We start from the raw sequence: 56,477 nt of genomic DNA on the forward strand, positions 1-56,477 counted from the left end.
GCGGGGGGTGTGTCGCCGCGGGCGGCGGTGCCGGTGAGGGTGGCGCCGCGGACGGAGAGGGCGGCGGCGACGGTGGGGAGGATGCCGTCGCGGCGGTGGTGGAGGACGGGGGTGGGGGCGGCTTCGGTGGTGCTCCAGCCGATGCGGGGGTCGCCGGCTCGGGGGTCGCCGGCTCGGGGGTCGGCGGTTCGTGGGCTGCCGGTTGGTTGGCTGCCGGTTCGGGGGTCGGCGGCTCGTGGGTCGCCGTTGCGGGGGTCGCCGTTTCGTGGGTCGGCGGACCTGCCGGTGTGTGGTCCCGTCTGTGTCGCGTTCATGATCGTCTTCCCCTCCGTGCATCCCCCGGGAGGTCACAGACTGCCAAATTCCGTGGCTGGTGCGGAAGCTGGGGCGGGGCGACACGCCCGTACCGGGGCGTGCCGTCACGGTGGGGTGACGGCTGGTCACGGAAGCGGAGGGGGCGGTTGCCGTGCCGGTGACCGGTGTCGTCGTACCGCATAGGCTGTCGGCACCGCGGGCGATGCGGTGATCCGTTCGGAGATCGATGCAGTGAACCGGAGGGTGATCCGCGGGGTCGGGGCGTGCAGTGAGGTGCAGTGATGTGCGCCGAGGTGCAGTGAAGTCGAGAAAGAAGACGTGACAGTCGATACGGGCCGTAGTGCGCCAAAGGTGGTGAATACGGGTCGTACAGAGTGCCGCAGGGGGCAACCGCCATGACGACAGGTCGGCTCGGGCAGCAAGCCGCGCCGCCGAACGCGGCCTACGCCGGGCAGGTCGTGCATTTCCCGGACCCGGTCCGGGCGGCCCGTCACCCGAGAGGGGTACGGGTCGACGAGCGTGGTTACCCCGATTTCTCGCCCTACGCGCGCGCGGCCGCGGAGATCGCGGAGCCCCCGGAGGGTTTCGGTGTCGACGAGTTGCGGCTGACGGACTACGTGTCGGCGAACACGGCGCTGTCGGCGTCCGGGCACGAGCTGTGGGACACGGTGCCGGCGGTGGCGACGCCGCACGGCTGGACGTGGCACCACGTGGTGGGCACGCGGCGGCTGGAGCTGGTCCCGGTCGAGGTGAAGGCGCTGCTGCGGCACCACGGGGGCGTGGCGACGTCCGGTGTCGACCAGACCAAGCGGGGCACGCGGCCGTTGCAGGAGACGCGTCCGGCGCACTTCGGGCTGCCGAAGTCGGGTGTGGCGGTGACCGAGTCGCAGGTGCAGGGCGTCGAGGAGGACCTCGGCTACCGGCTGCCGGGTGCGTACCGGTCGTTCCTGAAGGCGGCGGGCGGCTGCGCGCCGGTGGGTGCCGCGCTGGACGCGGAGCTGGGGCTGCTGGTGGACCAGCCGTTCTTCACGGTGCGCGACGAGGCCGCGGTCAATGACCTGGTGTACGTCAACAAGTGTCTGCGTGACCATCTGACCAAGGACTACCTGGGGATCTCCTTCGTGCAGGGCGGGTTGCTGGCCGTGAAGGTGAAGGGCGACCGGGTCGGTTCGGTGTGGTTCTGCTCGTACGACGACGCGCGGGACGTGGACCCGTCGTTGCCGCCGGCGGAGCGGGTGGAGCGGTTGCTGCTGCCGTGCGGGGACGACTTCGACGTCTTCCTGTCCCGTCTGGCCGGTGATCCGCCGGAGTTGGAGACAGTGGCGAACCTGATGGTGGACGGCGGGTTCGCGCGTGTGGTGCCGGTGGGTGCGGTGTCGTCCTCGGCCGTGGGGGAGTGACTTCAGCGATGGTGACCTTCGCGCAGGCGCAGGAGCGCGCCGAAGAGTGGATCAACGGGGACGTGCCGTCGTACCAGCATCGTGAGGTGCGGGTGCGGGAGTTCGACCTGGGGTTCGTGGTGTGGGCCGAGGACCGGGCGGACGGGCCGCGTTCGGACGGGGGCGCGCAGCGGCTGGTGATCGCGCGGGACAGCGGCGAGGCGACGCTGTGGCCCGGGCTGCCGGTGGGTGAGGTGATCCGCCGGTACGAGGAGCAGTACGGCCGTCCGGACGCGGTGGAGGAGCCGGCACCGGCGGCGCCTGCCGCGCGGGTGGATCTGAACCAGACGTCGTTCCTGCTGACTCCGCCGGAGTGGTTGCAGGACGCGGCCGACAAGCTGGGGATTCCGGATCGGCGGGGGGCCGGGGCGACCTCCGGTGGGGCTGGGGGCGTGGCTTCCGGTGGGACCGGGGGTGGGGCTTCGGGGGCTGCTGCGGGGGCGGTTTCGGATGCTGCTTCGGGGGCGGTGGCTGGTGATTCCGGTGCCGGTGCTGTCTCGACGGGGGCTGCGGGTGCTTCTTCCGGGGCTGGTTCCGCCTCGACGGGGGGTGCCGCTGTCTCGGCCGGTGATGCGGCTGCTTCCGCGCAGGGGGCGGCCGTCGCGCCGGGGAGTGGTGCGTCGTGGCCGGCTGCCGGGGGGAGCGACGAAGGGGCCGAGCCGGGGGCTTCCGACCGTGGGGCTTCGGGAGCGCCGGCCGCACCGGTCGTGCCTGCCGGGGCGACGCCCTGGGCCGGTACGGACACCAACGCCGATGGCGGGGACGACCGTTCCGTGCCGCTGCCCGCGACGGTCTTCGCGCCGCCGCTGAGCGAGGTCGGCGACGACGCGCCGCCGTCGGCGACGGCTGATGCCAAGACGGCCCTGATGTCGGGCGGCAGTCAGTTGCCGCCGACTGCGGTCACGCCGGCGGTGGACCAGCCGAGCGCGCCCGCTCCCGCTGCCGGGCCTGCCGGCCCGGGGTACGGCTATCCGCCGGGGGCGCCGCAGGGCAGCACGCTTCCGCCCGGGCCGGGTGGGCAGCCGTACGGGTATCCGCAGGGCCACCAGGGGAGTACGCCTCCCCCTGCTCCGGCTGCTCCGCCCGCTCCGGCGTCGTACGGGTATCCGCAGGGCGCCGGCGGGGCTGCTGGGGCTCCCGCGGGTCCCGCAGCCGGTTCTGCTGGTTCCGCCGGTGGGGCGCAGTCGCCGGGTGGGCCGGGTACGGCCGGGCGGCCGCTCGCTCCGAACGCCGGGGACATCGCCGACGCCGCGACCAGCAAGGCGACTCCGCCGCCGGGGCGTGGCCGGGGGGCGGGTGCGACCACGCCGCCTCCGCCGGGTGCACCGGGTGCCCCCGGTGCGTCGGGTGCGCCGGGTGCCGCTGGGGCGCCGGGTGCGCAGCCGGGGGCGACGCCTCCGCCGTCGGGGCCCGGGGCACCGGGTACTCCGGCGGGCGGTTACGTGCCTACGCAGCTCGTGTCGGCGCTTGGCCCCGAGGGGCCCGGCGGACCGGGCGGTCCGGGCGGTCCGGGCGTCGCTCCTGGTCACGAAGGTCCGGGCGGTCCGGGGAGCCATGGGGGTCCCTCGGGGGTCGGGGCCGCGCAGGGGCAGGGTGCGCCGCTGCCTCCGCAGCAGCCGCCGGGTTCGCAGGGTGCGCCGCAGCCTCCTGGCGCGCCTGGTGTGCCGCAGCCCCCGGGCCCTCCTGGTGCGCCGCAGTCGCCGGGCGCCCCGTATCCGCCTGGTGTCCCCGGTGGGACGCCTCCGGGCGGTGTTCACCATGCCGCCACGATGCTCGCCGACCCCGGTCGGATGGGCCCGGGAGCGCCCCAGCCTCCGCAGCCCCCGGGCCCTCCGGGTGCGCCGGGTGCGCCGAACCCGCCTGGCCCGCCTGGTCCTCCTGGTGCGCCGCAGCCTCCGGGTGCCCCGGGTGCGCCCGGTGGTCCGGGTCCCGTGCACCACGCGGAGACCATGTTGGCCGCGCCCCCGCCGGGCGGCCCCGGCGTACCTCCGCCGCCGCAGGCGCCGGGCGCACCGCCCGCCGCTCCGGGTGCTCCGGGCGCCCATGGCGCGCCCGGCGCACCGCCGATGCCTCCCGGTGCGATGCCGCCTGGCGCGGTGCCGGGTGGGATGCCTCCGGGCGCGGTGCCGCCCGGTGCGATGCCGCCCCCCGGTCAGCCCGGCCCCGGCCGGCCGCCGGCGTACGGCTATCCGCAGCAGCCCACCGGGCAGCCGACCGTCGGTCCCGGCTACCAGGCCGTGCTGCGCTACCGCGCGCAGGACGGTTCCGAGCAGCAGCTGATCCGGCGTTCGGCGCCGGGCACGCCGCACCCGGAGTGGCAGATCTTCCACGAGCTGCGCGCCATGAACGTGCCCCCGGACCAGGTGCTGGAGCTGCACACCGAGCTGGAGTCGTGCGAGCTGCCGGGCGCCTACTGCGCGCGGATGATCCGGGAGCAGTGGCCGCAGGCGCGCATCACGTCGATCGCGCCGTACGGCACGGACCACGCGAGCCGGCAGCAGGGCATGCAGCAACTGCTGGCCCACCAGGGCGAGTTGCACCAGGTAGCGGACGGCCCGGCGCGTCCGGCCCCGGTGCGTGCCCCGCTGCCGCCGGTGCAGGCGGCGCCGCCGATCCCGCCGGAGGGCATCGCGCAGGAGCTGGCGGCGGCGTTCGGGCCGGGGGTGTTCCGGTTCGAGCAGGCCGCCGTGTCCCGGCAGGGTGTGCCGCCGGTCGTGGCGCACACGCTGGTCGCGGCCGGCCTGCCGATGGACATGGGGCCGTTCTTCTGGGCGCAGGCGCAGCCGGGGCGGCCCGTGCCGACGCTGGCGGAGCTGGCGGCCGAGCGCGGTGTGCAGCCGGCTCCGGACGCGGGTTCCTACCTGGTGATGGGCAGCGACTTCGGCAAGGCGATCTGCGTGCAGTACGGCACGGCGAACATCGTCGCCGTGCCGGTGGAGGCGGGGCCGGGCGGGGCGCCCGTGCCGCCGCAGTTCGTGAACACCGGGCTGCCGGAGTTCGCGCGCTGCCTGGCGCTGCTCGGCCGGATGTGGCGGCTCAGGTTCGGGCTGAACCAGGAGCAGGCGGGCCGCTGGACCGTCGACTTCCAGGCCCAGTTGGCCGCGCTCGACCCGGCGGCGCTGGGATCGCCGGAGAGCTGGTGGTCGGTGCTGCTGGAGCAGATGTGGGACGGGTTGCTGTGAGGCTGTGACGCGTCGCCGCTGACGTGACGTGCTGTGAGAGCCGGTGCCCGGTCGTTCGTACGACCGGGCACCGGCTCTTTTCGCGCCCGTACGACTTCGTGCCGTACGACTTCATGCCGTACGAAGTCGTGCCCGTCGAAAAAACTTCGTGCCGGGCTGTCACACCTGCCGCCGCCGCTCCGTCAGTGCAGTGACAGCGACGCACCACCGACACAGGAGGCAGAGATCATGCAGGCACGGATGAAGAACCCGGCGTTCGTCCTTCCCGGCGCGATGAAGGGCATCGGCACCCTGTTCCAGGCGATCGGGGAGGGCGGCCTGGCGCAGGATGTGGCGGAGATCGTGGGGCTGCGCGCCAGCCAGATCAACGGCTGCGGCGCCTGTGTGCACGGGCACGTCGAGAACCTCCGCAAGGCCGGCGCGAGTGAGGAGCGCATCGCTGCCGTCGCCGCCTGGCGGCACGCCCCGTTCTTCTCGGACGCCGAGCGCGCCGCGCTGAAGCTGACGGAGGCGATGACGCGGCTCTCCGACCTCTCGGGGGAGTCGGTCCCGGACGCGCTGTGGGACGAGGTGGCCGACCACTTCGACGAGAAGGAACTCTCCGCGCTGATCCTCACCGTCGCGGTCACCAACCTGTTCAACCGCATCAACACCACCATCCAGGAGCCCGCCGGCACCACATGGGGCTGATGGCCGTACGGCCCGGTCGTGGGCCCCTGACCCCGGTGCGGAGTGTCGCGTTATGAACACTTCCGTCTGATCCACCAAGATGTGCGCGAAATCATCCCATTTCTTGCGCGGTGTCGCGTCGGTGTGGTGGAGAGGGGTCCAGGATGAGCAGCGCATCGGTGTCGCCGCACGGCTTCGTGGCCGTGCGGGGGCGCGGCTACCGTCCCGAGCAGGTCGACGGGTACGCCGAGGCCCTCTCCGCGGAACGCGACGCGGCCTGGGAGCGGGCCGCCCGGCTGACGGTTCTCGCCCGGCAGATGGGCGAGGAACTGGGGCGGCTGCGGGAGGCCGCGGCCCGACTGGCCCCGCAGACCTACGAGTCGCTCGGAGAACGGGCCCACAGGCTCTTCGAAATCGGTCGGGAGGAGGCCGCGGCCGTACGGGAGGGAGCGCGACGCGAAGCGCGGGAACTCGTCGATGGAGCGCGGGAGTCCGCGGCCGGCGTGCGTGAGTCCGCACAGGCGTACGCCGATGCCGTACGCGCCGACGCCGACGAACGCGCCCGGCAGCGGCTGCTCGCCGCGCGCGCCGAGGCCGACGAGATCCGGGGCTCGGCCCGGAGTGAGGCCGAGGAGCGGCGGGGTGAGGCGCTGGCCGCACTGCGGGAGGTGCGGCAGCGCACGTCCGGGATGCTGGCCGAGCAGGCCAAGGAACGCGACGAGCGGTGGGCCGAGGTGGAAAGGGAGGAGGCCGACCGCGCGGCGGCGATCGACGCGGACCGCGCGGAGGCCGTCGCGCTCGCCGAGGCCGCGCTGTCCGAGGCCGAGCAGGCCTTCGCCGACGCCGAGGAGTCCGCCCGGAGTTTGGAGGAGGAGGCTTCCGCACGGGCGGCGGAGTTGGCGGACCGGGCCCGGGGGCGGGTGGAGGCCGTCGAGAAGGAGACGGAACGGGTGCTCCGCGAGCACGCGGAACGCGCGGACGACGTACGGGACCACATCGACCGCGTCCACACCAGTCTGACGGCGTGGGCGGGGCAGACCACGGAGTGACGGGCCGGGCGTGGCTGTGGCCGCTTGCCCGGCCCCCGGGCAGGTGAGGGCATGCCCGACCTCGTGCGCCACCGGGGCGGTACGGCCGGCCGTACCGCCGCCGTACCGCCGCCGTACCGTCCGTGTCAGCGGTTCCTCCGTACCGCGCCCGCGAGGATCCAGCCCTCCACCGCCTCGTACTGGTGACGCTGTTCCTCCGACTTGCGGCGGCCGGAGGCCATCGTGCCGAGCCAGCCGCAGGCGAAGCCCAGGGGTATGGAGAGCAGGCCCGTGGTGGTGAACGGGAACCAGTTGAAGTCGGCCTCGGGGAAGGCGGAGACGGGCGAGCCGGAGACCAGGTTCGTGCCCGGCATCAGCAGCAGGACCGCCAGCGAACCGCCGATGAGCGTGCTGAGCATCCCGGTTCGGGTGTAGCGGCGCCAGAAGAGGCTGTAGACCAGCGCGGGCGCGATGGCCGAGGCACCCAGGCAGAAGGACAGCGTCACCAGGGGTTGCAGGCTGCGGTGCTGGACGAGCGTGGCCAGGAGGATCGCCGGGACGCCCACCGCCAGGGCCGAGACCCGGGCCAGTGCCATCTCGCGGCGCGGCGACATCTCCTGCACCCGGGCCGCGAACACGTCGTGCGCGAGGGAGTTGGCGCAGGCGAGGATCATCCCGGCGACGGAGGCGAGCAGCGTCAGGAAGACCGCGGTGGTGACGGTCGTGAACAGGAACGTCTCGGCCGTCGACACGTCCGCGCCGAACGCCGCCTGCGAACCCAGCAGATAGGCCGTGTTGCCCTGTGGGTCGACCTGGGCGATGACCTCCCGCCCGACCAGCGCGGTCGCGCCGAAGCCGACGACCGTGATGACGAGCACGAACAGGGCCACGCTCGACACGGCCCAGGACATGGAACGCCGTACCTGCGTGGCGCTGGACGCGGTGTACATGCGCATGGTGACGTGCGGCAGGCAGGCGCCGCCGAGGACGATCGTCAGATGCGCGGTGATCATGTCCAGGTCGGGGCTGGCGGCGCCCGCGAACTGCAGGCCCGACGAGAGGAACGCCGACCCCACACCGCTGTTCTCGGCGGCCGCGCCGAACAGCGCTCCCGGGTCCCAGTCGAAGCGGTTCAGGATCAGCGCCGCGACCACCAGGCCGGAGCCGAGCAGCATCACGATCTTCAGGATCTGGATGAGGGCGGTGCCCTTCATGCCGCCGATCGCCGCGTAACTGATCATCAGTGCGCCCACGCCGATGATGCAGCCCGTCTGCAACGACTCGCCGGAGAAGCCGAGGATGAACGCCATCAGCTGCCCGGTCCCCGCCAACTGCACCAGCATCAGCGGCAGCAGCGCCGCCAGGGTCACCGCACAGGCCGTGATCCGCACGGCGCGTCCGGGCATACGGCGGGTCAGTGCGTCGCCCATGGTGAACCGGCCCGCGTTGCGCAGCGGTTCGGCCAGCAGGAACATCAGCAGCATCAGCGACAGGGCCGTGCTCAACGCCAGGACGGTGCCGTCGTAGCCGAACAGGGCGATCACGCCGCCGGTGCCCAGGACGGTCGCGGCGGAGATGTAGTCGCCGGCGATCGCCAGTCCGTTGCGCATGGGGGACAGGGAGCTGTACCCGGTGTAGAACTCGTCGAGGTCGTCCCGGTCCGGGCCGGTCATCACGCACAGCAGCAGCGTGATCGTGGCGACCGTGGAGAAGCCGACCAGGGACATCGCCTGGGCGTTGCCGCTGAACTCGGTGGTCACCGCGCCCCCTCCCGCTTGGCGTCCAACTGGGCCTGCCTGCGTATCCGGTCCGCGATCGGGTCGACGTGACGGCGGGCCGTCGTCTCGTACAGGGCGATCGCGAGCCAGGTCACGGGGACCTGGATGAGCGCCAGGAGCAGGCCGGTGGGCAGGCCGTCGGTGACGGTGCTCGTCATGAACGACGGCGCGAACGCCGACAGGATCAGGAACAGGGTGAAGTACCCGAGCGCCGTGAGCGTGGCCACGCGCCGCTGCCAGCGGTATGCACTGCGCAGGATCCGCAGGTCGCTGTGGTGTCCGAGGGCGGCGTGGCGCTGGGGACGCCTTCCGGCCGCCGGCTCGGGCTCCTGCTGCGGCGCCCAGGGGTAGGTGTCATAGGAGGGCGACGCATCGGGTGGCGGTGGGTACGGGCGGTACGGGGGTGGGTCGTAGGACATCCCGGTGCTCCTTGCGAGGGTGTTCCGGTGCGGCGGACCGCAGGGAGGTGGGGGGTGGGCGGCCATGCACGTTACTTCGGAGTACCGGGGCTGCGCGAGGGTTTCGCCAAACTGATCGGTCGGTATGCGCTTACCTTTCCGACCTCGGGTGTTACCCGCGTTAACCGCGGCGTGTGCGCGTCCCCGGTGGGCTACTTGAGGTGGATCAGCGCCACGGACGCCGGCACGCCGCCGCCATCGTCGAGCGTCGCGGCGAACGCCAGGCGCCGGTCGGTCCGGGGCCGCACCGAGCTCCCGGCCCGGATCGTGAAGCCGACGCCGACCCGTCCTCCGCGGGAACGCGTATGTGTTCCTCCTGCCGCCCGTGCTCGGTCCGCACGGACCACCCGCCGCCCACCGGCCGCGCCGCGACCGTCACGTGGCACGCGGTGGCACCGAAGTTGTAGACGTCGACGACCATGCGCGTACGGCGGCCGAGACGGTAGCCGTACGGGGGTGGCGCGTCCCCGTCGTCCTAGCCGGGGGCGGCGTTGCGGGCGGGGAAGCGCTGGGCGAGGACGATGTGCTCGGCGCGGGAGAGGCGGGCCCGGGGGCCAGCGGTCGCTCGGAGGGAGGAGGCGGTGACCCCGGCGACCGCGGGGGAGACGACGTACAGAGGGTCGCCTGAGGCGGTCACCGGCCCCGTCGACAGGCGGCGGCCCATCAGGTCGTACGCGACCCCTGCCACGTCCACGCGCACCGGTCGCTCCGCCCACAGCACCATGACCCGCTCACCACGACTTTGCGGACACCCCCTAGGGAGCGCCGAGGGCGGTGGCGAGGTGTCGGCGGACGTAGCGGATTCCGGGGCGGCTGTCGACGGTCGTGTTCTCCACCGGCGTGAAACCGCTGCGGGTCAGGACGGTCATCGACGCCGGGTTGTCCAGGGTCGTGACCGCCGTGAGGGTCGTCAGCCCGTACTCGGCGGCGGCCAGGCGGCTCACCTCCGCGACGGCCGCCGTCGCCACGCCCCGGCCGGCGGCGCGTTCGCCGACGCGGTAGCCGAGTTCGGCGCAGCCGTCCGCCACGTCGAGCAGGTTCACCCGGCCGATCAGCTTCCCCGCGTCGTCCAGGACGACGTGGAAGTGGCACACACCCGCCCGCTGCTCGGCCAGCAGGGCCCGATGGCGTGCGGCGAAGCCGGCCGGAGTGAAGTAGGCGTCCCCGCGGTCCGGCACGGTGCGGGCGAAGTACGCACGGTTCTCCCGCTCGAAGGCCAGCAGGGCTTCCGCGTGACCGGCCGTCAGCCGTTCCAAGCTCACCATGGGCCGGAGGGTACGCAGGGTCAGTCCTTCAGCACCGGGAATTTCCGGGGCGCGAGGAACAGCAGCACCAGGAACGCCAGCGCCGCCGCACCCGCCGCGCCCAGGTACACCGCGTGCACCGCGTGCGCGATCGCCCGCCGGGTCGCCTCCGGCGCGCTGCCCGAATCCAGCGCCCGGGTCACCGAGTCGAGATCGCCCGCACCGCCGAGCCGGGCGGCCAGTACCCCGTTGGCGACCGCGCCGAAGACCGCCGCGCCGATCGTCTGGCCGGTCTGACGGCAGAACAACACCGACGCGGTCGTCGTACCGCGCTCCGCCCAGCCCACCGTCGACTGCACCCCGACGATGAGCGGCAACTGGAACAGGCCCAGCGCGGCGCCGAGCAGCAGCATCAGCAGCGTCGGCTGCCACGCCTGCCCGGGGTACGGCAGGAAGGGGAACGCGAACAGGGTCAGCGAGGCCGCTCCGATGCCCAGCATCGCGGTGTTGCGGAAGCCGATCCTGCGGTACACGTGCTGGCTCAGCGCCGCCGACACCGGCCAGCTCAACGTCCACACGGAGAGCACGAATCCGGCGGCCACGGGCGCGAGGCCCAGCACCGACTGGGCGTAGGTGGGCAGGAACACCGTCGGTGCGACCATCAGCAGACCCAGCGCGCCCAGGGCCAGATTGACCGCGGCGATCGTGCGGCGCCGCCACACCCAGCCCGGGATGATCGGCTCCGCCGCCCGGCGCTCCACCAGCACCACCACCGCGACCAGGACGAGTCCCGCACCGAACAGGGCCAGGGAGGGCGCCGACAGCCACGGCCACGCCACTCCGCCCTGCACCAGGGCCGTGAGCAGGACGCCGCCGCAGGCGAACACCGCGAGCGCGCCCGCCCAGTCCACGCGCGCGTGGGTCGCCGTTTCCCGCTCCGGCTCGTGGAGGTGACGGACGATCAGCCACAGGGCGACCGCGCCGATCGGCAGGTTGACCAGGAAGATCCAGCGCCAGTCCGCGTACGCGGCGAGCACACCGCCGAGGCCCGGCCCGGCGACCGCGGACAGCGCCCACACCGTCGACAGTTTCGACTGGATCCTGGGCCGCTCCTCCAGCGGGTACAGGTCCGCGGCGAGTGTCTGCACGGTGCCCTGGAGGGCGCCGCCGCCCAGGCCCTGCACGATCCGGAAGGCGATGAGCGCCCCCATGTTCCAGGCCAGCGCGCACAGCAGGGAGCCGATGAGGAAGACGACCGAGCCCGCTATCAGGACCGGTTTGCGGCCGAAGGTGTCGGAGAGCTTGCCGTACACGGGCAGGGTGACGGTCACGGCCAGCAGGTAGCCGGAGAACAGCCAGGAGAAGACGGAGAAACCGCCGAGGTCCCCGACGATCTGCGGGACGGCCGTCGAGACGATGGTGGCGTCGAGCGCCGCCAGCGCCATCGAGAGCATCAGCGCGGCGACGACGGCTCCGCGCCGGTCGGTCGCGGCCGGACGCGCGGTCTCATGTGCCATGGAACTGGTGCCGCCCACCCCGGGTTCCTCCCCCTCGCCGTGGCCCCGCCGCAGTCCTGCGCCGTCGCCGCCATGCCTGCCCCTTGCACCTACCTTCCGCCCGACAGCTTCCCACTTGGCCCGCCCGTCGCCCGACCACCGCCCCTCAACGACGCGCTTCGCGCGGCCCTTGTCCGATGCAAGTCGCGGGAGGGTGGAGCCTGACTGCACCGACGGGGGGAGTCTCACTGGACCGGCGGGTGGAGCCGACCCTGAGACGGCCTCCACCCTTCGGTGGACTGCCCCTAGGGGTACCTCCGTACTAGGACCTGGGGAGGGTTCGTACCGGCGGAGGACGAGACGCCGAGGGGGCGTTCCTTAACCTGGCTTTACGCCGCCGGGGGGCGGTTTTGCACACCGGCGGGGGTGGGGTTTTCCACAGGAAAAGACTGCGCTGAACACCAGGGCGCGGGGCCCCTCCCCGCGGCGAGACTGAAACGCGTCGGACGGATCCATCCGGTCCGGCAACGCGTACCGCGGCTGTCGACCAGGCGACCGCCTTCACCATCTGCTGACCGATATAGGAGACATACCGTGACTTCGGCTGTGACCATTCCCAGGCACGGGGGTACTGGAGGGCGTACGGCCGTTGCCGCGCGGGCGCGGCAGGTCGTGAAGGCGTACGGGTCCGGAGAGACCCGGGTCGTCGCCCTCGATCACGTCGACGTGGACATCGCACGCGGCCAGTTCACCGCGATCATGGGGCCCTCCGGCTCCGGCAAGTCCACGCTCATGCACTGCCTCGCCGGGCTCGACACCGTCACCGGCGGGCAGATCTACCTCGACGAGACCGAGATCACCGGCCTGAAGGACAAGAAGCTCACGCAACTGCGCCGGGACCGCATCGGGTTCATCTTCCAGGCGTTCAACCTGCTGCCGACGCTGAACGCCATCGAGAACATCACGCTGCCCATGGACATCGCGGGCCGCAAGCCGGACAAGCAGTGGCTCGCGAGGGTCGTGGAGACCGTCGGGCTCGCCGACCGGCTCAAGCACCGGCCCACTCAACTCTCCGGCGGCCAGCAGCAGCGCGTCGCCGTGGCGCGGGCGCTGGCGGCCCGGCCCGAGATCATCTTCGGCGACGAGCCCACCGGAAACCTCGACTCCCGCGCGGGCGCCGAGGTCCTGGGCTTCCTGCGCCGCTCCGTGGACGAGCTGGGCCAGACCATCGTCATGGTCACGCACGACCCGGTGGCCGCCTCGTACGCGGACCGCGTGCTGTACCTCGCCGACGGCCGCATCGTCGACGAGATGTACAAGCCGACCGCGGAGGCCGTCCTGGACCGCATGAAGGACTTCGACGCCCGGGGGCGCACGTCATGACCGTCATGAAGACCTCGATGCGCAACTTCCTCGCGCACAAGGGCCGCATGGCGCTCTCCGCGATCGCCGTCCTGCTGTCGGTGGCCTTCGTCTGCGGGACGCTCGTCTTCACGGACACCATGTCGACCACGTTCGACAAGCTCTTCGCGGCCACCTCCTCGGACGTGACGGTGAGCGCCAAGGGCGCCTCCGACAGCGGCGAGACGACCGCCGACAACGGCAAGCCGCCGGTCATGCCGGCCTCCGTGCTCGGCGAAGTCCGCAAGACCCAGGGCGTGAAGTCCGCCGAGGGCACGGTGTTCTCCACGTCGGTCACCGTTGTCGACGCCGACAAGGACAACCTCTCGCCCTCCAGCGGCGCCCCGACCATCGTCGGCAGCTGGAACGCCACCGACGCCCGCACCATGAAGATCACCTCCGGTGCGGCACCCAAGGGCGGCGACCAGATCATGGTCGACGCCGACACCGCCGACAAGCATGGCCTGAAGCTCGGCGACGAGATCGGCGTGATCAGCGCGGTCGGCACCCACAACGCGAAGATCTCCGGCATCGCCGACTTCACCGTCACCAACCCCGGTGCCGCGATCTTCTACCTGGACACGAAGACCGCCCAGCAGACCCTGGTCGGCGAGACCGGCGTCTACACCAGCGTCAACGTCACGGCGGCCGCCGGTGTCAGCGACGCACAGCTGAAGAAGAACGTCACGGCCGAACTCGGCGGCGACTACCAGATCAAGACCGCCAAGGAGACCGCGGACGCCAACCAGAAGGACGTCGCGGGCTTCATGAACGTCATGAAGTACGCCATGCTCGGCTTCGCCGGGATCGCCTTCCTCGTCGGCATCTTCCTGATCATCAACACCTTCTCCATGCTGGTCGCCCAGCGCACCCGGGAGATCGGCCTGATGCGGGCGATCGGCTCCTCCCGCAAGCAGGTCAACCGCTCGGTGCTCGCCGAGGCCCTGCTGCTCGGCCTCGTCGGATCACTGCTCGGCGTGGGCGCCGGCGTCGGCCTCGCGGTCGGCCTGATGAAGCTCATGGGCCAGATGGGCATGGAGCTGTCCACCGACGACCTCACCGTGGCCTGGACGACCCCCGTGGTCGGCCTCGTCCTCGGCGTGATCGTCACCGTCCTGGCCGCCTACCTGCCCGCCCGCCGCGCCGGCAAGATCTCCCCGATGGCCGCCCTGCGCGACGCGGGAGCCCCGGCGGACGCCAAGGCCGGCTGGATCCGCGGCATCCTCGGCACCGTCCTCACTGCCGGCGGCGGCTTCGCCCTGTACCTGGCGGCGGCGGCCGACAAGGCCACGGACGGCTCGCTGTGGCTCGGCATCGGCGTGGTGCTGTCGCTGATCGGCTTCGTCGTCATCGGCCCCCTGCTCGCCGGTGCGGTGGTCCGCGTCCTCGGCGCGGTCCTGCTGCGGATGTTCGGCCCCGTCGGGCGCATGGCCGAGCGCAACGCCCTGCGCAACCCGCGCCGCACCGGCGCCACGGGCGCCGCCCTGATGATCGGCCTCGCCCTGGTGGCGTGCCTGTCCGTGGTCGGCTCCTCCATGGTGGCCTCCGCCACCGACCAGCTCGACAAGACCGTCGGCACGGACTTCATCGTCCAGTCCGACAGCGGCCAGCTGATCACCCCGCAGGCGGTCAAGGCCATGAAGTCGACGCCGGAACTGGAGCGGGTCACCGAGTACAAGTGGACCAAGGCCGACTTCACCACCCCCGACGGCGAGACCCTCAAGGACACGGCGATCACGGCGGCGGACCCGTCGTACGCCACCGACCTGCGCACCGAGACGGTCGCCGGCAAGCTGCCCGACGCCTACAAGCCCGACTCGATGTCCGTGCACGAGAAGTTCGCGGAGGACCACGGCATCACGCTCGGCTCGAAGATCAAGGTGGCCTTCAAGGACGGCTCCGCGGCCGACCTGACGGTCCGGGCGATCACCAGCAGTGACGTCGTGATCGACGCGGGCGCGATGTACACGTCCATCGCCACGATGGCCAAGTACGTCCCGGCCGACAAGATGCCGCTGGACTCGCTGGTCTTCGCCAGCGCCAAGGAGGGGCAGCAGGACGCCGCCTACAAGTCCCTGAAGTCGGCGCTGCACGACTACCCGCAGTACACCGTGCGCGACCAGACCGACTACAAGGAAGCCCTGAAGGACCAGATCGGCCAGCTGCTCAACATGATCTACGGCCTGCTGGCCCTGGCGATCATCGTCGCCATCCTGGGTGTGGTGAACACCCTGGCCCTGTCCGTGGTGGAGCGCACCAGGGAGATCGGCCTGATGCGGGCGATCGGCCTCTCCCGCCGCCAGCTGCGCCGCATGATCCGCATGGAGTCCGTCGTCATCGCCCTCTTCGGCGCCCTGTTGGGCCTCGGACTGGGCATGGGCTGGGGCGCCACCGCGCAGCAGCTGCTCGCGCTGGAGGGCCTGATGGTCCTGGAGATCCCCTGGCCGACGATCATCGGCGTCTTCATCGGCTCGGCGTTCGTGGGCCTGTTCGCGGCACTGATCCCGGCGTTCCGGGCGGGCCGGATGAACGTCCTGAACGCGATCGCGACCGAGTAGCCGCCCAAGGACCACCGCACACGGGGGTTGCGGGGGATGGGCCCGCCCCGGAGGTCTCCGCCTCCGGGGCGGGCCCGAGCGCTGTGCGCACGCACCCACGCGGCCGCTTCCGGCGCCATGCGGGCCTCGGGGTGGATTCAGCCCCCGGCCGTCCGCCGCTCGAGGACCACGTACCCGCCCGCCTCGCCCGCCACGGCGTACTCGGCGCCGGGGTGCAGCACCCGGGCGTAGCCCACCGGGTCGCGGTACCTGCCGCCGACGTTCTCCAGGGCGATGTACTCCGGGGTGACGCCCTGGGTGTTGCCGAGCCAGAAGACCCGGCAGCGCGAGGTGAGGCGGCTGATCGGGCCGATGTTGGCCTCGACGGTGGCGCCGTCGGGTATCCGCGCCAGCAGCCGTTCGACGCCGGACACCGCGGCCGGCTTGCGGTAGATCTCGGCCTCGGTCAGCTGCGCCAGCGGCAGGGAGGTGGTCAGCGCCAGCGCCGCGGCGGCGACGGCGGCCGGAAGGTGGACGGCGTACGAGCGCAGCCACGCGCGCGTGCTGAGGCGGGCGGTGGTGAGGGCGTCGGCGAGGGCGAGCACGACGACCGGCATCAGGACCGCGCTGTAGTGCCAGTCGGTGCCCCAGTAGTCCGGGTCCCCGGACAGGAAGCGCCAGCCGAGCGTCGGCAGGGCGACCACCAGCAGCGGGGAGCGCAGGGCGAGCAGCCCGGTGGTGGGGATCAGCAGCCAGGCGAGGGTGCGCAGCTTGGTGCCGAGGCCCTCGACGGGGCTGCCCGCGTCGCTGACCTTGTCCCAGTAGGCGTAACCGCCCGAGGGGCTGAACGACGGGATCGCCACGGTGAGGACGAGCACCGTCGCCGCCACGCCGAACACCGCGACACCCAGTGCGTACCGGACCGCCCGGGGCGACCGGCCGCGCGCCCGCCAGGCCACGAGCAGCGCGATCGCGGCCAGGGTCAGCCCCAGGTCCTCCTTGACCAGCACCAGCGGAAGCGCCCAGCACAGGGCCGCGCGCAGGCGCTGCGCGAGGAGGGCCTCCAGGGAGAAGGCGATCAGCGGGACGGCGAAGCAGACCTCGTGGAAGTCGAAGTCGACGGCGCGCTGGACGCCCCAGGACAGCCCGTGGGCGAGGCCGAGGGCCAGACCCCGGCGCCGGCCCAGGAGCCGGGCGGCGGCGCGGGTGACCGGCACGGCGGACAGCGCGAAGAGCGCCGCCTGCGCGACCAGCAGCGTGACCGGCGAGGGAAACAGCCGGTACAGCGGCGCGAGCACGGCGGTCACCGGGCTGAAGTGGTCTCCCAGGATGTCGAAGCCCGGCCCCTTGAGGTCGGCGACCGGCGCCCGCAGATGCGCGTAGGCACGCACGGCCTGCTCGAAGATGCCCAGGTCCCAGGAGAGCGTCGTCATGTGCCGGTAGCGGCCGACGGAGACGGCCGTGTAGGCGGCGAAGAGGGCGGCGGCGAGGATCCACGGGTCCCATCGCGCGCTGAGGCGGCGCCGGTCACCCGGGGTGCGGACGACCGGCGTCGGTATCCGGGGCGACGGGACCCGGAGGGTGGAGGCAGGCATGACGTGCCTTACGCAGGGGCGGGAATCGGACAGATCATGCCGTGGCGAAAACAACTGGTGGGGGTGAAGTTGTGAAGATTGGGCGGCTGATTCCCCCTTGACCGGCGTGATGGGGCACGGCCAGGGGAGAACGGGCGTTATCCACAGGCCCGCCGCGCGGGCGCGCATCGTCGTACGCTGGAGACCCCCGGCCCGCAGCGCGCGTCGGGCCCGTCGTGTTGCCCCTCCCCTGGACGGAAAAAGCCCCGAATGAGCCTGCACGGTCTGCTCGACGCCGTAGTCAAGGACGCCGCGCTCGCGGAAGCGATCAAGGCGGCCGCAGACGGCAACCGCATGCACGTCGACCTGGTCGGTCCCCCCGCGGCCCGCCCCTTCGCCGTCGCCGCCCTGGCCCGCGACACGGGCCGCCCGGTGCTGGCGGTGACGGCGACGGGCCGCGAGGCCGAGGACCTGGCCGCGGCCCTGCGCTCGCTCCTCCCGCCGGAGGGGGTCGTGGAGTACCCGTCGTGGGAGACACTCCCGCACGAGCGGCTCAGCCCCCGCAGCGACACCGTCGGCCGCCGCCTGGCCGTGCTGCGCCGCCTGGCCCACCCCCGGCCCGACGACCCCGAGACGGGCCCGGTCTCCGTCGTCGTGGCACCGGTGCGGTCCGTGCTCCAGCCGCAGGTCAAGGGCCTCGGCGACCTGGAGCCGGTCGCCCTGAGGACCGGCCAGAGCGCCGACCTGAACGAGGTGGTCGACGCCCTCGCGGCCGCCGCCTACGCGCGCGTGGAGCTCGTCGAGAAGCGCGGCGAGTTCGCCGTCCGCGGCGGCATCCTCGACGTGTTCCCGCCCACCGAGGAACACCCCCTGCGCATCGAGTTCTGGGGCGACGACGTCGAGGAGATCCGCTACTTCAAGGTCGCCGACCAGCGCTCCCTCGAAGTCGCCGAGCACGGCCTGTGGGCGCCGCCGTGCCGCGAGCTGCTGCTCACCGAGGACGTCCGCACGCGCGCGCGTGCCCTGGCGGAGCAGCACCCGGAGCTCGGCGAGCTGCTCGGCAAGATCGCCGAGGGGATCGCCGTCGAGGGCATGGAGTCCCTCGCCCCGGTCCTGGTCGACGACATGGAGCTGCTGCTCGACGTGCTGCCCAAGGGCGCCATGGCCGTCGTGTGCGACCCGGAGCGGGTGCGCACGCGCGCGTCGGACCTCGTCGCCACCTCGCAGGAGTTCCTCCAAGCCTCCTGGGCGGCCACCGCCGGCGGCGGCGAAGCGCCCATCGACGTCGGCGCGGCCTCCCTCTGGTCCATCGCGGACGTCCGGGACCGGGCCCGCGAGCTGGACATGATGTGGTGGTCCGTGTCGCCGTTCGCCGCCGACGAAGAGCTCGACGCGGACACCCTCAAGCTCGGCATGCACGCCCCGGAGACCTACCGCGGCGACACCGCCAAGGCCCTCGCCGACACCAAGGGCTGGCTCGCCGACGGCTGGCGCGCGGTGTTCGTCACCGAGGGACACGGCCCGGCGGCCCGTACGGTCGAGGTGCTCGGCGGCGAGGGCATCGCCGCCCGGCTCGACACGGACCTCGCGGAGATCTCCCCGTCGCTCGTGCACGTGGCGTGCGGCTCGATCGAGCACGGCTTCGTCGACCCGGCCCTCAGACTCGCCGTCCTGACCGAGACCGACCTGTCCGGCCAGAAGGCGTCCGGCCGCGAGGGCGCCCGGATGCCGGCCCGCCGCCGCAAGACCATCGACCCGCTCACCCTGGAGCCGGGCGACTACATCGTCCACGAGCAGCACGGCGTGGGCCGCTACATCGAGATGGTGCAGCGCACCGTGCAGGGCGCGACCCGCGAGTACCTGGTGGTCGAGTACGCGCCCGCCAAGCGCGGCCAGCCCGGCGACCGGCTGTACATCCCCACCGACCAGCTGGAGCAGATCACCAAGTACGTCGGCGGCGAGGCCCCCACCCTGCACCGCCTGGGCGGCGCCGACTGGACGAAGACGAAGGCCCGCGCGAAGAAGGCCGTCAAGGAGATCGCCGCCGACCTCATCAAGCTCTACAGCGCCCGCATGGCCGCCCCCGGGCACGCCTTCGGGCCGGACACGCCCTGGCAGCGCGAGCTGGAGGACGCCTTCCCCTACGCGGAGACGCCCGACCAGCTCACCACCATCGCCGAGGTCAAGGAGGACATGGAGAAGACGGTCCCCATGGACCGCCTGATCTGCGGCGACGTCGGCTACGGCAAGACCGAGATCGCGGTCCGGGCCGCCTTCAAGGCCGTCCAGGACGGCAAGCAGGTCGCCGTCCTGGTGCCCACGACCCTGCTGGTGCAGCAGCACTTCGGGACGTTCAGCGAGCGGTACGCGCAGTTCCCGGTGAGCGTGAAGGCGCTGTCCCGCTTCCAGACCGACACCGAGGCCAAGGCGGTCCTGGAGGGCCTGCGCGAGGGCTCCGTCGACATCGTCATCGGCACGCACCGGCTGTTCTCGTCCGAGACGAAGTTCAAGGACCTGGGCCTGGTCATCGTCGACGAGGAGCAGCGCTTCGGCGTCGAGCACAAGGAGCAGCTGAAGAAGCTCCGCGCCAACGTCGACGTGCTGACCATGTCCGCGACCCCGATCCCCCGGACGCTGGAGATGGCGGTCACCGGCATCCGCGAGATGTCGACCATCACCACCCCGCCGGAGGAGCGCCACCCGGTCCTGACCTTCGTCGGCCCCTACGAGGAGAAGCAGATCGGCGCCGCCATCCGCCGTGAGCTGCTGCGCGAGGGCCAGGTCTTCTACATCCACAACCGCGTCGAGTCGATCGACCGGGCCGCCGCCCGGCTGCGCGAGATCGTCCCCGAGGCGCGCATCGCCACCGCGCACGGCCAGATGTCCGAGTCGGCGCTGGAGCAGGTCGTCGTCGACTTCTGGGAGAAGAAGTTCGACGTGCTGGTGTCCACGACGATCGTGGAGTCCGGCATCGACATCTCCAACGCGAACACCCTGATCGTGGAGCGCGGCGACAACTTCGGCCTGTCCCAGCTGCACCAGCTGCGCGGCCGGGTCGGCCGGGGCCGCGAGCGCGGCTACGCGTACTTCCTCTACCCGCCGGAGAAGCCGCTGACGGAGACCGCGCACGAGCGGCTCGCGACGATCGCCCAGCACACGGAGATGGGCGCTGGCATGTACGTCGCCATGAAGGACCTGGAGATCCGCGGCGCGGGCAACCTCCTCGGCGGCGAGCAGTCCGGCCACATCGCGGGCGTCGGCTTCGACCTGTACGTGCGGATGGTCGGCGAGGCCGTGGCCGACTACCGGCGGCAGCTGGAGACCGGCGAGATCGAGGAGGAACCGCCGCTCGAGGTCAAGATCGAGCTGCCCGTCGACGCGCACGTCCCGCACGACTACGCGCCGGGCGAGCGCCTCCGCCTCCAGGCGTACCGCGCCATCGCCTCCGCCAACACGGAGGAGGACATCAAGGCCGTACGCGAGGAACTCGTCGACCGCTACGGCAAGCTGCCCGAGCCCGTGGAGAACCTGCTGCTCGTCGCGGGCCTGCGCATGCTCGCGCGCGCGTGCGGCGTCGGCGAGATCGTGCTGCAGGGCAACAACATCCGGTTCGCGCCGGTGGAGTTGCGCGAGTCGCAGGAGCTGCGGGTCAAGCGGCTGTACCCCGGGGTCGTCATCAAGCCGGCGGTGCACCAGGTGCTGGTGCCGCGCCCGAAGACGGCGAAGGTGGGCGGGAAGCCGCTGGTCGGGCGGGATCTGCTGGCGTGGGTCGGGGAGTTCCTGACGTCGGTGCTGGGGTCTTGATGCCGGGCCGTCCGACGCCGCTGGGGCCCTGACACTCCAGGGCCCTCGACGCCGACCCGCGCTGAGGTTCCGTCAGGCCACCGGTCGTACTCGTGCACCGGTGGCCCGGCGCAGTGCCGTCGCCAGCCGGTCGCGGACCGCGACCTGCGCCGCGATCCGCGCGTCCAGCACCGCGAGCCGGTCGGCCGCGACCCGCAGGGCCTGGTCCGAGGCGGGCCCGGCCGTGACGTCGCCGTCCAGGCACGGCAGGAACACCCGCACGTCGTCGAGGGTCAGACCGACCTCCAGCAGACCGCGGATGTTGCGGACGCGGACCGCCGCACCGGCGTCGTACAGGCGGTAGCCGTTCGCGGCCCGTTCGGACGTGATGAGCCCCGCCTGCTCGTAGTGGCGCAGGGCGCGCGCCGTGGTGCCGGTCGCTTCGGCGAGTTCGCCGATCCGCATACGAGGTGCTGCCATGGGCGCCAGTCTCATCCGACGACCGCGCCGCCGTCCACCGGAAGCACCACGCCGGTGATGAACGACGCCTGTGGCGAGGCCAGTTGCGTGATCGCCCACGCCACCTCCCCGGGGCGGCCGATCCGGCCGAGCGGCGTGTGGTCGAGCTGCCACGCGCGGATCGCGGCACGCTGCTCGGGTGTGAGGCCGGAGTGGTCGGCGATCGGGGTGTCGATCGCACCGGGGGCCACGGCGGCGACCCGGATCCCCAGGGGCGCGAGCTCCACCGCCCAACTGCGCGTGAGCACCTCCAGGGCCGCCTTGCCCGCCGCGTACAGGGAGTTGCCCGGCCAGGCCCGCTGCCCCACCGAGGTCGTCACGTTCACGATCACCCCGCGCCTCTCCTCCAGCGCCGGGAGCGCGGCCTGGACGAGCAGCACCGGAGCGAGGAGGTTCGTCGCGAGTTGGGGCTCGACGGCGGCACGCGTGTAGGTGCGCAAGGACTGGGTGGTGACGATCCCGGCGTTGTTCACCAGCACGTCGATGCCGCCGTGCCGGTCGAGCACCGTACGGACGATGGTCTCGGGGCCGTCGTCGGCCGTGACGTCGGCGACCAGCGGGCTGATACGGGACGGGTCATGGGCGGCCGTCTCGGCGAGGGGCGCCGCACGGCGGCCCACGGCCACGACGTGTGCGCCCTCGTCGGCGAAGGCGCGGGCGGTGGCGCGGCCTATGCCCGTACCGGCGCCGGTGACCAGGACGGTTCGCGGTGTCGTCGTCGACGAAGTCCCGTGCGGCTTCTTCTGGTTCGGAGAGTCCATGCGGGGATCGTCGGACCCTGACGCCAGTGTCAAGGTCAAGCGCGAGACGAGGGTCCTGCTGCCGTTGCCGCCGTTGCCGCCGTTGCCGCCGTTGCCGCCGTTGCCGCCGTTGCCGCCGTTGTCGTTGCCGTTCGCCTTTGTGGTGGCATCAGACCCGGACGCGCCGTCCGCCGCCCCTACTCCCCGCGCCGGAACAGCATCTCCGCCAGCACGCGGAACACCTCCTCGGGATCCCGGTCGCCCACCGGACCGTCCAGGTTGTGGCTGAGCAGCAGCGTGGCGAAGCCATGGGCCAGGGACCAGGCGGCGACTCCGGCCAGACGGGCGTCGGCGCCCCGGCCCTCCGGCGGCACGGCGGTGACGGCTTCGCGCAGGGCGTCCGAGGCGAGCGCCCGGGCCGTGGTCAGTTCCAGATCGTCGGCGCGCAGCAGCTCGGGCGCGAACATCACCTGGAAGTGCGCCGGATGCTCACGCGCGAAGCGTACGTAGCGCACGCCCGCCTCCTTCAGGTCCGCCGCCTCCCGCAGCGCGGTCGCGAGCAGCCCGAAACCCTCGGCGGCGATCGCGGTGAGCAGCCCGGCGCGGTCCTTGAAGTGGTGGGCCGGCGCCGCGTGCGAGACGCCCGCGCGGCGGGCCAGGTCACGCAGGCTCAGCCCGGACGGACCGTCCACCGCGATCGCGTCGAGGGCGGCCGTGAGGATGGCCCGGCGCAGGTCGCCGTGGTGGTACGGACGGCCCGTGGTGCTCTTGCCGTTCGCTGACGCCTTGTCGGCCCCTGACGCCCTGCCGATCCCTGATGCCTTGCTGGAGCTCATGGTCAGGAGCGTACGCCGAATCTAGCCATTGACAAGTTGAGGACCGGCGAGGCAATCTTGTCATTGTCAAGTTGCGCGGGGATCGGGTGCCGCCCGATCCCCGCGCCGAGGGGGTGGATGCGATGGAGGCAGCCATGCCGGAACATGTCGGCGAGATCAATGAGACGTCGCAGGTCAGCGAAGCGGTGCAGGTCCGAGAGAACGCCGAGCGCGCCGTGACGCGGGGCGGCAGCGTGGAGCCGGCCCGCGTGCGGCAGATGTGGCATCTGCTGGAGCCCTTGCACGCGGTGCTGTACTACGCGCCGGAAGCCTTCGAGGAGGCGGCCGCACTCGGGTTCGACACGCGGGAGCGCTGGCCGAGCTACTTCCCGTACCGCGCCGCCCCCTTGGGAGAGATCGGCCCGCGGCAGGTGGCGTCCGCCTTCTACAGCTTCAGCCCGCGCATGGTCGCGGAGCATGTCGAGCCGGCGTGGCGGATCGCGAGTCCGGGCGCCGTGCTGGAGGCCAGGACGCGGGCGGTCGACCGGGCCTACCGCGCCCTCTTCGGGGATCAGGTGGACAGCCCTGAGCTGGCGGAGGCGGCCGCGCTCGCCCGGCGTGCCGCCGAGGCGGCGGACACGGCCGCGCGCCCGCTCGCCGCCGCCAACGCCGCGTTGCCCTGGCCGCAGGCCCCGCACCTGCAGTTGTGGCGCGCCGCGACGATCCTGCGCGAGCACCGCGGCGACGGCCATCTCGCGGCCCTGCTCCTGGCGGGCCTGGATCCGGTGGAGTCGCTCGTCTCCTTCGCCGCGATAGGCGCCGCGTCCGTGGAACGCTTCGAAAGCCGAGGCTGGACCCCCGGCGAATGGGCGGCCGCCCGTGACCGCCTCACCGCCAGGGGCCTGGTCGACGAGGACGGTACGGCCACGGAGGAGGGCCGCGCCCTGCGCCACCGCGTGGAGCGCCACACCGACCAACTGGCCGCCGGCCCCTGGCAGTCCCTCGGACCGGACGGCGTCGACCGGCTCGCCGGACTGCTGGGCGACTACTGGGTCGCGGTCCTGGGGTCCGGCCTGCTGCCCTCGGAGACGACGTTGGGCATAGGCAAGGTCTGACCGGGAGGCCGGACGAGGGGTGCCGTGCGGTCCTGCCCGGACAGGGGGAGCCGCCCGCAGGACGGGCGTTGGAGCTGACACAGGAGCTGACGTCCAAGACGCGTCCCGCGGGCGGCACCCGCGCTGGTGGAGGCGTTACTGCTGGTCGGGCCGGTCGCGGTGGGGCTCGCGGTCCATGCCGAGCGTGCCCTCGACCCGCTGCTGCCCGGTGTCGACCTGGTCCTCGTACTTGCCGCCGGTCTTCTCGTTGAGCTTCTGTTCCGCGGTGTCGGAGCCTTGCTTGCCCCTGTTCCGCGCCTGGCTCTTGAGCTTGTCGAAGATGCCCATGCAGAACTCCTTCCGGGGGTGACTCAGAACCGACGATACGCGTGACATGTGAAGTATGCCCATTTGGGGCCCGTGTGGTCTGTACCTCTCCCTCGCTACCGTGGGACCAGGCACAGCCGCCCATGCCCGGGCGGAACAGGCAAGCAGGGGAGGGGCGTACGGTGAGGCGTCTGAGGGGCGGGGCGGCAGCGGTTGCCGCGATGGTGTTCGCCGGTGCGACGCTGGCCGGCTGCGAAGGGCTGACCCCGCCCGCGGACGGCGGCGGGTCCTCCGGCTCCGGCGCACCGGCCGACGGCAACGGCCGGGCGGTGAGCCCGCTGGACAACCCGGACGGCACGAAGCCGGGGCTGGCGGCGATCACGTCCGCCGCGGACCGGGCGAGTGCGCGTGCTCTGATCGAAAAGGTGGCGACCAAGGGGCGCGGCCCCAGGACCGGATACGAACGGGACAAGTTCGGCTACGCCTGGATGGATTCGGCACCCCGCGACGTCCCCTACTCCCACAACGGCTGTGACACACGGAACGACCTGCTGCGGAGGGACGGCGAGGACCTTCGCTTCCGGTCCGGCTCGGACTGCGTCGTCAGCTCCCTCATGCTGCACGACCCGTACACCGGGAAGGTCATCGAGTGGACCAAGTCCCGTGCGACGAAGGTCCAGATAGACCACGTCATGCCGCTGTCGTACGACTGGCAGATGGGCGCGTCGCGCTGGACGAAGGACAAGCGGGAGGCCATCGCGAACGACCCGCTCAACCTCGTCCCGGTGGACGGGCCGACCAACAGCGCGAAGGGAGATTCCGGTCCGGCGTCCTGGCTGCCCCCGAACAAGAGCATCCGCTGCTCCTACTCGGTGCGCTTCGCCCAGGTGTCGCTGAAGTACGACCTGCCCGTGACGGATGCCGACAAGCGGATGATGCTGCGTCAGTGCGGCGGCTGAGAGAGGAGGAGCCGAAGAGACCCACCCGTCCTGCGCTACCGTCCGCCGAATGACGACCCATGCGCTGGAGGCCCTGCGGAGCGCGCTGCGGGACAGGGCGGAGCCGGACGTCAGGATCCAGCAGATGCGGGTGCTGCGGCCGCCGGAAGGCGATGAACTGCTCGGTGTGCGGGTGCCCGTGGTGCGCGAACTGGCCCGGACCCACCGGGAGCTGGCGTGGGAGGACGTGGACGCGCTGCTGCGCAGCCCTGTTCACGAGGAGCGGTTGGCCGGAGTGCTGGTGCTGGCCGAGCGGATGCGAACGGCCCGGGGCGCGCAGCGTCGGGTTTTGGTCGACTTCTACCTGGCGCGGACCAGGTGCGTGGACAACTGGGACCTGGTGGACGGTTCCGCCCATGTCGTGCTCGGGCCGTGGCTCGTGGACGGACCCGAGGACGCCCCGGACGTGCTGGACGAACTGGCCGCCTCGTCCTGGCTCTGGGACCGAAGGATCGCCGTGGTCGCCACCTTGGCACTGATCCGCGAAGGGCGTTACGACACGACCCTCCGTCTGGTGCGTGCTCTGTGCCGCGACCCGGAACCGCTGATCCACAAGGCGCTCGGCTGGATGCTGCGCGAGATCGGCCGCCGGGACGCGCCCCTGCTGGTGGCGTTCCTCGAACACCACCTCACCGACCTGCCGCGCATCACCGTGCGTTACGCGACGGAGCGGCTCCCGGCGGGCGAACGGGCGCGGTTCGTGAGAACGCGGTAGCGGAGAGGACGGGTGCGTTCGGCGCGCAGACGGAGGCGGGCCCGGCACCGGCACTCACCTCGCGCCACCGAGCGGGGTCCTATTCGTCCCGGCAGCCGGTTTTCTCGCCCGGTAATCGGATTCCGAGTGGTCCGCTCCGCACCTACCGTGACCGCATGCAGTGGAAGATATCGAGCCTCGCCGACCGCCCCGACATGCTGGAGCGGGTCGTCGGGATGGCGGACAGTTGGCCGGAGTTCGTCATCCAGGACCTCGTGGGCGCCGCGCATTACCCGCGGATCGCCGACGAACTCCCTCAGTACGTCCTGTTCGCCGAGGACGAGCGGGGCGAGGTCGTCGCGAACGCCTACAGCGTGCCCTTCGCCCTCGACGCCGAGGGCCGCGGCACGCTGCCCGGCAACGGCTGGGACACCGTGCTCGTGTGGGCCTTCTCGGACCTGCGCCGCGGGGTCCGCCCCGACACCGTCAGCGCGATCTCGATCTCCGTCGCCCCGCACGCGCAGGGCCGCGGACTGTCCGCCGTGATGCTCTCGGCCATGCGCGACAACGCCCGCGCCCTCGGCTTCAAGGAGGTCGTCGCCCCGGTCCGCCCCAACGCCAAGCACCTCGAACCGCACACGCCCATCGAGGAGTACGCCCACCGCGTCCGCCCCGACGGCCTGCCCCACGACCCGTGGCTGCGGGTGCACGCCCGGGCCGGAGCCGTCATCGACTCCGTGGCCCCGGCGTCCATGACGGTGGCCGCCCCGCTGGCGGACTGGCGCCGCTGGACCGGGCTGCCCTTCGACACCGAGGGCGACATCGAGGTGCCCGGCGGCCTGGTGCCGGTGCGCTGCGAACCGGCCCGCGGGTACGCGGTGTACGTAGAACCCAACGTGTGGATGCGCCACCCCCTGTGAGGCGCGGCGGGCGGTACGGCCGCGACCGCGCGGGACGGGCCGTGCGGACGAAGTGATCAGCACGACAACGGTTCGGTACAACCCGTAACCGGTTGTCCGTGTCGGGCTATACGCTCGGATTCCCCACCGGGCTCTGTCACTCGCACATCCGTCCTATCGGCTACACCGGTCCAGGAGCAGTCATGTACGGCCACGGCGCGGCGCCGCCTCCCCGCAGCGCGGCAACGGTCATCTCCCTGCGCGTGCTGTTCGCCGCCGCCGGCTTCCTCACGTGCGGCCTGCTGGCCTGCGTACCGCTGTTCCGGGTGGCCGTCCTGCGTGGACGGGTCCTCGACTGGGTGCTGGCCTGGGTGAGCCTGCCCCTGTCCATCGTGTGCTTCGCGGTGGTCGGGGTGTTGCCGGAGGGCGACGTCCGGACCGACATCGCGCTGGCCGTGATCCTCCTGATCGGCGCGGGCGCCGGCATCTACTTCCTCGTCGTGGACATCAGCCACCACAGCGAGCAGCGCCAGCTCGCCGGTTACGCGCCGCCGCACGCGCCGACCGTCCACTCCGCGTACGGCTATCCACACCCGACGCCGCCCTACGCCCCCACCCCCACCCCCACGCCCACCCCGCAGCCCCCCGGACCGCACACCCCCGTCCCCCGAGACGCCACGCCCCACGGCCCCGGCCCGGTCCAGCCGCCGCCGTCCCCCCAGCGCCCCGCGCCCGCCCGCATCGACCAGGTACGCGCCGAACTCGACGAGCTCAGTGACTACCTGCGCCGGCACGAAGGCGAGGGCCACGGGGACGGCCGCCACGAGGGCGGCAGGTGACCGTGACGGCAGGACGTGTCGTCGCGGGCCGCTACGAGCTGTCCACGCTCCTCGGGCAGGGCGGCATGGGACAGGTCTGGACGGCGTACGACCAGCGGCTCGACCGGCGCGTGGCGGTGAAGCTGCTGCGCCCCGACAAGGTGGCCGGTCAGGACGCGGAGGAGCTGCGCCGCCGCTTCGTGCGCGAGTGCCGGGTGACCGCGCAGGTCGACCACCCGGGCCTGGTCACGGTGCACGACGCGGGCAGTGAGGGCGAGGAGCTGTTCCTCGTCATGCAGTACATCGACGGCGCCGACCTCGCCGGCCACCTCGCCGAGCACGACCCGTACCCCTGGCCGTGGGCGGTCGCGGTCGCCGCGCAACTGTGCGCCGTGCTGAGCGCCGTGCACGCCGTGCCGATCGTCCATCGCGACCTCAAGCCGCGCAACGTGATGGTGAAGCAGGACGGCACGGTCACCGTCCTCGACCTCGGCGTCGCCTCCGTCATGGACGCCGACACCACCCGCCTCACCCACACCGGCACCCCCGTCGGCTCGCCGGCCTACATGGCCCCGGAGCAGGCGATGGGCGGCGCGGTCGGCCCGTACACGGACCTGTACGCCCTCGGCGTCGTCCTGCACGAACTGCTCAGCGGCGACGTCCCCTTCTCCGGTTCCACGGCCCTCGGCGTCCTGCACCGGCACCTGTACGAGCCCCCGCTGCCCGTCCGCCGCATCCGCCCCGAGGTCCCCGAAGCGCTGGAGACCCTCGTCCTGCGCCTGCTCGCCAAGGACCCCCAGCACCGGCCGGCCTCCGCACAGGAGGTCTACGAGCACCTGGAACAGCTCCTGCCCGCGCGCGGCACGCCCACCGGGGCGGCCCTCGACCCCACCCGCCCGTTCCTGCGCCCGCACGCCCCCTGGCCGGACCGGGCCCGCACCCCGGCGCCCCGGCCCGCGCCGCCCGCCGCGCCCGTCGCCGAGACCACCGGGAAGACGGACATCGCCCGCGCCGTCGACGAGGTCAAGCGGCTCCTCGGCGAGGGCCGCATCACCCAGGCCGTCGACATCCTCGGCGCGATCCTGCCCGCCGCCGCCGAACAGCACGGCGAGCACTCCCCGGTCGTGCGCACCCTGCGCAAGCAGTACGCGGCCACGCTCCTGGACGACGGCCAGTTCCGGCGCGCCCTGCCCGAGCTGCGCCGCCTCGCCGACGAGCGCGCCGCCGAGGCCGGCCAGGCCGACCCGCAGTCCCTGCGCTTTCGCTACGAGGCCGCCCAGTGTCTCGAACAGCTGGGCGAACCGGCGGCGGCGCTCGCCGAGTACCGGGCGGTGCTGCCGTACTACGAGAACCAGTACGTCGCCGCCGGCGGCCCGGAGCTCGCGCACGACGTCCGGCGCCGCATCGGCCACCTCCTGCTCGCCCTCGGCGACCGCGGCGCCGCCCACGACACCCTGGCCCGGCTGCTGCACGACGTGGAGCGCACGCACGGGCCCGGGCATCCGCTCGGCGCGGAGATCCGCAGGACGCTGCAGTGGCTGGGGCAGGTCCGCGGCTGACGGCGGCCCCGGGCGGCGCGGCGGTGCCGGAAGTCCCGGTGAATCGTTGGTCGAATGGGTTGGCCAGAGCCTGGCCACTGCCTACCATCGATCACCGCAAGACTTTGTGCACCGTCGCACAATCTCCTCGGGAGGTCTCCTTGCACCGCCGCCGTCGCACCGCGCTCGTCCTCACCGCCGCGATCGCCGCAGCGGCGCCCCTGCTCACCGCCTGCGGGAACGAGGCGCATCCCGGCGCAGCGGCCGTGGTCGGCGGGCAGCGGATCACCGTCTCGCAGCTGGAGGAGCGGGTCGGCGAGGTCCGCGCGGCCCAGCGGGCGGCCGTGCAGAACGACGCCCAGTACCAGCAGGCCATCGCCAGGACCGGCACACTCACCCGCGACACCCTGCACACCATGGTCCTCGACCGGGTGCTGCACCGCGCCGCCGAGGACGCCGGGGTGACCGTCACCCGCCGCGAGATCCAGGGCATGCGGTCCGCCCTGGAGGAGCAGGCCGGCGGAGCCAAGGCGCTGGAGACGACCTGGCTGCAGCAGTACGGCATCCCGCCGCAGCGCCTCGAGGAGAACCTCCGCCTCCAGCTGGAGGCCCAGAAGCTCGCCGAGAAGCTCGGCACCGACACCAACCGCCCCGAGTTCTGGAAGGCCCTGTCCAAGGCCTCCAAGGACCTGAAGGTCGACCTCAACCCGCGCTACGGCACCTGGGACGTCCAGAAGAGCAGCCGCGCCGACGCGAGGACGCCGTGGGTGCGGGACGTGACGGCGGCGCGGACGCAGCAGTCCATGTAGGGCACCCGCCTCCCGTGGCCCTGTGGACAACTTCCGGGACTGTCGGCGGCGTGGGATAGCTTCGAACCGTGAACGCCAACAGCTCCGAAGCCACCCCGGGCCCCGAGCCGACCGCCCCCGGTCCCGAGCAGGCCGCTCTCGGTTCCGAGCGGACCACCCCCGGCGCGGCCGCCGCCCCCGGCCGTATCGTCCTGCTCACCACCAGCCACCGCGTCGCCCCCGGCCTGCTGTCCTGGCCCGCCTGGCAGGCCCTGCACGCGGCCGACCAGGTGCTGTGCGCGGACGGCGCGCACCCGCAGCTGCCGTATCTGCGCGAGGCCGGGATCACGGTCGGCGAGGAGTCCCCGACCGCCCAGGAGCTGGTCGACGCCTGCGCCGGCGGGCGCACGGTGGTGGTCGTGGCGACGGGCGAGGGCGAGCCGGCCCTGACGGACGGCCTGGCCCGCCTCGCCGGCACCGGCCGCCTCTCCATGCCCGAGCTGGAGCTGCTGCCCGCCTCCTACGACCTGCCGGGCGCCCGTCTCCTCGACCTCGTCCAGGTCATGGACCGCATCCGCGCCGAATGCCCCTGGTCGTCCCAGCAGACCCACAAGGGCCTCGCCAAGTACGGCATCGAGGAGGCGTACGAACTCGTCGAGGCGATCGAGGAGGGCGACCGAGACGAGCTGCGCGAGGAGCTCGGTGACGTCCTGCTCCAGGTCGTCTTCCACGCCCGCATCGCCGAGGAGGACCTGGACGCCCCCTTCTCCATCGACGACGTGGCCGGCGGCATCGTCGCCAAGCTGATCCACCGCCACCCGCACGTCTTCGGCGACGCGACGGCCACCACTCCCGAGGAGGTCAAGGAGCACTGGCTGCGCACCAAGGCGGTCGAGAAGCAGCGCTCCTCGATCACCGAGGGCATCCCGCTCGGCCAGCCCGGCCTGGCCCTCGCCGCCAAGCTCGCGTCCCGGGCCCGCACCGCCGGCCTGGACATACCGCTCCCGCCCGTCGAAGGCATCGGCTACGACCTGCTGGCCCTGGCGGTCCGCGCCGAGGCCGAGGGCGTGGACCCGGAGGCAGCCCTGAGAGCGGCGGCCCGCGCCTACCGGGACGCGATCAGGGAGACCGAGGGCTGAGCCGACCGGACAGGGGGAGCGGCGGCGGGCCGGATACGGTCGGGGGGTGACCGACCAGCCCCAGCCCCGCACGCCCACGACCGCCCCGGCTCCCGCCCCCGACCTGTTCACCTGGGAGTTCGCGAGCGACCCCTACCCCGCCTACGCCTGGCTCCGTGAGCACGCCCCCGTCCACCGGACGCGGCTGCCCAGTGGTGTGGAGGCCTGGCTGGTCACGCGGTACGCCGACGCCAAGCAGACCCTCGCCGACAACCGGCTCTCCAAGAACCCGGCGCACCACGACGAACCCGCGCACGCCAAGGGCAAGACGGGGATCCCCGGTGAGCGCAAGGCCGAGTTGATGACGCACCTGCTCAACATCGACCCGCCGGACCACACCCGGCTGCGGCGGCTCGTGTCCAAGGCGTTCACGCCCCGCCGGGTCGCCGAGTTCGCGCCGCGCGTGCAGGAGCTGACCGACGGCCTCATCGACGGGTTCGCGCGGCAGGGGTCCGCCGACCTGATCCACGAGTTCGCCTTCCCCCTCCCCATCTACGCCATCTGCGACCTGCTCGGCGTGCCCCGCGAGGACCAGGACGACTTCCGGGACTGGGCGGGCATGATGATCCGCCACCAGGGCGGGCCCCGGGGCGGTGTCGCGCGGTCCGTGAAGAAGATGCGCGGCTACCTCGCCGACCTCATCCACCGCAAGCGGGAGGTCCTGCCCGCCGAACCCGCCCCCGGCGAGGACCTCATCTCCGGTCTCATCCGCGCCTCCGACCACGGTGAGCACCTCACCGAGAACGAGGCCGCCGCCATGGCGTTCATCCTGCTGTTCGCCGGCTTCGAGACCACGGTCAACCTCATCGGCAACGGCACGTACGCCCTGCTCACCCACCCTGAGCAGCGTGCCCGCCTCCAGGCCTCCCTGGCCGCCGGGGAAACCGGCCTGCTGGAGACCGGCGTCGAGGAACTCCTGCGCTACGACGGCCCCGTCGAGCTCGCCACCTGGCGGTTCGCCACGCAGCCGCTCACGATCGGCGGGCAGCACATCGGCGCGGGCGACCCGGTCCTCGTCGTCCTGGCCGCCGCGGACCGGGACCCGGAGCGGTTCGCCGACCCGGACATGCTCGACCTCTCCCGCCGCGACAACCAGCACCTCGGCTACGGCCACGGCATCCACTACTGCCTCGGCGCCCCGCTCGCCCGCCTGGAGGGCCAGACCGCGCTCGCCACCCTCCTCACCCGCCTCCCGGACCTCCGGCTGGCGGCGGATCCGGCCGACCTGAGGTGGCGCGGCGGCCTCATCATGCGCGGGCTGCGCACCCTGCCGGTGGAGTTCACACCGGCGTGACGGCCCGCCCTCACCAGCGGGGCGACCGATTAAACATGACACGCCGTCAGACCTGTGATCTTCACGTGATCTACGCGGCATGAACTTGTGACAAGTGATCGTCTGCCGATACGTTCACCCATCAGCGCGGCCCGGGCCTCTGTGCCGCGCCGGTCACTGCTGTCTCGCGAAAGGTCTCCGTATGCTCTCCGGGAACGGTCGGCACCGTCGCCCCCGCCAGGCTCCGGCTCTCCTCGTCGCGGCCGGAGTGACCGGCTCCGCCATCGCGATCCCGCTCCTCGGGGCCTCCGGTGCCAGTGCGGCCGACGGCACGACCTGGGACCGGGTCGCGGACTGCGAGACCGGCGGCGCCTGGAGCCAGAACAGCGGCAACGGCTACTACGGCGGCCTCGCGCTGTCCCAGGAGGACTGGGAGAAGCACGGCGGCCTCGAATACGCCGCGAGCGCCGACCTGGCCAGCCGCTCCCAGCAGATAGCCGTGGCCGAGAGAATCCTCGCCGACCAGGGCGTCGGCGCGTGGCGCACCTGCGGACTGCTCTCCGGCCTTCAGCAGGACTCGAAGTCGGACACATCAGACTCTTCCGACTCTTCCGACTCTTCCGGGTCTTCCGAGTCCTCTGGCTCCTCCGGCTCGTCCGATCCGACCGACTCGCCGGGACTGCTCGACTCCTCCGAGTCGGCTCCCTCGTCGACCCCTTCCTCATCCCCGGAGGACGAACCGGCCGACTCCGACAAGTCATCCGATTTCGGGGACTCCGCGCCGCAGAGCCGGGAGCCCGACAGCTCCCCCTCGGCCACGTCCGGGAGTGGCGAGTCCGACAACTCGCTGCAGGACGGCACCTCTTCGGCGCTGACCGGCACCGGCTCGGGCCGCCACCGCGGCCCCAGCGCCGACGAGAACGCCGAGCCCACGAACGGCCGTACGAACGAGTCCACGGGCCGGCACGCCTCGCGCGGCGACGACACCTGCCGCGACGCCGCGGACGGCTCCTACACCGTCCGAGCCGGCGACAGCCTCTGGTCCATCGCCGACTCCCTTGACCTCAGCGGCGGATGGCACGCGCTCTACGCCGGCAACAAGGACGCCGTCGGCACCGACCCGAACCTCATCCGCCCCGGTCAGAGGCTCACGGTTGGGGCCGAAGCGGACGAGAAGTAGCCGGTGGGACAGAGCGGAAGCGGCGGCGGAAGTCGCCTCGAAACCGCGCGAGTTCGCGTCATGTTTCGCGGTGAATGTCCCGTATAAGTGCGGTGAGAGATAGATCTCAGAAGCCCTGATCGTCTTTGAAATTCCGCCGATCGCGTGTCTACGGTCATGACCGCTCGCCACCGCGAGCCCCGGCTGCCGCAACGCCGAATCCTGCCAGCGGCCGCACGGGAACAGTCGTCGCGTCAAGCGCCGTAGGCAGGAGCGGGGGACCCAAGGTAGGTGCCCGACCGGCTTGTTGCGCCGGTAGGGCTTGGGGTGAAGCCGCGTCCCGGGAGGGGCGCGGCCGGGCAACTCAACCGGCCCGAACCCGACAGCTCACCTCGCAGGCGTCGGTGAGGGGATCCATCCATGCTGTTTTCCGGCAAGGGCAAGCACCGTCGTCCGTCCAAGGCCACTCGCGCCATCGCCGTCGCCGGTGTCACCGGCGCCGCCGTCGCCGCCCCGCTGATGGCGGCCGGCAACGCCTCCGCCGCCACCGCCTCCGAGTGGGACGCCGTGGCCCAGTGCGAGTCCGGCGGCAACTGGTCCATCAACACCGGCAACGGCTACTACGGCGGCCTGCAGTTCTCCGCCTCCACCTGGGCCGGCTACGGCGGCACCAAGTACGCCTCCACCGCCGACCAGGCCACCAAGGCCCAGCAGATCGAGATCGCCGAGAAGGTCCTCGCGGGCCAGGGCAAGGGTGCCTGGCCGGTCTGCGGCAAGGGCCTGTCGAGCGCCGGCTACACCGGTGGCGGTTCGTCCAGCGACTCCGGCAGCTCCGCGCAGCAGAGCACCGAGACCCGCGAGACCCAGCAGCAGCCGGCCTCCCGCTCCGACGAGCGCCCGGCCGCCAAGAAGACCGTCACCACCCCGACCGGCAAGAAGGTCAAGAAGGGCGACGGCGAGTACAAGGTCGTCAAGGGTGACACCCTCAGCTCCATCGCCGCGGAGAAGAAGGTCAAGGGCGGCTGGGAGAAGCTCTACGAGCTGAACAAGGACATCGTCGAGGACGCCAACCTCATCTACCCGGGCCAGCAGCTGCACCTGAAGTAAGCAGCGGCCCGCCCGTCCCCACGGGCACGGCCCACCCCCGTCCCCACGGGCTCCCCGCCCCGGCGCGTGTTCCCCCGTACGCGCCGGGGCGGGGTTTTTTCTGCCGGGCTTTGCGCTTCGGCTTTGTTCCGTTCGGAAACAATTTACTCTCGGTTCTGTCCATGGGGTGGGCGACCCGGTGGCCGATCGCCCGGAGCCGGTTAGGCTCATGTCGCGAGCCACCGGCCCGCACCCCGCCGGGTCCACGCGACCCGCGTCACCGCGTCACATGAAGAAGGAGATGCTCGTGCCGTCCATCGACGTCGTCGTAGCCCGGGAAATCCTGGACTCCCGAGGCAACCCCACGGTCGAGGTCGAGGTCGGCCTCGACGACGGCAGCACCGGTCGTGCCGCCGTCCCGTCCGGCGCCTCCACGGGCGCCTTCGAGGCCATCGAGCTCCGCGACGGCGACTCGAACCGCTACCTCGGCAAGGGCGTGGAGAAGGCCGTCCTCGCGGTCATCGAGCAGATCGGCCCGGAGCTCGTCGGCTACGACGCCACCGAGCAGCGCCTGATCGACCAGGCCATGTTCGACCTGGACGCCACCGACAACAAGGGCTCCCTCGGCGCCAACGCCATCCTCGGCGTCTCGCTGGCCGTCGCCCACGCCGCCTCCGAGGCGTCCGACCTGCCGCTGTTCCGCTACCTGGGCGGCCCGAACGCGCACCTGCTGCCGGTGCCGATGATGAACATCCTGAACGGCGGCTCGCACGCCGACTCCAACGTGGACATCCAGGAGTTCATGATCGCCCCGATCGGCGCGGAGTCCTTCTCCGAGGCCCTGCGCTGGGGCGCCGAGGTCTACCACACGCTGAAGAAGGTCCTGAAGAGCAAGGGCCTGGCCACCGGCCTCGGCGACGAGGGCGGCTTCGCCCCGAACCTCGGCTCCAACCGCGAGGCCCTCGACCTCATCCTCGAGGCCATCAAGGAGGCCGGCTACACCCCCGGCGAGCAGATCGCCCTGGCGCTCGACGTCGCCGCGTCCGAGTTCTACAAGGACGGCTCCTACACCTTCGAGGGCAAGAGCCGCTCGGCCGCCGAGATGACCGAGTACTACGCCGAGCTGGTCGAGGCGTACCCGCTGGTCTCCATCGAGGACCCGCTGTTCGAGGACGACTGGGAGGGCTGGAAGACCATCACCGACAAGCTCGGTGACAAGGTCCAGCTCGTCGGCGACGACCTGTTCGTCACCAACCCCGAGCGCCTCGCCCGCGGCATCGAGGAGGGCGCGGCCAACGCGCTTCTGGTCAAGGTCAACCAGATCGGTTCGCTCACCGAGACCCTGGACGCCGTCGAGCTGGCCCAGCGCAACGGCTTCAAGTGCATGATGTCCCACCGCTCCGGCGAGACCGAGGACGTCACCATCGCCGACCTGGCCGTCGCCACCAACTGCGGCCAGATCAAGACCGGCGCCCCGGCCCGCTCGGAGCGCGTCGCCAAGTACAACCAGCTGCTGCGCATCGAGGAGATCCTCGACGACGCCGCGGTGTACGCCGGGCGCAGCGCCTTCCCCCGCTTCAAGGGCTGATCGTCCAAAGGCCCGGCCAAGGCCGCGCCAGTCGTACGTACGTCCCCGTACCCGGTCCCGTACCGTGTCCGGGGACGTACGCGCGTATGACGGCGGAGCGGGAGGCGGACAGACATGGCCGTGAAGGACCGGGACCGGTTCTCCACCACGACCAGGATCCGGCTGCTCGGCGAGCAGACCGCGGCCCGGGTCTACCGCTCCCAGACCAGGCGGCAGGCCCGCCGCTCCCGGCTGACCGGCCGGGCCGCGCTGCTCGCGCTGGTGATGTGCTCGCTGATCGTGGCGCTGGCCTACCCGATGCGGGAGTACGTCTCCCAGCGCGCCGAGATCGACGACCTGCAGCGCGAGCAGCAGCAGGCCCGCCAGCGCGTGGAACGGCTGCGCGACATGAAGGCGCGCTGGCAGGACGACGCCTACGCCGAGCAGCAGATCCGGCAGCGGTTGCACTACGTCATGCCGGGGGAGACGGGGTTCATCGTCGTCGACCCGCACGCGGCGAAGCAGTCGCGCGCCGACCTCGGGGCGGCCGACCGCCCCTGGTACTCGAACATCTGGGACGGGGTCGACAAGTCCGACGCCTCCGACCAGTAAATGTGACCCCAGAGAAAGACAGCCTGAAGACAGTCATGGAAACGCCCCCGCCGACCACTCCGCGCACCGAGCCCACCGACGCGGACGTCGAGGCCTTCAAGCAGCAGCTCGGTCGGCCCCCGCGCGGCCTGCGGGCCATCGCGCACCGCTGCCCCTGCGGACAGCCCGACGTCGTCGAGACGGCCCCGCGGCTGCCGGACGGCACGCCGTTCCCCACGCTGTACTACCTGACGTGCCCGAAGGCGAACTCCGCGATCGGCACGCTGGAGGCGAACGGCGTGATGAAGGAGATGACCGAGCGGCTCGCCTCGGACCCGGAGCTGGCGGCGGCCTACCGGGCCGCGCACGAGGACTACATCCGGCGCCGTGACGAGATCGAGGAGCTGAAGAACTTCCCCAGCGCGGGCGGCATGCCGGACCGGGTGAAGTGTCTGCACGTGCTGGTGGCGCACTCGCTGGCCGCGGGGCCCGGGGTGAACCCGCTGGGCGACGAGGCGCTGGCCATGCTGCCGGAGTGGTGGCGCAAGGGCGCGTGCGTGACGACCGCCGGGCCGCCCAGCGGTGACGGATGTCAGGTGGAGGGTACTGACTCGGGGCACTTCGCCTTGAAGCCGGTCGAGGAGGACGCCCAGTGACCCGTGTCGCCGCCGTGGACTGCGGTACGAACTCCATCCGCCTGCTGGTCGCCGACGCCGACCCGACCACCGGCGAGCTGACCGACCTGGACCGCCGGATGACGATCGTCCGGCTCGGGCAGGGCGTCGACCGCACCGGCCGGCTCGCCCCCGAGGCGCTGCAGCGGACCTTCGCGGCGTGCCGCGAGTACGCCGGGATCATCAAGGAGCACGGGGCGGAGCGGCTGCGGTTCGTGGCGACCTCCGCCTCCCGGGACGCCGAGAACCGGGACGGGTTCGTGCGCGGCGTGCTGGACATCCTGGGCGTGGAGCCCGAGGTGATCTCCGGGGACCAGGAGGCCGAGTTCTCCTTCACCGGCGCCACCAAGGAGCTGGCCGGGCGCGACCACCTGCCCAAGCCCTACCTGGTGGTGGACATCGGCGGCGGCTCGACCGAGTTCGTCGTCGGCGACGACCACGTCCGGGCGGCCCGGTCGGTGGACATCGGCTGCGTCCGCCTGACCGAGCGGCACCTGGTCCGGGACGGGGCGGTGAGCGACCCCCCGACCGAGGAGCAGATCGCGGCGATGCGGACCGACATCGAGGCCGCGCTCGACCTCGCCGAGGAGACGGTCCCGCTGCGCGAGGCGCGGACGCTGGTCGGCCTGGCCGGCTCCGTGACGACCGTGTCGGCGATCGCCCAGGAGCTGCCCGAGTACGACTCGGAGGCCATCCACCACTCCCGGGTCTCCTACGAGCGGGTCCGCGAGATCACCGAGTGGCTGCTGCGCTCCACGCACGCCGAGCGGGCGGCCGTGCCGTCCATGCACCCGGGTCGGGTCGACGTGATCGGGGCGGGTGCCCTCGTGCTCCTGTCGATCATGGAGCGGATCGGTGCGGAGGAGGTCGTCGTGAGCGAGCACGACATCCTCGACGGCATCGCGTGGTCGGTGGCGTAGTCCGCCTCCGGGAGCTCCGGGCCCGCTTCTGAGCAGGCATGGATCACGAATGAGCGCGTCCGAGGGGCCCGGAGGGACCCCTCGGCGACAGCCCGTCGGAAAAGTTCGTGAAGTTCTTCACAAGGAATTCGGCCCTCCCGGGCGACGAGAAGGGTCCGGTTGACCCGTCCGGGGGGCGAACGGCCCTTTGAACATGTTCAGAAGCATGGTATGGAGGTGTCCGGGAAGGGGTCCGGCACCGGGCTCCGGAAGGGCCTCACAGGGGGTCCTCGGACCCAGAGAGGCAGCTCACGCGGCATTGACAACGGTCCGGGGTGCACAAACGATCCCGATTGTCACCATGACGTGGATCACGCGGGCCGCGGAGGATAGCACACACCCTGCGAAAGCTTGTGAAGGGGCGCACGAGCCACCCCCCTGAAGCGGGTGGATACTCGATGGCATGAGCACCACGGAGCGTCCCAGGATCCTCGTAGTAGGCGGTGGGTACGTAGGCCTGTACGCAGCTCGGCGCATCCTCAAGAAGATGCGTTACGGAGAGGCGACCGTCACGGTCGTCGACCCCCGGTCGTACATGACCTACCAGCCCTTCCTCCCCGAAGCCGCCGCCGGCAACATCTCCCCTCGCCACGTCGTCGTCCCGCTGCGACGCGTGCTGCCCAAGGCGGAGGTCCTCACCGGCCGGGTCACCACCATCGACCAGGACCGCAAGGTGGCCACGGTCTCCCCGCTGGTCGGCGAGGCCTACGAGCTGCCCTTCGACTACCTGGTGGTCGCGCTCGGCGCGGTCTCCCGCACCTTCCCGATCCCCGGCCTCGCCGAGCAGGGCATCGGCATGAAGGGCATCGAGGAGGCCATCGGCCTGCGCAACCACGTCCTCGAGCAGCTCGACAAGGCCGACTCCACCACCGACGAGGAGATCCGCCGCAAGGCGCTCACCTTCGTCTTCGTGGGCGGCGGGTTCGCCGGTGCGGAGACCATCGGCGAGGTCGAGGACATGGCCCGCGACGCGGCGAAGTACTACAAGAACGTGTCCCGCGAGGACATGCGCTTCATCCTCGTCGACGCCGCCGACAAGATCCTGCCCGAGGTGGGTCCCAAGCTCGGCAAGTACGGCAAGGAGCACCTCGAGGGCCGCGGCGTCGAGGTCTACCTGTCCACCTCCATGGACTCCTGCGTCGACGGCCACGTGGTGCTGAAGAACGGCCTCGAGGTCGACTCCAACACGATCGTCTGGACCGCCGGCGTCAAGCCCAACCCGGTCCTCTCCCGCTACGGCCTGCCCCTCGGCCCGCGCGGCCACGTCGACTGCGAGCCGACGCTCCAGGTCAAGGGCACCGACTACATCTGGGCCGCGGGCGACAACGCCCAGGTCCCGGACCTGGTCGGCCGCAAGGCGGGCAACGAGAACGCCTGGTGCCCGCCGAACGCCCAGCACGCGCTGCGCCAGGCCCGGGTCCTCGGCGACAACGTCCTGTCCGGCATGCGCGGCTTCCCGCAGAAGGACTACGCGCACGCCAACAAGGGCGCGGTGGCCGGCCTCGGCCTCCACAAGGGCGTCGCGATGATCGTCATGGGCAAGATGAAGATCAAGCTCAAGGGCCGTCTCGCCTGGTACATGCACCGTGGCTACCACGGCCTGGCGATGCCGACCTGGAACCGCAAGATCCGCGTCTTCGCCGACTGGACCCTCGGCATGTTCCTCAAGCGCGAGGTCGTCTCGCTCGGCGCCATCGAGACGCCGCGCGAGGAGTTCTACGAGGCCGCCAAGCCGGCCCCGGTCGCCGCCGCGCCGAAGGAGAAGACCGAGGAGAAGGCCAAGGCCTCCTGACCTCCGGTCCCTCACCGGCCTGACGAAGGGCCTCCCGCCGTCCGTGGTGCGGGAGGCCCTTCGGCGTGCGTGGCGCGCGCGTGGGCCAAAGGGCGACCGACGGCCGGTTTTGCACAGACATGACGCGTGCCGGGGACTGCGCCGAAGCCCCGCAGGTGTTTACGTGGTGTCGGACATTCCGGGATTCAAGTCACGGAGGTGTACACCATGGCAGACGCCGCGCCGCGGCTGCAGGGCCTCTTCGCACAGGTGCTGGGAGCACCGCTTCCCGTGCGCATCCGCGCCTGGGACGGTTCGCAGGCGGGCCCGCCGGGCGCGCCGATTCTGGTCGTACGCAACCGCCGCGCCCTGCGCCGCCTGCTGTGGAAGCCGGGCGAACTGGGCCTGGCCCGCGCCTGGGTGGCGGGCGACCTCGACATCGAGGGCGACCTCTACGCCACGCTCGACCTGCTGGCCGGCCTGATCTGGGAGCGCGGCGAGGACGCCCGCACCCTCGCCCAGGCCCTGCGCGACCCCGAGGTCCGGGCCGCCGTCCGCGGACTCGTCAGGCTCGCGGGTCCGCCGCTGCCGCCCGCCCCGCCCCGCGAGGAGGCCCGCAGCCCCCGCCGCCACCTGCACACCAAGCGCACCGACAGACGCGCCATCAGCCACCACTACGACGTCGGCAACGACTTCTACGAGATCGTCCTCGGCCCGTCCATGGTGTACTCCTGCGCCTACTGGCCCGCCCTGGACAGCACCCTCGAACAGGCCCAGCGCGACAAGCTCGAACTCGTCTGCCGCAAGCTCGGCCTGAAACCCGGTCAGCGGCTGCTCGACGTGGGCTGCGGCTGGGGCTCCCTGGCCATCCACGCCGCCCGCGAGCACGGCGTGAGCGTCGTCGGTGTCACGCTCTCCCAGGAGCAGGCCGCCTACGCCCGCAAGCGCGTCGCCGACGAGGGCCTCACCGACAAGGTCGAGATCCGCGTCCAGGACTACCGCGACGTCCGGGACGGTCCGTACGACGCCGTCTCCTCCATCGGCATGGCCGAGCACGTCGGCGCCGACCGCTACCTGGAGTACGCCGCCGACCTGTACGACCTGCTCGAGCCCGGCGGGCGGCTGCTCAACCACCAGATCGCCCGCCGTCCGCAGCGGGACGAGACGGCGTACCACGTCGACTCCTTCATCGACTCCTACGTCTTCCCCGACGGTGAGCTCCAGCCCATCGGCATCACTGTCACCCAGTTGGAGCGGGCCGGCTTCGAGGTGCGCGACGTCGAGTCGATCCGCGAGCACTACGCCCTCACGCTGCGGCAGTGGGTCGCCCGCCTGGAGGCCGACTGGCAGCGTGCCGTCCGGCTCACCAGCCCCGGCCGCGCCCGTGTCTGGCGCCTGTACATGGCCGCCTCCGCGCTCGCCTTCGAGCACAACCGCATCGGCGTCAACCAGGTCCTGGCCGTCCGGACGCCGGAGTCGGGCGCCTCCGGCATGCCGTTGCGGGCCCGCACCTGGGGTGCGCCTGCCGGCGGTTGACCCGGAGACAGGGGGAAGGGCCGGGCTCCCCGTCGCGGGAACCCGGCCCTTCGGTGTGCCGCGGCGCGGCGAGGTCACTCGGCCTTGATCGCGTTCAGCATGTTCAGCCGGGCGGCGTTGCGGGCCGGCCACATCGCGGCCAGGACGCCCACCAGACCGGCCAGCACCAGGAAGATCCCGATCCGGTCCCAGGGCAGGACCAGGGCGTAGCCCGGGATCTGGTCCGCGAAGGTCTCGCCGATCGCCCAGCCGAGGAAGGCCCCGAGACCGATGCCGACCATCGCGCCGAACACCGAGATGACCACGGCCTCCAGGCGGACCATCCGCTTCACCCGGCGCCGGTCCAGACCGATGGCGCGCAGCATGCCGATCTCCTGCTGCCGTTCGAAGACGGACATCGCGAGGGTGTTGACGACGCCCAGCACCGCGATGATCAGGGCCATCGCCAGCAGGCCGTACATGACGTTCAGCAGGGTGTTGATGGCGCCGCCGAACTCGTTGCGGATGTCCTGCTTGTCCATCACGGTGATCGCCGGGTTGTCGCCCAGCGCGTCGACGATGACCTTCTCGTTCGCCGCGGTCTGGCCGCCGTCGACCTTCACGAAGATCTGCCGGATGGACGGCTTCGTCTCGTGCGGATCCGTGATCTTCCGGTCGATCAGGACGGGGGAGAGGAACTCGCTGTCCTTGTAGACGGCGCCGACCGTGAGCGTGGCCTTCTTGTCGTCGCCGAAGGTGACGGGGACGGTGTCACCGGTCTTCCAGCCCCTGCTCTTGGCCGTCTTCTCGGCGACCGCGATGCGGCCCTCGGCGAGCGAGTCGGCGCTGCCGCTGACGACGTCGACGGTCAGGACCTTCCCGATGTCGCCCGGGGTGACCGCCGAGGCGTACACGTGGTCGCCTCCGTCCACCTGGAAGTAGGCGTCCTGCTGCGGCGAGACCGCGGACACGCCCCGGGCCTTCTCCAGCGCCGACAGCGCCGACCGGTCGAGGTCACCGCCGTTGGCCATCGAGACCATGTAGTCGGCCTTGATGTTGTCGGTGGTCATCTTGTCGATGGCCGTGCCGACCGTGACGCCGAGCACCGACAGGCCGGTCACCAGCGTCAGCCCGATCGCCAGTGCCGAGGCGGTGGCCCCGGTGCGGCGCGGGTTGCGGACCGCGTTCTGGCCGGCGAGCTTGCCCGCCACCCCGAAGGGGCCGACGAGCAGCGGACGGACGAGCGCGATCACGGGCCGGGACAGCAGCGGGATCAGGATGATCACGCCGATCAGCGCGAGGAACGCGCCTGCCCCGATGTACATCCGGCCGTCGTCGCCGCCGGTCGAGGCACCCGCCACGATCCCCACCGCGCCGAGGGAGGTGACGGCCGCACCGATGGAGTTGCGCAGCACCAGCGATTTGGTGGTGGCCACCGCGTGGACGCTGTTCATGGCCGCCACCGGCGGGATCTTCGCGGCCCGGCGGCCGGGCAGCCAGGCGGCGAGCATCGTGATCAGCACGCCCACGGCGAACGCCGCGAGCACCGGCGTGGCGGACAGGACCAGCGGACCGTCCGGCATCTTCATGTCGAACGCGGCCATGCCGGAGCGCAGGGCGACGGCCAGGCCGATGCCGAGGAGGAAGCCGACGGCGGAGGCGACCAGACCCACCAGGGCGGCCTCGGCGAGCACCGAGCGGGTGATCTGCCTGCGGGACGCGCCGACGGCGCGCATCAGGGCGATCTCCTTGGTGCGCTGGGCCACCAGCATCGTGAACGTGTTGGAGATCAGGAAGATCCCCACGAAGAGCGCGATGCCCGCGAAGCCGAGCAGGACCTGCTTGAGGTTGCCCATGCCCTGCTCGATCTGCGCGGCCTGCTCGTCGGCGAGCGCCTGGCCGGTCTGGGCCTCGGCTGTGTCCGGCAGCAGCGGCTTGACCGCGTCCAGGATCTTCGTGTCGTTCGCGCCCGGGGCGGCGGTGACGGTGGCGCTCTCGAAGTAGCCCGGCTCGAGGTACTGCTTCTGGGCGACGGCGGTGTCGAAGAGGACGAGGCTGCCGCCGGCGTTGACGGCGCCGTCCTCCGTGGTGAACACCCCGCTGAGGGTGTACTCCTTCACCGGGCCGTTGGTCGCGACGCGCACCCGGTCGCCGACCTGGTACTCGCCCTTGGCCGCGGATTCCTCGTCCAGGGCGATCTGGTCGTCCTTCACCGGGCCGGAGCCGTCGGTGAACGTGTAGGCGGCGTCCTTGCCGTCCTTGCCGGGCGCGAAGTTGGAGCCCTTGTTGGACCAGCCGACGCCGATCAGCTTCCCGTCGGGGTCGGCGACCCCGGCGAAGCCCTCGACGCGGCCGTACACCCCGGCGACGCCGTCCACGGCGGCGATCCGGTCGAGGACCTTGCCGGACAGGCCCGGCTCCTCCTCGGGGTTGTCCGGGTCGGCGTACGAGGAGACGGAGACGGCGACGTCGTCGTAGCTCTTCGCCGACTGGTTGCGGAAGGCGTTGGAGAGGGTGTCGGCGAAGACCAGGGTGCCCGAGACGAACGCGACGCCGAGCATCACGGCGAGCACGGTCATCAGCAGCCTGGCCTTGTGCGCGAGGACGTTGCGCAAGGCGGTACGGAACATGGGTTCTTGTTCTCAGTCCTGTCGGTCCTGACGGGGGATCAGCTGGTGCGGCCCTTGGCGTCGAACGCCTTCATGCGGTCCAGGACGGAGTCGGCCGTGGGCCCGTGCATCTCGTCGACGATCCGGCCGTCCGCCAGGAAGATCACCCGGTCCGCGTAGGCCGCGGCCACCGGGTCGTGGGTCACCATCACCACCGTCTGGCCCATCTCCCGCACGGAGTTGCGCAGGAAGCCCAGCACCTCGGCGCCGGAGCGGGAGTCGAGGTTTCCGGTGGGCTCGTCCCCGAAGATGATCTCGGGCCGGGAGGCCAGCGCCCGGGCCACGGCGACGCGCTGCTGCTGGCCGCCGGAGAGCTGCGAGGGCCGGTGGCCGAGCCGGTCCGCGAGACCGACCATCCGGATGACGGAGTCGAGCCACTGCTTGTCCGGCTTCCGGCCCGCGATGTCCATCGGAAGGGTGATGTTCTCCAGGGCCGTCAGGGTCGGCAGCAGGTTGAAGGCCTGGAAGATGAAGCCGATCTTGTCCCGGCGCAGCTTGGTCAGCTGCTTGTCCTTCAGGGAGCCCAGCTCGGTCTCGCCGATGCGCACCGACCCGGAGGAGAACGTGTCGAGACCCGCCACGCAGTGCATCAGGGTCGACTTGCCGGAGCCGGAGGGGCCCATGATCGCGGTGAACTCGGCCTGCCGGAAGTCGACGGAGACCCGGTCCAGGGCGACCACCTGGGTCTCACCCTGTCCGTAGACCTTCGAAAGATCCGTGGCGCGCGCGGCCACGGTGGTGGCCCGGTCGGCGAGGGATGCGGTGGTCACGGGATGGCACTCCTGTCGGGACGACGGTGGTGGAGAAGAACGTGTTCCATCGTCCGGGTGCCACGCCGCCGTGTAGTCACCCGTTGTTCCGGTTCCGAGGGCCGACTGCAGGCTGACCGGGCCGGGCCATGTCATACCTGGGGATGACGAACGCCCCCGAGGGGGCCTGGTGTCGAAGCCGCGTGTGCGTGGTGTCGAGAACAGGTGGAGTGCCCTCGTTCGGGCGGTGAAATTCCGTCATTCCGCATACGCGGCCGACGGCCGCACGTAAGGCTATTGGCAAGTGCGGATGGCGCGTTCCGTGTGCTGATGCACCCTCAGACGTCAATAAAATAAGACAACATCGGTCCGCCCTTCCGCTGTTCGGGGGACCCGTCCCGATAGTCTCGGAACCTCGATGCGGAGCCCATGGCCTGCCCGGATGGTGGAATGCAGACACGGCGAGCTTAAACCTCGCTGCCCCTTCGCGGGCGTGCCGGTTCGAGTCCGGCTCCGGGCACCTTCCGATCCCTGTGTGGTCCATTGAGAAGTTCGCGGCGTGCCCGTTGACAGCGGTCGCATGCCGTCAGAGACTCACATCCAACAATGGTGAAGAAAATTTCACCACACGAACGGATGAGAAGAGGGCGTCCGATGCGCACCACCGTCGGCATCATCGGGGCCGGTCCCGCCGGCCTCCTCCTCGCCCGGCTGCTGCACAACGCCGGCATCGACTCGGTCGTCCTGGAGAGCCGCGACCGCGACTACGTCGAGCGGCGGCAGCGGGCCGGGATCCTGGAGCAGGGCACGGCGGACGTGCTGCGCGCGGCCGGCGCCGGGCAGCGCATGGACCGCGAGGGGCTGCGCCACGACGGCATAGAGCTGCGCTTCGACCGCCGCCGCCACCGCGTCGACTTCCCCGCCCTCACCGGCGGCCGGTCCGTGATGGTCTACGCCCAGACCGAGGTCTGCAAGGACCTCATCGCCCTCCAGTTGGCGGAGGGCGGCCCGCTGCTCTTCGAGGCGGAGGCGCTGGCCGTGGAGGACGCGGGCACCGACACCCCCCGCGTCCGCTTCCGGCACGAGGGCCGCGAGGACGTCCTGGAGTGCGCGTACGTCGTCGGCTGCGACGGCTTCTGGGGCGTGGCCCGCAAGGCGATCCCCGCGGAACTGGTTCAGGTCTTCGAACGGACGTACCCCTTCGGCTGGCTCGGCATCCTCGCCGACGTGCCGCCCTCCCACGACGAGCTGGTCTACGCCCGCCACGACCGCGGCTTCGCCCTCCTCTCCATGCGCTCCCCGGCCGTCTCCCGCCTCTACCTCCAGGTGCCCGACGGCACCGACGCCGAGGCCTGGAGCGACGAGGAGATCTGGGACGAGCTGGAGCGCCGCTTCGAGACCGCCGACGACTGGCGCCTGGAGCGCGGCCCGATCACCCAGAAGTCGGTCACCCCCATGCGCTCCTACGTCCACGAGCCCATGCGCCACGGCCGCCTCTTCCTCGCCGGCGACGCCGCGCACATCGTGCCGCCGACCGGGGCCAAGGGGCTGAATCTCGCCGTGGGCGACGTCGTGACGTTCGCCCGGGCCCTGACGCACCAGAGGGACACGGGCTCACCGGAGCTGCTCGACGCCTACTCGCAGACCTGCCTGCGCCGCGTCTGGCAGGCCGAGCGGTTCTCCTACGACATGACGACCCTCCTGCACCGCACCCCCGACGCGAGCCCCTTCGACGACCGGCTCCAGCTCGCCCGGCTGGAGCGCATCGCCTCCTCCCGCGCCGCCGAGACCGACCTCGCGGAGGGGTACACGGGCTTCCCGTTCGGGTGACGTAAGAGCGGCGTCAGCGGGTGATCTCCGACCGGTTCCGGACGTGTCGCAGCTTGGTGATGAATGATCCCCTCCGGTCAGGGGAATCACGAAGCGGCGTAGCGTGTTGCGCAGCACGACGAGGGAAAGATCCTCCCCAAGCAGTAGGGTCATTCCTTTGCCTACCTATTACTCTTGAGCCAAGGCCACGCAGTGTGGCCATGGAGGAGTGAAATGAGGAGCAGAAACCCGGTCTTCTCGCGACGGGGGTTCAGCCGCGACAACGGCTACGCGGGCTTCAACACCGCGCCGCAGGCCGGGGGTCCCGCTGTCGCCACCCAGGGCAACCCGTACGCGCAGCAGCCGACGGGCAACCCGTACGCGCAGAACCCGTACGCGCAGAACCCTTACGCCCAGCAGGACCTGCAGTACGGCGCGCCGCCGCAGGCCCCGGCCACCACCGGCCGGATGACCATCGACGACGTCGTCCTGCGCACGGCGAGCACGCTCGGTGTGCTCGTCCTCACCGCCGCGCTCTCCTGGGCCCTGCTGCCCGTGGACGACGCCAACATCAGCCGCAGCTACGGCATCGGTATCGGCGCCGCGCTGATCGGCATGGTCCTGGCGTTCGTGCAGTCCTTCAAGCGCAAGGCCTCGCCCGCGCTGATCCTCACGTACGCCGCGTTCGAGGGTGTCTTCCTCGGCGTCGTGTCCAACATCGTCGACAACCGCATCGCCGACGGTGCGGCCATGCAGGCCGTGATCGGCACGATGGCGGTCTTCGCCGGTGTGCTGATCGCCTACAAGGCCGGCTGGATCCGCGTCAACCGCCGCTTCTACGGCTTCGTGATGGCGGCCGCGCTCGGCTTCATCCTGCTGATGACCGTGAACCTGCTGTTCGCGGTGTTCGGCGGCGGTGACGGCCTCGGCTTCCGCAGCGGTGCCCTCGGTGTCGTCTTCGGCATCATCGGCATCATCCTCGGCGCCTGCTTCCTCGCCCTGGACTTCAAGCAGGTCGAGGACGGCGTCGCCTACGGCGCCCCGCGCGAGGAGGCGTGGCTCGCGGCCTTCGGCCTGACGCTGACGCTGGTGTGGATCTACCTCGAGTTCCTGAGGCTCATCTCGATCCTCAACAGCAACGACTAGTTCTTCTCGACGGTCGTAGCGCGAAGGGCCCCGGCTCCGGCCGGGGCCCTTCGTCGTCTGCCGGGCGGTGCGCCGCCTAGAGCAGTTTGCGCGCGGCCCTCCTCAGGTCGTACTCGTGGATGATCGCCTTGGCGTGGCCGTACGCCAGATTGTGTTCGTGCCGGAGCCAGCTGACCTTTTCCTCGAAGCGGAAGAGTGCCGGGCCTTCTTCGACGGTGCGCAACCAGTCGGCGATTTCACGACCGGTGCAGTGGGGGATGCGGGCGAGCATGTTGCGGTGGGTCTCTTCGGAGAAGACTTGGGACATCGGCGCCTCCGGACGCATGGGATGTAAGCCGGTCCTTCAGGTCACGGTGCCTGAGTGTTCGCCCGTTGGCAACAGTCCCGGTGCGACGCGTACGCTCGCGGCGTGGTTGATACGACGCCTCTGATCCGTGCGGTGGAGCACTTCGCCGATCGTTTGAGGGCCGCGCCCCAGAGCCGGTTGCAGCGGGGCGCTGCCGCTGAGGCTCTCGGGCTTGCCCGGGAGTTGGCCCGGAGGGCGCAGGTGCTGGAGGGCGTGGAGCCTCGGGAGATGCCGGATGCGGGGATGTTTGCGGCTGCGGATCAGATCACCGTTGCCGGGCATGATCTGGCGGTGGTGATTCCCAGTGATGCCGATGTCGATGACGCGGTGCGGGTGGTTGAGGGGGCGCAGAAGCGGGCGGGGGTTTAGCGCCGTTCGCGGGTGCAGGTCGTCCGTGGCTGGTCGCGCAGTTCCCCGCGCCCCTGACTACAGGGACGCGATGACCCTGTCGGCCAGGATGTAGACGTTCTCTTCGCCGCACTCGAACGTCAGGGTGTAGGCGCCCGAGACGCCCGAGCCGCCGAGGAGGGTCGGGGTCTGGCCCGCTCGGAGCGCTGCGGCCAGGCGTTCCGCCGTCTCGCGGTGGCCCGGGGTCATGCACAGGGTCGTGCCGTCGGCGAAGACGTAGACGTCGAGGGTGCCGAGGGGGCCCGGGCGGACGTCCGTCAGTTCCACGCGGGACGCGGCCAGCTCTTCCAGGGTGGCGACCGTGCGCTCGTGGTCGTTCACGACCGGCGACGGGTTCGGCACGAAGTCCGGGTGGGAGGGGTGGCGGCGGCGGGCCGCGGCCAGCTCGGCGGACTCGCCGGCCGGCTCCTCGGCGTCCGCGCCGGGCTCGGACACCGGCTCAAGGCCCGCGAAATCGGCCTGCCGGGGCAGGAACAGGTCGGGGTCGGGCAGGCCCAGCAGGGACGGCGCGTCGGAGGCGTCACGGGCTTCCTGGGCGGCCCAGAAGGCGCGCGCCTCGGCGAGCTCCCGCTCCCGCTCCTCGGCCAGTGCCGCCGCCACAGCGGCCCGTATCTCGTCGGTGTCGGCCGTGGTACGGGCGGCGGGCAGCAGTGCGCGGGTGGTGGCGGCACGGCTCTCGGCCAGCGCGGTGTGCAGGGCCGCGACCTGTCGGCGCAGCTGCAGGACGGTGCGCAGGACGGCGACGCCCACGGCGCCCGTGGCGGCCGTGGTGACCAGCAACGCGATCGGCATGGCGCTCACTGACGTACTCCCGGTTCAAAGTCGACCCCCGACTTCCTACATCAGCTTGAAGGGCGGACTAACCAGCTGTCAGTGCGTAACGTCACGAAACGGACAGGGCTTCGGTGCCGGAGGAGGGGATGGGGCTGCTGTGACCTGGGCTTCTCCCCGTGTCGAGGGAGATAGGTCACATCCTGGGGGAGATTGGATCACAAAAGGGCCCAGAACCCCGGGGTTTCCGGGGTCCTGGGCCCGAGCCTCACAGCGTGTGCTATGGCGACTACCGTGCGGCGCTCAGCTGAGGCGCTCGATGACCATGGCCATGCCCTGGCCGCCGCCGACACACATGGTCTCCAGGCCGAACTGCTTGTCGTGGAACTGGAGGGAGTTGATGAGCGTGGTGGTGATCCGGGCGCCGGTCATGCCGAAGGGGTGGCCGACGGCGATGGCACCGCCGTTGACGTTCAGCTTCTCCAGCGGGATGCCGAGGTCGCGGTAGGAGGGGATCACCTGGGCGGCGAACGCCTCGTTGATCTCCACCAGGTCGATGTCGTCGATGGTCAGCCCGGCCCGCTTCAGGGCCTGGTTGCTCGCCTCCACCGGGCCGAGGCCCATGATCTCGGGGGAGAGGCCGGAGACGCCGGTCGAGACGATCCGGGCGAGCGGGGTGAGGCCGAGCTCGCGGGCCTTGGTGTCGGACATGATCACGAGCGCGGCGGCACCGTCGTTCAGCGGGCAGCAGTTGCCGGCGGTGACCAGGCCGTCGGGGCGGAAGACCGGCTTGAGGCCCTGCACGCCCTCCAGGGTGACGCCGGCGCGGGGGCCGTCGTCCTTGGCGACGACCGTGCCGTCGGGGAGCGTCACCGGGGTGATCTCGCGCTCCCAGAAGCCGTTCTTGATGGCCTCCTCGGCGAGGTTCTGCGAGCGGACGCCGAACTCGTCCATGTCCTGGCGGGTGACGCCCTTGGCGCGGGCCAGGTTCTCGGCGGTCTGGCCCATCGCGATGTACGGGTCGGGCAACAGGCCGTCCTCACGCGGGTCGTGCCAGGTGGAGCCCTCGGACTGGGCGGTCTCGGCGGTGCGGGCCTCGGCGTCGGCGAAGAGCGGGTTGTGCGTGCCGGGCATGTCGGAGCTGCCGTTGGCGTACCGGGAGACCATCTCGACGCCCGCCGAGATGAAGACGTCGCCCTCGCCCGCCTTGATGGCGTGCAGGGCCATGCGGGAGGTCTGCAGGGAGGAGGAGCAGTACCGGGTGATGGTGCAGCCCGGCAGGTGGTCCATGCCCATCTGCACGGCGACGATGCGGCCGAGGTTGTGGCCCTGCTCGCCGCCGGGCAGGCCGCAGCCGAGCATCAGGTCGTCGATGTCCTTCGGGTCCAGCTCGGGAACCTTGGCGAGGGCGGCCTGGACGATCGCGGCGGTGAGGTCGTCCGGGCGGAGGTCCTTGAGGGAGCCCTTGACGGCGCGGCCGATGGGGGAGCGGGCGGCTGAGACGATCACGGCTTCGGGCATCACGGCTCCATTGACGTACCGGGTGGTCTGGCTGGGCTGTCTGGGAAGTTACCCGTACGTATGGGCTGGGTCACGGGTGTCGCGGTGTGACCCTGACCGCAGTTTTCTAAGCGCTTGCTTTTTCCTCGGGCGGGTGCCTCTCAGCTCGACGGCGTGGCGGGAGCGGGTTCCTGCTCGGGCAGCCGCCGGCGCCGGCGGCGCTTCAGCAGGGCCCACGGGCCCCGCGGTCCGGACGGCATCGCCGCCGCGACCTCGGTGCCCGCCTCCGAGGCGGCCTCGGCCGCCGCCCGTGCCACCGGCAGGAAGCCCTCGCGGCGCGAGGCGTCCGGGCGCTCCTCCTCGGCCGGCCAGAGGCCCAGGGAGGCGCAGACGGTCGGCAGGACCGCCATCGCGGCCGTGGCGTAGCCCTCGGCGGAGGGGTGGTAGTTGTCCGGGCCGAACAGCTCGCGCGGGTTCGCGGCGAACTCGGGGCCGAGCAGGTCGCCCAGGGACACGGTGCGGCCGCCCTGTTCGACGACTCCGATCGTCTGGGCGGCCGCCAGCTGGCGGGAGGCCCGTCGGGCCAGCCAGCGCAACGGTTGCTGGACCGGCTCGATCGTGCCCAGGTCGGGACAGGTGCCGACCACGACCTCCGCGCCGGCCGTGCGCAGCCGCCGTACCGCCGAGGACAGGCAGCGGACCGAGCGGGTCGGGGGCATGCGGTGGGTGACGTCGTTCGCACCGACCATGATCACGCAGATGTCGGGCACCGGATCGGGCGCGGCCAGCACCAGGGCCACCTGGCGGTCCAGGTCGTCCGAGCGGGCCCCCGGCGTCGCCACCGTGCGCAGCTCCACCGGGCGTTCCGCCAGGGCCGCCACGCCCGAGGCCAGCAGCGCCCCCGGGGTCTGCCCGGCGCGGTGCACGCCCTGGCCGGCGGCCGTGGAGTCACCCAGCATGGTCAACCGCAGCGGCGGCTGCTCGGTGGAGACGGCGTACGTACGGCCGTACAGCCCGTCCGCGTTCGGCACGTGCGGTGACGTGCCGTTGCCCACCCGGCGCCGCGCCAGCTGCACCTCCGCCAGCAGCAGCCCCGCGGCGGCCGCCCCGGCCAGACCGATCCCGCCGCCGCCGTACGCAGCGCCGGCCGCGATCCGCCGGGCCACCCTCGCCCTCGACATGCTCGTCACGTCGCCGCCACCTCCTCGAACCCGTACACCCAGTGCTTGCCCCGTACGGACCGTCGCCCAATCTCAACGGGGAGTGAACGACCGTCACGGACGACGGGCAGCACATAGGCTGGCGGCACCACTAAGACCACTTCTGCGGCATCCGGAGACAACGGTGCAGTTCCACGACTCGATGATCAGCCTCGTCGGCAACACCCCGCTGGTGAGGCTCAACAGCGTGACCAAGGGCATCAGGGCGACCGTCCTGGCCAAGGTGGAGTACTTCAACCCCGGCGGATCCGTGAAGGACCGCATCGCCCTGCGCATGATCGAGGCGGCGGAGGAGAGCGGCGCGCTCAAGCCCGGCGGCACGATCGTCGAGCCGACCAGCGGCAACACCGGCGTCGGGCTCGCCATCGTGGCGCAGCAGAAGGGGTACAAGTGCATCTTCGTGTGCCCCGACAAGGTGAGCACCGACAAGATCAACGTGCTGCGCGCGTACGGCGCCGAGGTCGTCGTGTGCCCGACCGCCGTGGACCCCGAGCACCCGGACTCGTACTACAACGTCTCCGACCGGCTCGTGCGCGAGACGCCCGGGGCCTGGAAGCCGGACCAGTACTCCAACCCCAACAACCCGCTCTCCCACTACCACTCCACCGGCCCCGAGCTGTGGGAGCAGACGGAGGGGAGGATCACCCACTTCGTGGCGGGCGTCGGCACGGGCGGCACCATCTCCGGCACCGGGCGCTACCTCAAGGAGGTCAGCGACGGCAAGGTGAAGGTCATCGGCGCCGACCCCGAGGGCTCCGTCTACTCCGGCGGCTCCGGGCGGCCGTACCTGGTCGAGGGCGTCGGTGAGGACTTCTGGCCCACCGCCTACGACCGGACCGTCGCGGACGAGATCGTCGCCGTGTCCGACAAGGACTCCTTCCAGATGACCCGCCGCCTGGCCAAGGAGGAGGGTCTGCTGGTCGGCGGCTCCTGCGGCATGGCGGTCGTGGCCGCGCTGGAGGTCGCCGCGCGACTCGGCGAGGACGACGTCGTGGTGGTCCTGCTGCCGGACAGCGGCCGCGGCTACCTCAGCAAGATCTTCAACGACGAGTGGATGGCCGACTACGGCTTTCTGGAGGACGCGGGCCCCAGCGCCCGCGTCGGCGACGTCCTGAACGACAAGGAGGGCGACCGCATGCCCTCCCTCGTTCACATGCACCCGGAGGAGACGGTCGGTCAGGCCATCGACGTGCTGCGCGAGTACGGCGTCTCACAGATGCCGGTCGTCAAGCCCGGCGCGGGGCACCCCGACGTGATGGCCGCCGAGGTCGTCGGCTCGGTCGTGGAACGCGAGCTGCTGGACGCGCTGTTCAGCAAGAGCGCCTCGCTCGACGACCCGCTGGAGAAGCACATGTCGGCCCCGCTGCCCCAGGTCGGCTCCGGCGAGCCCGTCGCCGACCTGATGGCCGTCCTCGGCAAGGCGGACGCCGCGATCGTCCTCGTCGAGGGCAAGCCGACCGGTGTGGTCAGCCGGCAGGACCTGCTGTCCTTCCTCGCCCGTACGGGGAAGTGAGGGAGAACCTCCGGTGAACCGCCCGTGAACCGGGTGGACTTGCGGCGTCCGCGATCTTCGTGGACTTCGCGGAAGTGGTACGAGCGTGTCACGTTCGCGCAGCACCCGCTTAACACGGGTCCTGCACATTAGGGGGTGTCGGCAGGGCGGGAGCGGCTCCCCGCCCCGGCCGGCGCCGTAGGCGTCAAAGGACCTCCGGAGCGGCTCCCGGACCTCCACCGACGCCACGGACGCGGGGGCCCGGCCTGACCAGGCCCGCGTCCTTCGCGGGGACCGCCGTCGTCCCGCCCCCCGTTCACGGGGGTGCGGCGGTCCCCGCGCATTTCCTTCTCCGGCGTTCCGCCTCCCGGGCCGGTCAGCCCGTCTGGCTCGTCGCCCAGCTCCCCAGCAGCGCCAGGCGCTCCGCGGTCTCGGAGCCCGGCTCGGGGGTGTACGCCACGATCGTCAGGTCCGCCGCCCCCGGCACCACGAGGGTCTCGTACGGGAGGGTCAGCAGGCCCGCGACCGGGTGCCGGACGTGCTTCACGCCCTGGTCGCAGGGCTTGACCAGGTGGTCGGCCCACAGGCGGCGGAACTCCGCGCAGCTGCGGGAGAGTTCGGCGACGAGTTCCCCCATGGCCGGGTCGCCGGGGTGGTGGCCCGCCTTCAGGCGGAGGTGGGCGACCGTCTGCGCGGCGACCGTCGGCCAGTCCGGGTAGAGGTCCCGCGCCGCGGGATCGAGGAAGAGCCGGCGCGGCAGGCTGCGGCCCTCGGGGCCGGTGCCGTCGAAGCCGAGCAGGGCGTCGGCGAGGGCGTTCCACGCGAGGACGTCCATGCGGTGGTCCAGGACATACGCGGGGTTGCGGTCCATGCCGTCCAGGACGAGCCGCACCCCCGGGCGCACCCGGGACGCCGCCGGGCCGTCCGCGTCCCGACGGTGCGGCCGGGCCACCGCCCGCAGGTACTCGCGCTCCGCCGCGTCCAGCCGCAGCACCCGCGCCACCGCGTCCAGCACGGCGTCCGAGACGCTCGGTCCCCGGCCCTGCTCCAGACGGACGTAGTAGTCGACGCTCACCCCGGCCAGCTGCGCCACCTCCTCGCGGCGCAGCCCCGGAACACGGCGGCGGCCGTACGAGGGCAGCCCCCTCTCCTCCGGGCGGATACGGGCACGGCGCGAGCGCAGGAAGTCTCCCAGTTCTCCGTCCATGACGCTGAGCCTAGGCGGCCCGGCGCCCGCGAACCTGGTACTGCCAGACCCAGGAAAAGCGCCGCCCTGGGTACGGCGGCGGGCGCCGCGGAAGGTGGTGGCGAGGCCGGGGAGACGCCCCGGCCGCCACCGAGGGAGCACTCATGACGTACGAGAACCTGGCCGGCCGCACCGCCGTCGTCACCGGGGCCGCGAGCGGGATCGGCGAGGCCGTCGCCGTGCTGCTGGCCGCCCGGGGCGCACGGGTGGCGCTGCTGGCCCGGCGCGAGGAACGCCTGGCGGCGCTCGCCGGGAAGATCCGGGCCGACGGCGGACAGGCCCTGCCCGTCGTCGCGGACGTCACCGACGAGACGTCCGTGGCCGACGCCGTCGACCGGATCCACGCGGAGTACGGGCCCGTCGACCTGGTCGTGAACTCCGCCGGCGTCATGCTGCCGCACCCCGTCGACGCCCGGCGCGCCGACGAGTGGCAGCGGATGCTCGACACCAACGTCGCCGGAGTGCTGCGGATCACCGGCGCGTTCACCGCCGACCTGGTGGGCGCCGCAGCGGACGGCCGTACGGCCGACATCGTGAACATCTCGTCCATCGCCGCCCACGTCAGCTTCCCGAACTACGCGGTGTACGGGGCGACCAAGGCGGCCGTCACCTCCCTGTCGCAGTCCCTGCGCGGGGAGTTCGGGCCGCGGGACGTCCGGGTCACCAACATCGAGCCCGGGTTCGTCGAGAGCGAGCTGCGCACGCACATCTCCGACGCGGAGCTGTCCCGGCAGGTGGAGGGCATGCTCGACGCGGTGGGCGCGCTGTCCGCCGAGGAGCTGGCCGATCTCGTGGCCTACGTGGCGAGCCGGCCCCGGCGGGTCAATCTGCGGCAGATCGTGGCGCTGCCGACGAGGCAGGTCTGACCGGCCGCGCGCTCAGTCCTCCCAGCCGCTCTTCTCGGAGGACGTGCGGCGGCCGAACAGGCCCGGGTTGGTGCGGGCGGCCTGGACGACGTTGACGCCGACGATGCCCGCCCAGGCGACGAGCAGCCCGGGCAGGTGGGCCACGCCCCCGCCGATCGCGGACAGCGGCACCGCCAGGACGAGCGAGACGATCCCGAAGCCGAAGCGCTCGCCCCAGGAGTCCGTGGCCCGCGGCGACCGGGAGTCCCGGGCCGTCTGCATCTGCTGCTCGGCGAGCTGCCGGCGCACCCGCCGGTCCACCGCGCCGTCGATCCGCTGGTCGACCTTCTCCAGGAACGAGTCGACCAG

General features: G+C 71.9%; 48 protein-coding genes, 1 tRNA gene and 1 riboswitch (2 of these 50 cut by a window edge). Of the genes, 30 read left to right on the plus strand and 19 right to left on the minus strand.

What is annotated here, in order from left to right; translation table 11 throughout:
• A protein-coding gene (locus ACSUPV_RS24120) for a YwqJ-related putative deaminase (protein ID WP_359786902.1) crosses the window boundary here: on the minus strand, positions 1–314 show its beginning. 322 nt of this gene lie to the left of the window's left edge; only the first 314 of its 636 coding nucleotides appear in the window; the start codon lies at positions 312–314; its stop codon lies beyond the left edge, outside the window.
• A gap of 396 nt (positions 315–710) precedes the next feature.
• On the opposite strand from ACSUPV_RS24120, the gene ACSUPV_RS24125 reads away from it, so the two are divergent.
• The 4 genes from ACSUPV_RS24125 (at position 711) to ACSUPV_RS24140 (ending at position 6,654) form a co-directional block, all read left to right on the plus strand.
• Positions 711–1,715, plus strand: coding sequence for an SMI1/KNR4 family protein (locus ACSUPV_RS24125; protein WP_031117930.1), 1,005 nt, complete (start codon positions 711–713; stop codon positions 1,713–1,715).
• An 8-nt stretch (positions 1,716–1,723) separates the two neighbouring features.
• On the plus strand, positions 1,724–4,936 hold the full coding sequence (locus tag ACSUPV_RS24130) for an SUKH-4 family immunity protein (RefSeq protein WP_436948533.1): 3,213 nt from the start codon (positions 1,724–1,726) through the stop codon (positions 4,934–4,936).
• A 228-nt stretch (positions 4,937–5,164) separates the two neighbouring features.
• Positions 5,165–5,626 (plus strand): carboxymuconolactone decarboxylase family protein, encoded by a 462-nt coding sequence (locus ACSUPV_RS24135; RefSeq protein ID WP_031117932.1) that lies wholly within the window; start codon positions 5,165–5,167, stop codon positions 5,624–5,626.
• A 143-nt stretch (positions 5,627–5,769) separates the two neighbouring features.
• A complete protein-coding gene (locus tag ACSUPV_RS24140; RefSeq protein ID WP_436948534.1) occupies positions 5,770–6,654 on the plus strand; it encodes a cellulose-binding protein in 885 nt (294 codons plus the stop codon).
• A gap of 125 nt (positions 6,655–6,779) precedes the next feature.
• Here the strand turns inward: ACSUPV_RS24140 and ACSUPV_RS24145 are convergent, their stop codons facing one another.
• The 5 genes from ACSUPV_RS24145 to ACSUPV_RS24165 all read right to left on the minus strand — a co-directional run bounded on the left by ACSUPV_RS24145 (position 6,780) and on the right by ACSUPV_RS24165 (position 11,630).
• Positions 6,780–8,393 carry a cation acetate symporter gene (locus tag ACSUPV_RS24145; RefSeq protein WP_436948535.1) on the minus strand — a complete coding sequence of 538 codons (1,614 nt, stop codon included), beginning with the start codon at positions 8,391–8,393 and terminating at the stop codon, positions 6,780–6,782.
• The gene (locus tag ACSUPV_RS24150) at positions 8,390–8,830 is read right to left on the minus strand and encodes a DUF485 domain-containing protein (RefSeq protein ID WP_037758743.1); all 441 of its coding nucleotides are present in this window, start codon (positions 8,828–8,830) and stop codon (positions 8,390–8,392) included. The genes ACSUPV_RS24145 and ACSUPV_RS24150 overlap by 4 nt, the downstream gene beginning before the upstream one ends.
• 514 nt (positions 8,831–9,344) lie before the next feature.
• On the minus strand, positions 9,345–9,593 hold the full coding sequence (locus ACSUPV_RS24155) for a hypothetical protein (RefSeq protein ID WP_436948536.1): 249 nt from the start codon (positions 9,591–9,593) through the stop codon (positions 9,345–9,347).
• Positions 9,594–9,624: 31 nt separating this feature from the next.
• Positions 9,625–10,134, minus strand: a complete 510-nt coding sequence (locus tag ACSUPV_RS24160) for a GNAT family N-acetyltransferase (RefSeq protein ID WP_436948537.1) — start codon at positions 10,132–10,134, stop codon at positions 9,625–9,627.
• Positions 10,135–10,154: 20 nt separating this feature from the next.
• Complete coding sequence (locus tag ACSUPV_RS24165; RefSeq protein ID WP_436949935.1) at positions 10,155–11,630, minus strand: MFS transporter; 1,476 nt, start codon at positions 11,628–11,630, stop codon at positions 10,155–10,157.
• A gap of 573 nt (positions 11,631–12,203) precedes the next feature.
• Between ACSUPV_RS24165 and ACSUPV_RS24170 the strand changes: the two genes are divergently transcribed.
• Positions 12,204–12,992: an ABC transporter ATP-binding protein gene (locus ACSUPV_RS24170; protein WP_037758751.1), complete on the plus strand. Its 789-nt coding sequence runs from the start codon at positions 12,204–12,206 to the stop codon at positions 12,990–12,992.
• On the plus strand, positions 12,989–15,568 hold the full coding sequence (locus ACSUPV_RS24175; protein ID WP_436948538.1) for an ABC transporter permease: 2,580 nt from the start codon (positions 12,989–12,991) through the stop codon (positions 15,566–15,568). The genes ACSUPV_RS24170 and ACSUPV_RS24175 overlap by 4 nt, the downstream gene beginning before the upstream one ends.
• Before the next feature lie 137 nt (positions 15,569–15,705).
• On the opposite strand, the gene ACSUPV_RS24180 is transcribed toward ACSUPV_RS24175, so the two are convergent.
• The gene (locus ACSUPV_RS24180; protein WP_037867016.1) at positions 15,706–17,142 is read right to left on the minus strand and encodes a DUF2079 domain-containing protein; all 1,437 of its coding nucleotides are present in this window, start codon (positions 17,140–17,142) and stop codon (positions 15,706–15,708) included.
• 249 nt (positions 17,143–17,391) lie between these two features.
• On the opposite strand from ACSUPV_RS24180, the gene mfd reads away from it, so the two are divergent.
• Positions 17,392–20,925, plus strand: coding sequence for a transcription-repair coupling factor (mfd, locus tag ACSUPV_RS24185; RefSeq protein ID WP_382617271.1), 3,534 nt, complete (start codon positions 17,392–17,394; stop codon positions 20,923–20,925).
• A gap of 72 nt (positions 20,926–20,997) precedes the next feature.
• Here the strand turns inward: mfd and ACSUPV_RS24190 are convergent, their stop codons facing one another.
• The 3 genes from ACSUPV_RS24190 to ACSUPV_RS24200 form a co-directional block, all read right to left on the minus strand.
• The gene (locus tag ACSUPV_RS24190) at positions 20,998–21,369 is read right to left on the minus strand and encodes a MerR family transcriptional regulator (protein WP_359787091.1); all 372 of its coding nucleotides are present in this window, start codon (positions 21,367–21,369) and stop codon (positions 20,998–21,000) included.
• Between the two features lie 26 nt (positions 21,370–21,395).
• A complete protein-coding gene (locus ACSUPV_RS24195) occupies positions 21,396–22,184 on the minus strand; it encodes an SDR family NAD(P)-dependent oxidoreductase (protein WP_436948539.1) in 789 nt (262 codons plus the stop codon).
• A gap of 176 nt (positions 22,185–22,360) precedes the next feature.
• Positions 22,361–22,999, minus strand: a complete 639-nt coding sequence (locus ACSUPV_RS24200; RefSeq protein WP_436948540.1) for a TetR/AcrR family transcriptional regulator — start codon at positions 22,997–22,999, stop codon at positions 22,361–22,363.
• A 257-nt stretch (positions 23,000–23,256) separates the two neighbouring features.
• On the opposite strand from ACSUPV_RS24200, the gene ACSUPV_RS24205 reads away from it, so the two are divergent.
• Entirely contained in the window at positions 23,257–24,093 is an 837-nt protein-coding gene (locus ACSUPV_RS24205; protein ID WP_382617320.1) for an SCO6745 family protein, read from the plus strand.
• Between the two features lie 135 nt (positions 24,094–24,228).
• Here the strand turns inward: ACSUPV_RS24205 and ACSUPV_RS24210 are convergent, their stop codons facing one another.
• A complete protein-coding gene (locus ACSUPV_RS24210) occupies positions 24,229–24,420 on the minus strand; it encodes an antitoxin (RefSeq protein WP_037758763.1) in 192 nt (63 codons plus the stop codon).
• Between the two features lie 161 nt (positions 24,421–24,581).
• On the opposite strand from ACSUPV_RS24210, the gene ACSUPV_RS24215 reads away from it, so the two are divergent.
• The 16 genes from ACSUPV_RS24215 (at position 24,582) to ACSUPV_RS24290 (ending at position 41,928) form a co-directional block, all read left to right on the plus strand.
• Positions 24,582–25,358 carry an HNH endonuclease family protein gene (locus ACSUPV_RS24215; protein WP_382617278.1) on the plus strand — a complete coding sequence of 259 codons (777 nt, stop codon included), beginning with the start codon at positions 24,582–24,584 and terminating at the stop codon, positions 25,356–25,358.
• Positions 25,359–25,407: 49 nt separating this feature from the next.
• Entirely contained in the window at positions 25,408–26,112 is a 705-nt protein-coding gene (locus tag ACSUPV_RS24220; protein ID WP_037758766.1) for a DNA alkylation repair protein, read from the plus strand.
• Between the two features lie 155 nt (positions 26,113–26,267).
• The gene (locus ACSUPV_RS24225) at positions 26,268–27,011 is read left to right on the plus strand and encodes an N-acetyltransferase (protein WP_382617279.1); all 744 of its coding nucleotides are present in this window, start codon (positions 26,268–26,270) and stop codon (positions 27,009–27,011) included.
• Positions 27,012–27,193: 182 nt separating this feature from the next.
• Positions 27,194–27,829, plus strand: coding sequence for a hypothetical protein (locus ACSUPV_RS24230; protein WP_382617282.1), 636 nt, complete (start codon positions 27,194–27,196; stop codon positions 27,827–27,829).
• Positions 27,830–27,867: 38 nt separating this feature from the next.
• Positions 27,868–29,367 (plus strand): serine/threonine-protein kinase, encoded by a 1,500-nt coding sequence (locus tag ACSUPV_RS24235; RefSeq protein ID WP_359787085.1) that lies wholly within the window; start codon positions 27,868–27,870, stop codon positions 29,365–29,367.
• Between the two features lie 140 nt (positions 29,368–29,507).
• Positions 29,508–30,155 (plus strand): SurA N-terminal domain-containing protein, encoded by a 648-nt coding sequence (locus ACSUPV_RS24240; protein WP_031117957.1) that lies wholly within the window; start codon positions 29,508–29,510, stop codon positions 30,153–30,155.
• A 68-nt stretch (positions 30,156–30,223) separates the two neighbouring features.
• On the plus strand, positions 30,224–31,273 hold the full coding sequence (locus ACSUPV_RS24245; protein ID WP_436948541.1) for a nucleoside triphosphate pyrophosphohydrolase: 1,050 nt from the start codon (positions 30,224–30,226) through the stop codon (positions 31,271–31,273).
• 46 nt (positions 31,274–31,319) lie between these two features.
• Positions 31,320–32,606, plus strand: a complete 1,287-nt coding sequence (locus ACSUPV_RS24250; protein WP_037758774.1) for a cytochrome P450 family protein — start codon at positions 31,320–31,322, stop codon at positions 32,604–32,606.
• A gap of 181 nt (positions 32,607–32,787) precedes the next feature.
• Complete coding sequence (locus ACSUPV_RS24255; RefSeq protein WP_436948542.1) at positions 32,788–33,765, plus strand: transglycosylase family protein; 978 nt, start codon at positions 32,788–32,790, stop codon at positions 33,763–33,765.
• Between the two features lie 228 nt (positions 33,766–33,993).
• A riboswitch (cyclic di-AMP (ydaO/yuaA leader) is annotated at positions 33,994–34,160 on the plus strand.
• A 4-nt stretch (positions 34,161–34,164) separates the two neighbouring features.
• The gene (locus tag ACSUPV_RS24260) at positions 34,165–34,851 is read left to right on the plus strand and encodes a transglycosylase family protein (protein ID WP_031117961.1); all 687 of its coding nucleotides are present in this window, start codon (positions 34,165–34,167) and stop codon (positions 34,849–34,851) included.
• A 286-nt stretch (positions 34,852–35,137) separates the two neighbouring features.
• The gene (gene eno, locus ACSUPV_RS24265; protein WP_031117962.1) at positions 35,138–36,418 is read left to right on the plus strand and encodes a phosphopyruvate hydratase; all 1,281 of its coding nucleotides are present in this window, start codon (positions 35,138–35,140) and stop codon (positions 36,416–36,418) included.
• A gap of 114 nt (positions 36,419–36,532) precedes the next feature.
• Entirely contained in the window at positions 36,533–37,009 is a 477-nt protein-coding gene (locus ACSUPV_RS24270; RefSeq protein ID WP_031117963.1) for an FtsB family cell division protein, read from the plus strand.
• 35 nt (positions 37,010–37,044) lie between these two features.
• Positions 37,045–37,644 carry a DUF501 domain-containing protein gene (locus ACSUPV_RS24275; protein WP_436948543.1) on the plus strand — a complete coding sequence of 200 codons (600 nt, stop codon included), beginning with the start codon at positions 37,045–37,047 and terminating at the stop codon, positions 37,642–37,644.
• Positions 37,641–38,582: a Ppx/GppA phosphatase family protein gene (locus ACSUPV_RS24280; RefSeq protein WP_436948544.1), complete on the plus strand. Its 942-nt coding sequence runs from the start codon at positions 37,641–37,643 to the stop codon at positions 38,580–38,582. Before ACSUPV_RS24275 ends, ACSUPV_RS24280 begins: the two co-directional genes overlap by 4 nt.
• Positions 38,583–39,024: 442 nt before the next feature.
• Positions 39,025–40,413: an NAD(P)/FAD-dependent oxidoreductase gene (locus ACSUPV_RS24285; protein WP_078650662.1), complete on the plus strand. Its 1,389-nt coding sequence runs from the start codon at positions 39,025–39,027 to the stop codon at positions 40,411–40,413.
• A gap of 207 nt (positions 40,414–40,620) precedes the next feature.
• Positions 40,621–41,928, plus strand: a complete 1,308-nt coding sequence (locus tag ACSUPV_RS24290) for a class I SAM-dependent methyltransferase (protein ID WP_436948545.1) — start codon at positions 40,621–40,623, stop codon at positions 41,926–41,928.
• A gap of 74 nt (positions 41,929–42,002) precedes the next feature.
• On the opposite strand, the gene ACSUPV_RS24295 is transcribed toward ACSUPV_RS24290, so the two are convergent.
• Both ACSUPV_RS24295 and ACSUPV_RS24300 read right to left on the minus strand, forming a co-directional pair.
• Entirely contained in the window at positions 42,003–44,537 is a 2,535-nt protein-coding gene (locus ACSUPV_RS24295) for an ABC transporter permease (protein ID WP_037758778.1), read from the minus strand.
• A 38-nt stretch (positions 44,538–44,575) separates the two neighbouring features.
• Positions 44,576–45,346 carry an ABC transporter ATP-binding protein gene (locus tag ACSUPV_RS24300; RefSeq protein WP_037758780.1) on the minus strand — a complete coding sequence of 257 codons (771 nt, stop codon included), beginning with the start codon at positions 45,344–45,346 and terminating at the stop codon, positions 44,576–44,578.
• Positions 45,347–45,761: 415 nt separating this feature from the next.
• On the opposite strand from ACSUPV_RS24300, the gene ACSUPV_RS24305 reads away from it, so the two are divergent.
• The 3 genes from ACSUPV_RS24305 (at position 45,762) to ACSUPV_RS24315 (ending at position 48,280) form a co-directional block, all read left to right on the plus strand.
• Positions 45,762–45,845: transfer RNA gene (locus ACSUPV_RS24305), tRNA-Leu, on the plus strand.
• A 134-nt stretch (positions 45,846–45,979) separates the two neighbouring features.
• A complete protein-coding gene (locus ACSUPV_RS24310) occupies positions 45,980–47,155 on the plus strand; it encodes a 4-hydroxybenzoate 3-monooxygenase (protein ID WP_037758783.1) in 1,176 nt (391 codons plus the stop codon).
• Between the two features lie 213 nt (positions 47,156–47,368).
• Complete coding sequence (locus tag ACSUPV_RS24315; protein ID WP_037758785.1) at positions 47,369–48,280, plus strand: Bax inhibitor-1/YccA family protein; 912 nt, start codon at positions 47,369–47,371, stop codon at positions 48,278–48,280.
• A gap of 76 nt (positions 48,281–48,356) precedes the next feature.
• Here ACSUPV_RS24315 and ACSUPV_RS24320 read toward each other — a convergent pair whose 3' ends face one another.
• The gene (locus tag ACSUPV_RS24320; RefSeq protein ID WP_031119260.1) at positions 48,357–48,587 is read right to left on the minus strand and encodes a DUF4287 domain-containing protein; all 231 of its coding nucleotides are present in this window, start codon (positions 48,585–48,587) and stop codon (positions 48,357–48,359) included.
• A gap of 102 nt (positions 48,588–48,689) precedes the next feature.
• On the opposite strand from ACSUPV_RS24320, the gene ACSUPV_RS24325 reads away from it, so the two are divergent.
• Positions 48,690–48,995, plus strand: a complete 306-nt coding sequence (locus ACSUPV_RS24325) for a hypothetical protein (RefSeq protein ID WP_031119259.1) — start codon at positions 48,690–48,692, stop codon at positions 48,993–48,995.
• A gap of 57 nt (positions 48,996–49,052) precedes the next feature.
• Here ACSUPV_RS24325 and ACSUPV_RS24330 read toward each other — a convergent pair whose 3' ends face one another.
• The 3 genes from ACSUPV_RS24330 to ACSUPV_RS24340 form a co-directional block, all read right to left on the minus strand.
• Positions 49,053–49,835, minus strand: a complete 783-nt coding sequence (locus tag ACSUPV_RS24330) for a hypothetical protein (protein WP_037758787.1) — start codon at positions 49,833–49,835, stop codon at positions 49,053–49,055.
• A 273-nt stretch (positions 49,836–50,108) separates the two neighbouring features.
• On the minus strand, positions 50,109–51,326 hold the full coding sequence (locus ACSUPV_RS24335) for an acetyl-CoA C-acetyltransferase (RefSeq protein WP_382617295.1): 1,218 nt from the start codon (positions 51,324–51,326) through the stop codon (positions 50,109–50,111).
• 140 nt (positions 51,327–51,466) lie between these two features.
• A complete protein-coding gene (locus ACSUPV_RS24340; protein WP_078650663.1) occupies positions 51,467–52,495 on the minus strand; it encodes an SGNH/GDSL hydrolase family protein in 1,029 nt (342 codons plus the stop codon).
• 154 nt (positions 52,496–52,649) lie between these two features.
• Between ACSUPV_RS24340 and ACSUPV_RS24345 the strand changes: the two genes are divergently transcribed.
• Positions 52,650–54,038, plus strand: coding sequence for a cystathionine beta-synthase (locus tag ACSUPV_RS24345; RefSeq protein ID WP_031119256.1), 1,389 nt, complete (start codon positions 52,650–52,652; stop codon positions 54,036–54,038).
• A gap of 355 nt (positions 54,039–54,393) precedes the next feature.
• Here ACSUPV_RS24345 and ACSUPV_RS24350 read toward each other — a convergent pair whose 3' ends face one another.
• Complete coding sequence (locus ACSUPV_RS24350; protein WP_436948546.1) at positions 54,394–55,224, minus strand: helix-turn-helix transcriptional regulator; 831 nt, start codon at positions 55,222–55,224, stop codon at positions 54,394–54,396.
• A 143-nt stretch (positions 55,225–55,367) separates the two neighbouring features.
• Between ACSUPV_RS24350 and ACSUPV_RS24355 the strand changes: the two genes are divergently transcribed.
• A complete protein-coding gene (locus ACSUPV_RS24355; protein ID WP_031119254.1) occupies positions 55,368–56,129 on the plus strand; it encodes an SDR family oxidoreductase in 762 nt (253 codons plus the stop codon).
• Between the two features lie 12 nt (positions 56,130–56,141).
• Here ACSUPV_RS24355 and ACSUPV_RS24360 read toward each other — a convergent pair whose 3' ends face one another.
• Positions 56,142–56,477, minus strand: partial view of a hypothetical protein gene (locus ACSUPV_RS24360; RefSeq protein ID WP_382617322.1) — the 3' portion only. 87 nt of this gene lie beyond the right edge of the window; the window shows 336 of its 423 coding nt (coding positions 88–423); the start codon falls outside the window, past its right edge; it ends in the stop codon at positions 56,142–56,144.

Origin of the sequence: Streptomyces sp. SudanB52_2052, assembly GCF_964272415.1 — a bacterium.
Taxonomy (GTDB): Bacteria; Actinomycetota; Actinomycetes; order Streptomycetales; family Streptomycetaceae; genus Streptomyces; species Streptomyces olindensis.

Excerpts from the sequence above, each read along its gene's own strand:
- ACSUPV_RS24125 (WP_031117930.1), top strand. The coding sequence starts at position 711 with ATGACGACAGGTCGGCTCGGGCAGCAAGCCGCGCCGCCGAACGCGGCC.
- ACSUPV_RS24130 (WP_436948533.1), top strand. The coding sequence starts at position 1,724 with ATGGTGACCTTCGCGCAGGCGCAGGAGCGCGCCGAAGAGTGGATCAAC.
- ACSUPV_RS24135 (WP_031117932.1), top strand. The coding sequence starts at position 5,165 with ATGCAGGCACGGATGAAGAACCCGGCGTTCGTCCTTCCCGGCGCGATG.
- ACSUPV_RS24140 (WP_436948534.1), top strand. The coding sequence starts at position 5,770 with ATGAGCAGCGCATCGGTGTCGCCGCACGGCTTCGTGGCCGTGCGGGGG.
- ACSUPV_RS24150 (WP_037758743.1), bottom strand. The coding sequence starts at position 8,830 with ATGTCCTACGACCCACCCCCGTACCGCCCGTACCCACCGCCACCCGAT.
- ACSUPV_RS24155 (WP_436948536.1), bottom strand. The coding sequence starts at position 9,593 with ATGGTGCTGTGGGCGGAGCGACCGGTGCGCGTGGACGTGGCAGGGGTC.
- ACSUPV_RS24160 (WP_436948537.1), bottom strand. The coding sequence starts at position 10,134 with ATGGTGAGCTTGGAACGGCTGACGGCCGGTCACGCGGAAGCCCTGCTG.
- ACSUPV_RS24165 (WP_436949935.1), bottom strand. The coding sequence starts at position 11,630 with ATGGCACATGAGACCGCGCGTCCGGCCGCGACCGACCGGCGCGGAGCC.
- ACSUPV_RS24175 (WP_436948538.1), top strand. The coding sequence starts at position 12,989 with ATGACCGTCATGAAGACCTCGATGCGCAACTTCCTCGCGCACAAGGGC.
- ACSUPV_RS24180 (WP_037867016.1), bottom strand. The coding sequence starts at position 17,142 with ATGCCTGCCTCCACCCTCCGGGTCCCGTCGCCCCGGATACCGACGCCG.
- mfd (WP_382617271.1), top strand. The coding sequence starts at position 17,392 with ATGAGCCTGCACGGTCTGCTCGACGCCGTAGTCAAGGACGCCGCGCTC.
- ACSUPV_RS24190 (WP_359787091.1), bottom strand. The coding sequence starts at position 21,369 with ATGCGGATCGGCGAACTCGCCGAAGCGACCGGCACCACGGCGCGCGCC.
- ACSUPV_RS24195 (WP_436948539.1), bottom strand. The coding sequence starts at position 22,184 with ATGGACTCTCCGAACCAGAAGAAGCCGCACGGGACTTCGTCGACGACG.
- ACSUPV_RS24200 (WP_436948540.1), bottom strand. The coding sequence starts at position 22,999 with ATGAGCTCCAGCAAGGCATCAGGGATCGGCAGGGCGTCAGGGGCCGAC.
- ACSUPV_RS24205 (WP_382617320.1), top strand. The coding sequence starts at position 23,257 with ATGTGGCATCTGCTGGAGCCCTTGCACGCGGTGCTGTACTACGCGCCG.
- ACSUPV_RS24210 (WP_037758763.1), bottom strand. The coding sequence starts at position 24,420 with ATGGGCATCTTCGACAAGCTCAAGAGCCAGGCGCGGAACAGGGGCAAG.
- ACSUPV_RS24220 (WP_037758766.1), top strand. The coding sequence starts at position 25,408 with ATGACGACCCATGCGCTGGAGGCCCTGCGGAGCGCGCTGCGGGACAGG.
- ACSUPV_RS24225 (WP_382617279.1), top strand. The coding sequence starts at position 26,268 with ATGCAGTGGAAGATATCGAGCCTCGCCGACCGCCCCGACATGCTGGAG.
- ACSUPV_RS24230 (WP_382617282.1), top strand. The coding sequence starts at position 27,194 with ATGTACGGCCACGGCGCGGCGCCGCCTCCCCGCAGCGCGGCAACGGTC.
- ACSUPV_RS24255 (WP_436948542.1), top strand. The coding sequence starts at position 32,788 with ATGCTCTCCGGGAACGGTCGGCACCGTCGCCCCCGCCAGGCTCCGGCT.
- ACSUPV_RS24260 (WP_031117961.1), top strand. The coding sequence starts at position 34,165 with ATGCTGTTTTCCGGCAAGGGCAAGCACCGTCGTCCGTCCAAGGCCACT.
- ACSUPV_RS24270 (WP_031117963.1), top strand. The coding sequence starts at position 36,533 with ATGGCCGTGAAGGACCGGGACCGGTTCTCCACCACGACCAGGATCCGG.
- ACSUPV_RS24275 (WP_436948543.1), top strand. The coding sequence starts at position 37,045 with ATGGAAACGCCCCCGCCGACCACTCCGCGCACCGAGCCCACCGACGCG.
- ACSUPV_RS24285 (WP_078650662.1), top strand. The coding sequence starts at position 39,025 with ATGAGCACCACGGAGCGTCCCAGGATCCTCGTAGTAGGCGGTGGGTAC.
- ACSUPV_RS24290 (WP_436948545.1), top strand. The coding sequence starts at position 40,621 with ATGGCAGACGCCGCGCCGCGGCTGCAGGGCCTCTTCGCACAGGTGCTG.
- ACSUPV_RS24295 (WP_037758778.1), bottom strand. The coding sequence starts at position 44,537 with ATGTTCCGTACCGCCTTGCGCAACGTCCTCGCGCACAAGGCCAGGCTG.
- ACSUPV_RS24310 (WP_037758783.1), top strand. The coding sequence starts at position 45,980 with ATGCGCACCACCGTCGGCATCATCGGGGCCGGTCCCGCCGGCCTCCTC.
- ACSUPV_RS24315 (WP_037758785.1), top strand. The coding sequence starts at position 47,369 with ATGAGGAGCAGAAACCCGGTCTTCTCGCGACGGGGGTTCAGCCGCGAC.
- ACSUPV_RS24320 (WP_031119260.1), bottom strand. The coding sequence starts at position 48,587 with ATGTCCCAAGTCTTCTCCGAAGAGACCCACCGCAACATGCTCGCCCGC.
- ACSUPV_RS24335 (WP_382617295.1), bottom strand. The coding sequence starts at position 51,326 with ATGCCCGAAGCCGTGATCGTCTCAGCCGCCCGCTCCCCCATCGGCCGC.
- ACSUPV_RS24350 (WP_436948546.1), bottom strand. The coding sequence starts at position 55,224 with ATGGACGGAGAACTGGGAGACTTCCTGCGCTCGCGCCGTGCCCGTATC.
- ACSUPV_RS24355 (WP_031119254.1), top strand. The coding sequence starts at position 55,368 with ATGACGTACGAGAACCTGGCCGGCCGCACCGCCGTCGTCACCGGGGCC.